The following is a 57671-nucleotide window of genomic DNA, read 5'->3' as shown; positions in this document are numbered from 1 at the left end:
TCCTTGACGTCGCCTTCCAGGATCGCGGGGATCGGCGTATCGACCTGCGCGGCCAATATGTGCTCCACCCCGTTGAGCGGATGCCCGGACACGTACAGTCCCAACATCTCTCGTTCGAGGGCGAGTTTGTGCTTGGTCTCCCATTCGTCCTCGGGCACCTTCACGTTGAACACCGACGCCATCGAGTCGTCGCCGTCGTCCAGGCCGCCGAACAGGTCGAACTGGCCGATCGCCTCGGCCTTCTTGGTCGACATCACCGCGTCGATCGCATCGGAATGGATCAGCAGCAGGCCCTTGCGCGGGTGCCCGAGGGAATCGAAACCGCCTGCCTTGATCAGCGATTCGGTGACCTTCTTGGAACAGGCGATCGCGTCGATCTTGTTCAGATAGTCGGAGAAGTCGGTGAACTTCGATTTCTCCTTGCGCGCGGCGATGATCGAACCGACCACGTTGGTGCCGACATTGCGGACCGCGCCCAGACCGAACCGGATATCGGTACCGACCGAGGCGAAGTTCAGTTCCGACTCGTTGACATCGGGCGGCAGCACCGTGATGCCCAACTTGCGGCAATCCGACAGGTAGATCGCGGCCTTGTCCTTGTCGTCACCGACCGAGGTGAGCAGACCCGCCATGTATTCGGCCGGGTAATTGGCCTTCAGATACGCGGTCCAGAAGGAAACGAGGCCGTAGCCCGCGGCGTGCGATTTGTTGAACGCGTAACCGGCGAACGGAAGAATGGTGTCCCACAGCGCCTTGATGGCGGGTTCGGAGAATTCGTTGGCCAGCATGCCGTCGCGGAAGCCGGCATAGGCCTCTTCCAGCACCGACAGTTTCTTCTTACCCATGGCGCGGCGCAGAATATCGGCCTGGCCCAGTGAGTACCCGGCCACTTTCTGCGCGATCTGCATGATCTGTTCCTGATAGACGATCAGGCCGAAGGTGTCGGCCAGGATCTCTTTCAGTGGCTCTTCGAGTTCGGGGTGAATCGGTTTGACTTCTTGGCGGTTGTTCTTGCGGTCGGCGTAGTCGTTGTGGGCGTTCATGCCCATCGGGCCGGGACGGTACAGCGCCAGGACCGCGACGATATCGCCGAAGCCGGTGGGTTGCATGCGGCGCAGCAGGTCACGCATGGCGCTGCCGTCGAGCTGGAACACACCCAGCGTGTCGCCGCGCGCGAGCATTTCGTAGGTGGCCGGGTCGTCCAGCGGCAGCTTGTCCATGTCGAGATCGATGCCGCGGTTGGCCTTGATGTTCTCCAGGGCGTCACCGATGACGGTGAGGTTGCGCAAGCCGAGGAAGTCCATCTTCAGCAGGCCGATGGCCTCGCACGACGGGTAGTCCCAGCCGGTGATGATCGCGCCGTCCTGCGCGCGCTTCCACACCGGGATCGCGTCGGTCAGCGGTTCCGAGGACATGATGACCGCGCAGGCGTGCACGCCGGCGTTGCGGATCAGGCCTTCCAGGCCGCGCGCGGTCTCGTAGATCTTGGCGACATCGGGGTTCGACGCGATGAGGTCGCGGACCTCGGTGGCTTCCTTGTACCGCTCGTGATCGGGGTCGGTGATGCCTGCCACCGAGATGTCCTTGGCCATGATCGGCGGCGGCAGTGCCTTGGTGATCTGGTCGGCGATGGCGAAACCGGGCTGGCCGAACAGCACTCGCGCGGAGTCCTTGATCGCGGCCTTGGTCTTGATGGTGCCGAAGGTGATCACCTGGGCGACGCGGTCGCTGCCCCACTTCTCGGTGGCGTAGCGGACCATCTCACCGCGGCGGCGATCATCGAAGTCGATATCGATATCGGGCATCGACACGCGCTCGGGGTTGAGGAACCGTTCGAACAGCAGCCCGTACGGGATCGGGTCGATATTGGTGATGCCCATCGCGTACGCGACCAGCGAACCGGCGGCCGAACCACGGCCGGGACCGACGCGGATGCCGACTTCCAGCGCGTGCTTGATCAGGTCGCCGACAACGAGGAAGTAGGCGGGAAAGCCCATGTCGCAGATGACTTTGAGCTCGAAATCGGCGCGGTCGAGGTACTCGCGCGTCGGACCGTCGGGGAAGCGGCGGTCCAGACCGTCGAGGACTTCCTTGCGCAACCAGCTGGCCTGGGTGTGGCCTTCGGGCACCGGGAACACCGGCATCCGGTCGCGGTGCTCCCACACCTCGTCGTAGGGCTGCACGCGTTCGCCGATGAGTTCGGTGTTGTCGCAGGCGCCGGGGATCTCCGCGTCCCAGATGGCGCGCATCTCCGCGGCGGATTTCAGGTAGTAGCCGTCACCGTCGAACTTGAAACGGGTCGGGTCCGACAGCGTCTTGCCGGTCTGAATGCACAGCAGCGCTTCGTGATTGACCGACTGGTCCTTGGTGACGTAATGGCAGTCGTTGGTCGCGATCGGCGGGATGCCCAGCTGCTTGCTGATGTCGACCAGGCCCTCGCGGACCCGGCGCTCGATGGACAGACCGTGGTCCATCACTTCGAGGAAGAAGTTGTCGGCGCCGAAGATCTCCTGCCACTTCGCGGCGGCTTCCAGCGCCTCGCGATCGTGGCCAAGGCGCAGACGGGTCTGCACTTCACCCGACGGGCAGCCGGTGGTCGCGATGATGCCCTCGGCGTGCTGGGCGATGATCTCCTCGTCCATGCGCGCCCACTTGCCCAGCTGACCCTCGATCGACGCCAGGCTCGACAGTTTGAACAGGTTGCGCAGGCCGGTCGCGTTCTCCGCGACCATCGTCATATGGGTGTACGCACCCGAGCCGGAGACGTCGTCGCCCTTCTGACCCGGATCGCCCCACTTCACACGCTTGGTGTCGAAGCGCGAGCCGGGCGCGATGTAGGCCTCGATGCCGATGATCGGCTTGATGCCGGCCTTCTTGGCACTGTTGTAGAACTCCGAGGCGCCGTACATGTTGCCGTGGTCGGTCATGCCGACCGCGGTCATGCCCAACCGATCCGCCTCCGCGAACAGCGGCGAGATCTTCGCCGCTCCATCGAGCATCGAGTACTCGGTGTGGTTGTGCAGGTGAACGAACGATCCGGACGGAGCCAAGACGGTCCTTCCTCCCATAGAGTCGGCGGGGGTTGGCCTTGGCATTCTATGCACGGGGGTCCGACAGGTTTTGCCACGCCATGCGGGCATCCCGGCCCACGTGCGGCCGGGTTCGGCGTGTCGTGGTGAACGTCACCGGGCGAGTTGAACGGACAGGAGTGGCAGTGACAACTTTCGTCGTCGTCGCGGCGATCCTCGCACTGCTGATCGTGGCCTTGCTGGTGTGGCGGCGGACCCAGCGGGTGGTCACCACGCCCGCGCAGCGTGCGGTCCATCAAGCGCTGCACACCGCGTCGCTGGCGGCGGTGCCGTTGCGGCGTGGGCTCACCGAGAAGTCGGCAGCCGAGGCGGCGCCGCATCTGCGCGCGCTGGCGGGGGCCGAGGCGTTGGGTATCGCCGACGCCGACGCGACGTTGCTGGCGTGGGATGGTCCGCATACGGGGATGCTCGCGTTGTTCGCCGATGCGGCGCGGCGGGCGGTCGCGGATGAGCGGGCGGTGTTGGTGGCCGGGGACGAGCACACGTTGATCGCGCAGCCGTTGCTGATCGATGCGGGGGCGGCGGTGGGGGCGTTGGGGATGGTGACGACGGGGAAGCCGGGTCCGGGGATGTTGGGGGCCGCGGCGGAGGTGGCGCGGTACGCGTGTGGGCAGTTGGAGTTGGCGGAGTTGGATGCTTCGCGGGCGCGGGTCGATCGGGCGGAATTGCGGGCGTTGCGGGCACAGATCAGCCCGCATTTCATCTACAACGCGCTCAATACGATCGCGTCGTTCGTGCGGACCGACCCGGATCGGGCGCGGGAACTGATTCTGGAATTCGCCGACTTCACGCGGTATTCCTTCCGTGCCGCAGGCGAATTCACGGTGTTGGCCGACGAATTGCGCAATATCGAACGGTATCTGGCCCTGGAACAGGCCCGCTTCGGTGATGCGCTGGATGTGCGGTTGCGGATCGCGCCGGAAGTGCTCGGCGTGGTGCTGCCGTTTCTCGCCTTGCAGCCGCTGGTGGAGAACGCGGTGCGGCACGGACTCAAAGGGGGGCGCGGTGGCCAGTTGAGCATTGTCGCCAGCGATGCCGGCACCGACTGTTTGATCAGTGTGGAAGACGACGGCATCGGCATGGACCCCGATCTGCTGCGCACGGGCGCGCTCGACGCCATCGACACCGGGACCGGGCCCGCGCGCACCGGCGAGGCCGCGCATGTGGGCTTGGCCAACGTCGATGATCGGTTACGGGCCGCTTTCGGCAACGACTACGGGCTGGTCGTGGAGACAGCGCCCGGCGCGGGGACCAAGGTCAGTATGCGTGTGCCGAAGTTCCGGGCCGGAATTCGAGCCTGACGACGCCCTCGTCGGGATACCGGTCCTCGCTGTCGTGGGTGCCGGTTACGATGGATCGGTTGTGACTTGGAACACTGATGATCCGTCGACCGCGCTGCGGGTGCTCGCCGTCGACGATGAGAAACCAGCCCTGGACGAACTCGTCTATCTGCTGAGTACGCAGCCGGGGGTCGGGGAGATCCATCGGGCGGGTGACGCGACGGCGGCGCTGCGGTTGTTGCGGGCGCATCCGATCGACGCGGTGTTTCTCGATATCGATATGCCGGGGCTGACCGGGATGGAATTGGCGGGGATTCTGTCGGAGTTCGCGGAACCGCCCGCGGTGGTTTTCGTGACCGCGCACGATGATCACGCGGTGGCGGCGTTCGATTTGGGGGCGGTGGATTATCTGCTCAAACCGTTGCGGGTGGCCCGGCTGAGTGAGGCGGTGCGGCGGATTCTCGCGGCCAGGGTCTCGTTGCCCGCGGCCGCGCCGACCGAATCCGCGCATCCCAGCGAGGTGATTCCGGTGGAATTGGGCGGGGTCACCACATTGGTGAATCGGGCCGATGTGGCGTGGGTGGAGGCGGATGGGGATTACGCGCGGTTGCATACCGGGACGGGCTCGCATCTGGTGCGAATTCCGCTGTCGGCGTTGGAATCTCGGTGGGAGGACGCGGGATTTCTGCGGGTGCACCGGTCGTATCTGGTGGCATTGCGGTTGGTGACGGGGTTGCGCAGTGCCGGAAATGCCACGGTGGTGTGTTTGCGGGGTGAGGGCGCGGCGGGGGCGGTGGAATTGCCGGTGAGTCGGCGGCAGGTGCGGGAATTGAAACAGCGGCTGGTGCACGGGCCTCGGCAGAATTGGTCGCAGCGGTGACGGGGCCGCAGCGGCCACCGCGCGAACGGGTGGTGTTGGCGCAGCGGCGGGGGGCGCGGCAGGTGCGGACTCGCACGGAGGTGGTGGAGCAGACCGATCTGGGTGCGGCGTTGATCGGCGGGTTGATTCGCGCGCAATTGGGTTTGGCGTTGCGGCTGGGGCTGGTGGTGGCGGTCGGGTTCGGGGCGTTGCCCGTGCTGTTCGGGATCGAGACTATCGCCGAGGCAACGGTTTTCGGGGTGCGCCTGCCCTGGCTGATCCTGGGGGTGCTGGCGTTTCCGACGCTGTATGTAGTGGGGTGGTTGTATGTTCGCCTGGCTCAGCGCAATGAGGATGACTTCCTAGAACTGGCCGGGGACTGACGATGCGGATTCGAGACGCCGGTGGGGAAGTATCCGGGCGCGCACGGTCCGATGACGGGCGGACGCAGTGATCGCCGACAGTCCCGCGCTTACCATTGCCGCGCTGCTGATGTCGGCACTGGCCACCGTCGGTATCGGTTTCTACGGAGTTCGCCTGTCGCGCACGACTTCTGACTTCCTGGTCGCCTCGCGAACCGTCGGATCACGATGGAACGCGGCCGCGATTTCCGGCGAATACCTTTCTGCTGCTTCGTTTCTCGGCGTCGCCGGGTTGATCGCCAAATACGGCGCCGACGCGCTGTGGTATCCGGTCGGGTTCACCGCGGGATATCTGGGTCTGTTGATGTTCGTCGCCGCTCCCCTGCGTCGGTCCGGGGCGTACACCGTCCCCGACTTCGCCGAGTTCCGACTCGGATCGATTCGGTTGCGGCGCATGGCCGCCGGGCTGGTCGTGCTGGTGTGCGCGGTGTATCTGATCCCGCAATTCCAAGGCGCCGGACTCACCCTGCACATTCTGCTCGGACTGCCCGCGTGGGTCGGCGCGGTGGCCGTGGGGGCGATCGTGTTGGCGAATGTGATCGGCGGCGGGATGCGGTCGGTGACGCTGGTGCAGGCCTTTCAGTACTGGTTGAAGTTGACAGCGGTGGCGGTGCCCGCGCTGGTGCTCGGGATGCATTTCCTCGCCGACGAACGACCGGTCGGCGCGGACGTACCACCCACGGTCGACCAGCGCACGACCGTCGATATCTCCACCGATGTCGTTGTCCACCTCGATGTTTCGCAGCAGGTGACGATCACGGGAACCCTGGATGGGCAACCGGTGACGGGCCCCGTGGTAGTGACTCCCGGCGATCACACGCTGACCGAAGGCACCCGGTTGATCCTGGAACCGGGCTCGGCCGTTCCGGTCGTCGCGGGCGCACCCGCCGACGGCGCGAGCTGGGTCGAACCCGGTGGCGGCTTCGGCGGGAAACACCCGCAGTACCAAGTGTTTTCGCTGATCGTGGCGACGTTTCTCGGCACCATGGGCCTGCCGCATGTGCTGGTTCGCTTCTACACCAACCGCGATGGACCGTCCGCGCGCAGAACCGCGCTGACGGTGATCGGACTGGTCGGGGTCTTCTACCTGTTCCCGATCCTGCTCGGCGTGTTCGCGCGCCTGTACGTGCCGCAACTGCTGATCACCGGGGCCTCCGACGCGGCCGTGGTACTGCTGCCCAGCGCGGTACTCGGCGGACTCGGCGGGCAACTGCTGGCCGCACTGGCCGCCGCCGGGGCGATCGCCGCCTTCCTGTCCACCTCGTCGGGCCTGCTGGTCAGCTTGGCGGGCGTGCTCAGCACCGATGTGCTGCGCGGGCGGATCCGCGACTTCCGGCTGGCCGCGCTGGTCGCCGGGCTGGTCCCGCTCACGCTCGCGGTCACCGTCGCCTCCCTGGACCTGTCGCGCACCGTCGCGCTCGCGTTCTCGGTGGCCGCGTCGACGCTGTGCCCGCTGCTGGTGCTCGGCATCTGGTGGCGCGGACTCACCGCCACGGGCGCGGCGGCCGGGATGCTCACCGGGGGCATCACCGCAGGTGGCGCGACCGTGCTCGCGGTGCTGGGCGGGGTCTCCCCCGAGCTCGCGAACGGGTGGGTCGCCGCGATCGTGGACTATCCGGGCGCGGTCAGCGTGCCGCTGGCTTTCGCGGTGACGATCCTGGTCAGTCTGGTCACCAGCGGCCAGGATTCCAAGACCGTCGCGGGCGTTTTTCTGCGGATGCACGCGCCGGAGCGGCTGGGTATCAGCACCGATCGCGACCCCGAAAACACCCCCGCGCGCTGATCTTGCCACGACCGTTCGTCGCACCACACCGACCGTTCACCGCACGACCGGCCACCTTTACCGAGTGACCCACACCACACCCTCATGCGGTGCAGTCCGGGGACCTACCGTCATTTTCACGCACGACCCCCCTTCACGCTAGGACGACCGGCATGACCGAAACCGACACCGCAGCGCCAGATCCGCGCACGCCCAGTGCCGATGAATGGCTCGCGGTGCAGGCCAGCCCGCAGTTCCAGGAACTGCGAACTCGCCTGCGCCGCTTCATCTTCCCGATGACCGCACTGTTTCTGGTGTGGTACCTCAGCTACGTGCTGCTGGGCGCCTACGCCCATGACTTCATGGCGACGAAGGTCTTCGGCAACGTCAATGTGGGCCTGCTGCTGGGGCTCGGCCAGTTCGTGTCCACGTTTTTGATCACCGGGCTGTACGTCCGTTTCGCCAACCGTGAGTTGGATCCGCGTGCCGCGGCCATTCGCGAAGAACTCGAAGGGGACGCCGCATGATCGGTCAGCGCCCGGAGGCGGCAGCTCGCGTAACCACGCAGGGCGCCCGATCTTGCAGAAAGGCCACAGCATGAGCATTCTCGCCGCGTCCACGACGGTGGGTAATCCCGTCGCCAATATCGCTATTTTCCTGGTGTTCGTCGCGGTCACCATGGTCGTGGTGATCCGCGCCAGCCGCAACAACGCCAGTGCCGCAGACTATTTCACCGGCGGGCGCGGGTTCTCCGGTCCGCAGAACGGCATCGCCATCGCCGGCGACTACCTGTCCGCGGCCAGCTTCCTCGGCATCGCGGGCGCCATCGCCGTCTACGGCTACGACGGGTTCCTGTATTCGATCGGCTTCCTCGTCGCCTGGCTGGTCGCGCTGCTGCTGGTGGCCGAAATGCTGCGCAACACCGGCAAATTCACCATGGCCGACGTACTCAGCTTCCGACTCAAGGAAGGCCCGGTGCGCACCGCGGCCGCGCTGACCACCCTGACCGTGTCGCTGTTCTACCTGCTCGCGCAGATGGCGGGCGCGGGCGGACTGGTCGCACTGCTGCTCGACATCTCCAGTCGCGCGGGACAATCCGTAGTCATCGCCGCCGTGGGCGTGCTGATGATCGTGTACGTGTTGGTCGGTGGCATGAAGGGCACCACCTGGGTGCAGATCATCAAGGCCGTGCTGCTGATCGCTGGCGCGGCGCTGATGTCGGTGATGGTGCTGGCCAAGTTCGGCTTCAACTTCTCCGACATCCTCGGTGCCGCACAGGAATCGGTGAGCGAATCCACCAACAAGGCCGTGGCCGCGCGCGACGTGCTCGCTCCCGGCGCGCAATACGGCGGCAGTGACATGTCGAAGCTGAACTTCCTGTCGCTGGGTCTGGCGCTGGTGCTGGGCACCGCGGGTCTGCCGCACGTGCTGATGCGCTTCTACACCGTGCCCACCGCGAAAGAGGCGCGCCGCTCGGTGGTCTGGGCGATCGCGCTGATCGGCTCGTTCTACCTGTTCACGCTGGTGCTCGGGTACGGCGCGGCGGCCATCGTCGGCCCGGACAAGATCTTGGCCGCAGCGGGTGGCCAGAACTCGGCGGCACCGCTGCTGGCGTTCGAACTGGGCGGGGTGATCCTGCTCGGGGTGATCTCGGCGGTCGCTTTCGCGACGATCCTGGCGGTGGTGGCCGGTCTGACGATCACCGCGTCGGCCTCGTTCGCCCACGACATCTACGCCAGCGTCATCAAGAAGGGCAAGGTCGACGAGATCAAGCAGGTGCGGGTCTCGCGGATCACCGCGGTGGTGATCGGTGTGCTCGCGATCGGCCTGGGCATTCTCGCCAACGGCCAGAACATCGCGTTCCTGGTGGCGCTTGCCTTCGCGGTGGCGGCGGCGGCGAACCTGCCGACCATCCTGTACTCGCTGTTCTGGAAGCGGTTCAACACCACCGGCGCGCTGTGGTCGATGTATGGCGGCCTGATCTCCACGATCGTGCTCATCGTGTTCTCGCCCGCGGTGTCGGGCAGCAAGACCTCGATGATCAGCGGCGCGAACTTCGACTACTTCCCGCTGTCCAACCCGGGCATCGTGTCCATTCCGCTGGCGTTCCTGCTCGGCGTGGTCGGCACCTACCTCGGTGGGCGTGGCGAGCAGGTCGACCAGGCCAAGGCCGCGGAGATGGAAGTCCGGTCCCTGACCGGCGTCGGTGCGGAGAAGGCGATCTCGCACTGACGCCCACCCTGCCCGTGCCGGTGGTTCGCCCCACCGGCACGGGTTGTCCCCCACCGTTTTTCGAAGGAGAAGTTGTTGTGACCAGTTACCCGCCCGCCCCGGAGTTCGCCGCGCAGGCCAACGCCGACGCCGACCTGTACGAGCGGGCGCGCGCCGATCGCGACGGGTTCTGGGCGCAGCAGGCCAACCGGTTGCACTGGCACAAGCCCTTCACCCAGGTGCTGGACTGGACCGACGCGCCGGTCGCGCGCTGGTTCGCCGACGGGGAGCTCAACGTGGCCTACAACTGCCTGGACCGGCACGTCATCGACGGGCACGGGGACCAGGTCGCTATCCACTGGGAGGGTGAGCCCGGCGATTCGCGGGCCATCACCTATGCCGAACTGCTCGACGAAGTGTGCAGGGCGGCAAACACTTTCACCGCGCTCGGGCTGGTGGCCGGTGATCGGGTCGCGATCTACATGCCGATGGTGCCCGAGGCCATCGTGACGATGCTGGCCTGCGCGCGGCTGGGGCTGACGCACTCGGTGGTGTTCGCCGGGTTCTCCCCCACGGCGCTGCGGCAGCGGGTCGACGATGCCGCGGCGCGGTTGATCGTGACCACCGACGGGCAATGGCGGCGCGGTAAGCCCGCGGCGCTGAAGTACGCGGTCGACGAGGCGCTGGGGTCGGATCCGTCGTCGGTGGAGCACGTGTTGGTGGTGCGCCGGGTCGGGCTCGAGGTGCCGTGGACCGAGGTGCGCGACCTATGGTGGGACGAAACCGTTTCTGTTGCTTCACCTTCGCACGAGGCGCAGGCGTTTCCGGCCGAGCATCCGCTGTTCGTCCTCTACACCTCCGGGACCACCGGCAAGCCCAAGGGGATCCTGCACACCACCGGCGGGTACCTCACGCAGACTTCGTACACGCACCACAACGTGTTCGATCACAAAGCGGGACAGGACGTTTACTGGTGCACCGCCGATATCGGGTGGGTGACCGGGCACAGCTACATCGTCTACGGGCCGCTGTCGAACCGCGCCACCCAGGTGGTATACGAGGGCACGCCCAACTTCCCCGACGAGCACCGTCACCTCGAGATCATCGAGAAGTACGGCGTGACAATCTATTACACCGCGCCGACCCTGATTCGTACGTTCATGAAGTGGGGGCGCGAGATTCCCGACGCGCATGATCTGAGTTCCTTGCGACTGTTGGGGTCGGTCGGCGAGCCGATCAACCCCGAGGCGTGGCGGTGGTATCGAGAAGTGTTCGGCGCCAATGCTGTTCCGGTCGTGGATACCTGGTGGCAGACCGAGACCGGTGCCATCATGATCTCGCCGCTGCCCGGGGTCACCTCCCCCAAACCCGGTGCCGCGATGGGGGCTCTGCCGGGGATCTCCGCGCTGGTCGTCGACGACGAAGGTAATCCGCTGGGCGCCGACGAATCCGGGCTGTTGGTGCTGGACCAGCCGTGGCCGTCGATGCTGCGTGGCATCTGGAACGACATGGACCGGTACCGCGAAACCTATTGGCAGCGTTTCGCTTCCGAGGGGTGGTACTTCGCCGGGGACGGCGCCAAACTCGACGCCGACGGTGACCTGTGGATTCTGGGGCGCGTGGACGACGTGATGAACGTGTCGGGGCACCGCATCTCCACCGCGGAGGTGGAATCCGCGTTGGTCGGGCATCCGGTGGTCGCGGAGGCCGCGGTGGTCGGCGCGTCCGATGACACGACCGGACAGGGGATCGTCGCGTTCGTCATCCTCACGGGGTCCGCCGTGCCCGGCGATGATCTGGTGAGTGAGCTCAAGGCGGCGGTGTCGTTGGAGATCAGCCCGATCGCCAAGCCGCGCGAGATTCATATCGTGCCGGAACTGCCCAAGACACGCAGCGGCAAGATCATGCGCAGGTTGTTGCGTGATGTGGCCGAGGGGCGCGAATTGGGTGACACCTCCACGCTGGTCGATCCGACGGTGTTCGAGTCGATCGCCAAGGCGTGAGCGGTCAGCGCCCGGAGGAGGCAGCTCGCGTCACCACGCAGGGCGCCCGAGCACGCCGAGATGACACAGCCGTGAGCGGGTCGGCGCCCGGAGCGGGCGGCGCGCGTCACTGCGCGGGCGCCCGCGCATGCCGAAAGGACACAGTATGAGCGCGCCGGATGGGCGGGGTAGCGGCAGTACCGGGCATGCTGGGACCGTGGATATTCCGATGTTCCCGCTGGGGGCGGTGCTGCTGCCCGGTGAGTCGCTGTCGTTGCAGATCTTCGAGCCGCGCTATGTGGCGCTGGTGCGCGACTGTATGGACGGGGAGCGGGAGCCGGAGTTCGGTGTCGTGCTGATCGCGCGCGGGCACGAAGTGGGCGGTGGGGAGGTACGCACGGAAGTGGGCACCGTCGCCCGGATCAGCGAGGTCATCGAACTGCCCGGCGAGCGATACCGCTTGCGCTGCAAGGGAACCGAACGTCTTCGCATCGACAAGTGGCTCGACGACGACCCGTACCCCCGCGCGGAAGCCGAGCTCTGGCCGGACAGCCCCGGCACCGACGACAGTGCGTTGCTGGCGGGCTTGCGCGAACGCGCGGACCGCCTGCACACCCTGACAGCCCAATTCGCGCGCCGCAACGGCATCCGCCGCCCACCACCGTCGGCATCACTGGACGGGCTGTCGGACGACCCGACCACGCGCTCCTACGAACTCGCCGCCCGCCTGCCGATCGGCCCGACCGACCGCCAAGCGGCCCTGTCCGCCCCGGACCCCCACAGCCGACTCACCGCCCTGACCACCGCGGTCGACGATGCGATCGCGATGATGGAGTTCCGGCTCCTCTGACGTCGACATCACCGGAGCGGACAAGCCGTAAACCCTCGTACCCGGGGTAGCCGTCCCGTCGACTCTCGCGCTGGCCTCACCCGAGGTAGCCGACCCGTCAACGCTCGCGCCGGCCTCACCCGAGGTAGCCGACCCGCCAATGCTCGCGCCGGCCTCACCCGAGGTAGCCGACCCGCCAACGCTGACGTCGGCCTGCCGGAAATGGCTGGTCTGCCGAGACGCCTGTCAGTCCGGTGGTGCGATAGCGATAACGATCTTGGCCCTGGCGTGTTCGGTCTCCATGTACTCGATGGCGGCGGGGGTTTCGGCCAGCGGATATGTCCGGTCGATGGCCGGGCGGACCGATCCCGACTCGATCAGCTCGCGCAGTTCGATCAGCGCCTCGGTGCTCTGGTGGGCCGTCGGTACCCGGATGGTCGGTTTCACGAACGGTCGAGCCAACTGGCCGCACGCGAGCAGGCCGATCGGGCCGAACACGCTGCCGCCGTCGAAGTTGCCGCCGCCGGACAGCACGAGGGTGCCGGTGGGTTCGACCAGGCGAAGGAGTTCGCGCAGGCTGCGCGCTCCCGCCAGGTCGAGAACTGTGTCGTAGCGGCCGGTCACGGTGTCGCGGGTGTAGTCGACCACGTGCGCGGCTCCCAGCGCCCGCGCGGCCTCGACATTGCGGGTACTGCACACCGCGGTGACCTCGGCTCCCCTGGCGTGCGCGAGCTGGACCGCGAACGTGCCCACCCCACCGGAAGCGCCGATGATCAGCACCCGCTCGCCGGCGCCGACATGCCGCAGACAGGTCAGCGCGGTATTGGCGGCCAGTGGCACCGCCGCGGCTTCCTCGAAACTCAGGTTCGCCGGTTTCTTCTCGAGCAACCCCCGCGGCACCGCGAGATACTCCGCGAACGCCCCGCTGACCGCCTCCCCGAACACCTCATCGCCCACCCTCAGGTCCGTCACCTCTGCCCCGACCGCCTCGGCGATCCCCGCGAAGTCCCCGCCCTGCACCACATTCGTCGGCCCCTTCCGCCGGAACACCGACCGATCCATCCACCGCGCGATCGTCGGATCCCCGCGCATCAGATGCCAATCCCGCGCATTCACCGACGCCGCCCGCACCCGAACCAACACCTGCCCCACCCCCGGTTCCGGGCGCTCGACATCGGCCACCGCCAACATCGCCGATGACCCGTAAACCCGCTGCGTAATCGCCTTCACCCCACCAACGCTAGGCACCGACACCACCCACCCACATCCGGGAATCCCCTGATATATCCCGAGATTTCGGCCAACCTCTGATAGGGACGAGACTGGGACTGCCTTCAGAATGGAGAACCATCGATGACCAGCAATGATTTCTCGCTGAATCGCCGCACCGCCGTTGTGGGTGCGGGTGCACTGGCCGCCGCGGCGACGTTGACCGCGTGCGGCACCGAGGGGAAGAACGAGTCGGCTCCTGCCGCCCCCGAGCCGGGGCAACCCGCGGGAGCGTTGACCAAGGTGGCGGATGTTCCGGTGGGTGGTGGGGTGATCGTCGGCGATACCGTCGTGACCCAACCGACCGCAGGCACCTTCGTCGGCCTGTCCTCGACGTGCACCCACGCCGGATGCAAGGTCGGCACGGTGGCCAAGGGCACGATCAACTGCCCCTGCCACGGCAGCCGATTCGGCCTCGACGGTGCCGTCCGCAACGGCCCGGCCACCGAACCACTCGCCCCGAAACCCGTTCGCGTCGAAGGAAACTCGATCGTCCCCGCGTAAGCACGTACTGGTCGAACGATCACCACGCTCTGACGCAGGGATTCGATCCGAAATCACGCCACCACAGCGTGGTGATCTTGATCAGCCGGCGTCCATCATGTCGGCCATACGGCGTTCCATTTCTTCGGGTGAGACGTCTTCGATGTGGGTGCCCACGGTCCAGCGGTGGCCCCAGGGGTCTTCGAAGGCGCCGCTGCGGTCGCCGTAGAACTGGTCGGTCATGGGGGTGATGGCGGTGGCACCGGCGGACAGGGCGGCGGCGAAGGCCGCGTCGGCGTCGGCGACGTAGACCATGAGGTTCACCGGGGAGCCGCCGATCGTTTTCGGGTCGACGAAGCCGATTTCGGGGACCGGGTCGCCGACCATCAGGACCGAGTCGCCGATGAGTAGTTCGCTGTGGGCGATCGTGCCGTCGGGGCCGTCCATTGTCATGCGGACGGTCGCGCCGAAGATCGCGGTGTAGAAGTCGATCGCGGCGGCCGCTCCCGCGCAGGCCAGGCCGGGACAGATGCGCGGATAGCCTTCGGGGAAGGGGGAAACATCGGACATCGGATACCTCCGTGTCGAGGTGATGCTCGGACCTTCGCCAGCCTATTCCCCTGCCGTGCCCGGCGAAAGGCTGTCGAAGGCGCGATGCGCTGGGGAGCTGGAAAGGCGGGTAAACCCGGCGGCAGTCGTGTAGAACTTGTTCTAGTTTTATTGTCGAGTTCGGAGGCTGTGGCGTGCGGTACGGGGTCGTGTTGTTCACCAGTGACCGGGGTATTACACCCGCCGATGCGGCCCGCGCCGCCGAGAACGCCGGTTTCGACGCGTTCTACGTGCCCGAACACACCCACATCCCGGTGGTGCGCGCGGCGGCGCACCCGCAGACCGGCGACGCTTCCCTGCCCGACGACCGGTACCTGCGCACGCTCGATCCGTGGGTCGCCCTGGCCATGGCCGCCGCGGTGACCGAGCGGATCACCTTGTCGACGGCGGTCGCGCTGCCCGCCGAACACCACCCGATCAGCCTCGCCAAAACCATCGCGTCACTGGATCACCTGTCCGGTGGCCGGGTGGAGTTGGGGGTCGGATTCGGTTGGAACACCGACGAACTCGCGCATCACGGGGTTCCGCTGAACAAGCGACGCACGGTGTTGCGTGAGCACTTGGACGCGATGCGCGCGCTGTGGTCGCAGGAGGAAGCCGAATTCGCCGGTGACTTCGTCGAATTCGGGGCGAGCTGGTCGTGGCCGAAGCCGGTGCGCGCGGGAGTGCCGGTGTTGCTGGGAGCGGGCGGGACCGAGAAGACGTTCGGGTGGCTGGCTGCCCATGCCGACGGGTGGATCACCACGCCGACCGAAGGTGACCTCGGCACCAAAATCGAACTGCTGCACCGGGTCTGGAAGGACGCGGGTCGCGAGGGGATGCCACGAGTGGTCGCGTTGGCGGGGCGTCATGATGCCGAGCAGTTGGCTCGCTGGGATGATCTCGGCGTCACCGAAGTGGTGTTCGGGTTGCCCGATCGCACCGCCGACGAGGTGCGCGGGTACATCGGCCACCTCGGCACCAAACTGGCGGGGTGACCGAATTCAGCCGCGCAGTTTGCGTACCTGTGCGGCGGTGAGGTCGGACAGCACGCCGGGGTCGACGACCTCGGGCGCGGTGACAACGACCTGAACCAGCGTGTTGCCGACCTGGACAAAGGAGGTCGCCGACGTCAGGGTGAGCCCTTCGCTGGACGCGGTCACGGTGAAGGCAGTGCTGACGTCACCGGCGGGCGGCTGCTCGAGCAGCGTGGTTCGATACTCGATCCGAATGCCCGCGTCGTCGCCGGAGTAGCTGGTGCAGCGGCGGAACTGGCTCTGCACCGCGTCGAACGCGGGCGCAAGCGCCGTGTCGGCGTAACTGGCCGCGTCGATGTCGATCGTGGCGAAGCTGGGACCCGCGAATTGCACCGAGGCGGCGGCCGCGGACCCCGGCCATTGGTCGGCGATCGGGGACAGCACGCGCGCGCAGTCGGGCGGATTCGTCAGCGCGGCGGCGGGCACGGCGGGCCCGTCGGACTCCTCACGGGAAGGGACCACCGCGAAATCACCGGGCAAATCGGTGGCAGCGAGCAGACCGGCGGACAGTCGGGCCGGATCTCGCACAACATTGCCGGTGCCAGGCGCGGCGGCTACCGGCTCCATCCACCGGGGCACGCACGAATCGTTCGGGCCGCACTCGGCGGTATCGGACCCACAACCCACCAACCCCACACACGCCGAAACAGCCGCGCCGAAGCGCAGCGCACTCCCCCGCATCACTCCGTCCAGGAAACGCGCGTGGACTGCGTCTGCACCAACGTGGCCGCACTGCGCGCGTCACGGTAGGTCTGTTGTCCGCCGATCTCGATGGACCCCGAAACAGGCAGCGGCATACCGAGATCGATGGTGATCGAGCCGACGCCTTCCATGACGTACCCGTCGATGTCGAGGTCGCCCGCGTCGTTGGGCAGCTCCCACACCGTGTCGGTGGGCGTCTGGTTCACCTGGATGTCGATGGTGAGCCGGTCGCCTTCGCGGCTGGTGAGCGTGGCGGTGGTGATCTGGTCGAGGGTGACTCCGCCGGTGATCTTCTGATGCACCGTCCACACCGCACCGACCCCGATGGGCTCGTCCGGGAACGCGATCGACTGGTACACCGCCTGGTAGAAGGCTTGTTCCAGGGCCGCGCGTGCGGTGTTCGGGGTGTCGGGCGAAGGGGCGATGCGCAGTTCGGTGATCGCGCCGAGGTCGCTCATGCCGAGCCCGGCCTGGGAGCCGCCCGCGGAGGTGAACGCCTTGTTGAGCACGGGGTCGGGGGTGGTGACCGCGCCGACGGTGAGGTCGACGCCGTCGGCGCCCGCGCGCGCGATCATCGGGATGGTCAGCGCGGCGGGTGAGAAGTCGCGTGCGGGTTGATCGTTGACCTGCTGCTGGATGCGATAGTCGGTGCGCAGCGTCACCTCCTGCGTGGTGCCCGCGGCATAGCGGGGACGCAGCAGATCGCGCGGTTCGTCGCCGGGCGAGACCACGGTGGTCAGCGCGGCGGAGATCGGCACGGTGACTTCCTTGCCGATACCCAACGGCTCGGTGCCGTCCATTTCCGTGGGCGAGGACGAGCGGTCGGCGCACCCGGCACCGAAGGTCGCGAACCCCAACACCAGGGCCACCAGTAACACGCCGGGGCGCGCGATACGGGGTAAGCGAGATCTAGACAACACCGTCACAGCCATCAGCGTACGACCGCTTCCTGAGTAACAGCTGGGACTGCCCGGCACCGCGGCGCAAGCCCGATCGACACTAGGGAATGATGGACGGGTGAGTGAAGACCGGCCAACCGACAAAGCCGCCGTCCCCGAGACCGGCGACGGCGCGGCAGCACCGACGGCCGCTGCCGTGCCCGACGTCGCCGAGACGACGAAACCCGCTGGTCGCCGCCGGTTGACGACGCTGCTGGCGATCGCCGCCGTGCTGTTCGCCCTTGACCTGTTGACCAAATGCCTCGCGGTGGCGTTCATCAGCCCGGGCGAATCCGTGCCGATCATCGGCGATTTCGCGCGCTTCACCCTGGTCCGCAATCCGGGCGCGGCGTTCTCGATGGCCACCGGCATGACCTGGCTGCTGACCCTGATCGCCGCCGCGGTGGTGATCGGCGTGATCCGGATCGGGCGCACCCTGCGTTCGCTGTGGTGGGCCATCGGTCTGGGCATGGTGCTGGGTGGCGCGCTGGGCAACCTGGTCGACCGGCTGTTCCGCTACCCCGGCCCGCTGCAGGGCCACGTGGTCGACTTCGTCGCCGTGGGCTGGTGGCCGGTGTTCAACGTCGCCGATTCGGCCATCGTGTGCGGGGCGATCCTGCTGGTGGCGCTCACCGTGTTCGGTTTCGAACCGGACGGCACCCGCAGCGGTCGCAAACACACAGAGGAGACCGTATGAGAGAAACCAGAACAATGCCTGTGCCCGACGGACTCGACGGGATGCGGGTGGACGCGGGGCTCGCCCGGCTGCTCGGCCTGTCGCGGACCGCGGTGGTGGCGCTGACCGAGGACGGTTCCGTGCAGATCGACGGGGTCGCCGCGGGCAAGTCCGACCGGCTGACCGCGGGCGCCTGGCTGGAAGTGATCTTCCCCGAACCCAAGCGCGAACTCACCGTCGAAGCCACCCCGGTCGACGGGATGAACATCCTGTACGCCGACGACGACATCGTCGCGGTGGACAAGCCGATCGGCGTGGCCGCGCACTCCGGTGTGGGCTGGACCGGACCGACCGTGGTCGGCGGGCTGGCGGCCATGGGCTACCGCATCTCCACCTCGGGCGCGCACGAACGGCAGGGCATCGTGCACCGCCTGGACGTGGGCACCTCCGGCGTGATGGTGGTGGCACAATCCGAACACGCTTACACGATGCTCAAGCGCGCCTTCAAGGAACGCACGGTCGACAAGCAATACCATGCACTCGTGCAGGGACACCCGGATCCGAGCAGCGGCACCATCGACGCGCCGATCGGGCGTGCGCGGGGCAACGCCTGGAAGTTCGCGGTGACCGGCGACGGTCGCCCCAGCGTGACCCACTACGACACCATCGAAGCGTTCCAGGCCGCCAGCCTGCTGGACGTGCACCTGGAAACCGGGCGCACCCACCAGATCCGCGTGCACTTCTCCGCGGTGCGCCACCCCTGCGCGGGCGACCTCACCTACGGCGCCGACCCGACCCTGGCCAAGCGCCTCGGCCTGGAACGGCAGTGGTTGCACGCGCGTCAGCTGGGGTTCCACCACCCCGCCGACGGTCGCTGGCTCGAGATCACCAGCGAGTACCCCGACGATCTGGCGGGCGCCTTGGACGTATTACGTAATGCCTGACGACCCGCGGTCGTCACAACCGGCGCCGGACACGGCGTCGGACGACCGCGGGGAATTGCCCGCTGTGGGAGCGGGTGCGATGGGCGACGATCTTGCCGGTGCGCCACCACACGACGACCGTGAAAGTTCACCCGCCGCGCAGGTACCGGACAGCTCGCCCACCACGCAGACATCGGACGACGGCCGTGGGGGTTCTCCCTCGGAGCCTCTGGGGAACATGCCCGTCGATGCCGAATCGGTTGCCGGGCAACGGGATTCGAGCGGTCGAGGATTCTCGCTGCGCAATACGGTGATCTACGGGCTCACGGCGGTCGGTGCGGCGATCCTGCTGGTGATCGCGTTCCGGGAACCCGCACCCGTGTCGGCGGTGGCGACCGATCGACTCGGGCCCGCGCCCGGCGAGCAGGTGCAGCAATACCTGAACGACGCGCGAACGTCCCTCGACGGCGGCGACGCGGATCCGCACTGGGCGCTGGTGTCGTTCACCGATTACCTGACGCCCCAACAGATCCCGGCCGCGGCCGCGGGGTTGCGCGTGTCCGGAGTGATTCAGCACGTGCCGATCGATCGAGTGCAGACGCCGGTGATCACCGTGGCCACCCCGGCCGGTGACGAGCCTGCGGTGAAGTCCGCCGACGCCGCCGCGGGTTTGGTTGGGGCACAACAGTTCCGTGATCAGCGCAGTTCGGACATCGCCCGTGTCACCGAGAGTCGCCTGCGCGCGGGGTGCGCGTGTACGGCGGGCATCGTGGTGCGCGGAACGCTGCCCCAATTACGTGAGCTGGCAACACAACCCGGTGTCAGCGCGGTGCAGGCACTGCCGGCCGACGCCATCGCGGGGCGGTTCGCGGTGAGTCCGCTGCTGCCGGGCAGCAGCGATACCGTCACGCCGAACCCCGACGACGGGCCGGTTCCGACCGAATAGCGTTCTACGCGAGGAGCTTCCGCGCGGACAACCGTCCACGTGGAAGGGGTCCGCGCGAACAACTTCCGGAGCAGGATCGATCGACGCGGTCCGCACCGTCCGACTGGTCGCGCAGTTCGCTACGTCCGTTCGGCGTCGCGTCGAGAATCGGCCAGGCTCCACAGCGTGCGTGCCCGGTCCACGTCCCCGGCCCGGTCGTAGGCGTCTGCCATCAGCTCCAGCGCCCCGGCGTCGAGTCGATCGATCTGCGCGATGAGGTCGGCGAACAGATCGTCGAGTTCGTCGGGGGTCACCGGGCTATCCCGTGACGGTGCCACAGCGGCAGCAATACCTCCATAACCGGCAAAGGTACTCCAACCCTGAATGTCGCACCGGCACAAGGGTTCTCGAATTGATTACGGTCGGGTCAGCGACTTCTCACGCCGCGGGGGCACCCGCCTTGCCCGAGCGCCGAGCCTGCACCCACCACGCCAGTTCCACCAGCGCGACGCCGATCGCGCCGATCACCACCGCGGCCAGGGTCAGTCGCGGGTTGGACGGGTCGAGTTTGAAGAACTCGCGGGTGAACGGGATGGTGAACAGCGCGATGTAGGCCAGCACCGAGACCGCGATCAGCACCACCTTCCACCACACATATGGCCGCGCTACCAGCACCAACACCCACATCGCGATCATGATCAGCGTGATCAGCGCGGTGGTGCCCGCCTGGACTTTCTGCGTTTCCGAGGCTTCGGGTCCGGCGTAGGCGATCAGGTAGGACACGAAGGTCGCGATGCCGATCACCACGCCCGAGGGCACCGCCAGGCGCATCACCCGGCCGACGAAGCCGGTGCGGGCGCGTTCGTTGTTGGGCGCCAGCGACAGCACGAACGCGGGGATGCCGATGGTGAACCAGGCCGCGATGGTGACGTGGCGGGGCAGGAACGGGTAGCCGATGGGGTCGTAGCCGAAGATCTGCGAACCCACGCCCGCGATGCCGACCAGGAACGCCAGCAGCACCGAGTACACGGTCTTGGTGAGGAACAGATTCGACACGCGTTCGATGTTGCCGATCACCCGGCGGCCCTCCCCCACCACGTACGGCAGGGTCGCGAACTTGTTGTCCAGCAACACGATCTGCGCCACCGCGCGGGTGGCCGGGCTGCCCGCGCCCATCGCGACACCGATGTCGGCGTCTTTGAGGGCGAGCACGTCGTTGACGCCGTCACCGGTCATGGCGACGGTGTGTCCGCGCGACTGCAGGGCGCCGACCATGGCGCGCTTCTGGTCGGGACGGACACGACCGAAGGTGGTTTCGTGATCGAGGACGTCGGCCAGGGCGGCCTGGTCGTCGGGCAGGGTGCGGGCGTCGACGGCGTGGTCGCCGCCGGGCAGGTCGAGCGAGGAGGCGACCGCGCCGACCGAGACCGCGTTGTCGCCGGAGATCACCTTGATCGAAACCTGCTGGCTGGCAAAGTATTCGAGGGTTTCCTTGGCGTCGGGGCGCACCTTCTGTTCGAGCACGACCAGTGCGGCGGGCTCGACGATGCCGGGCGCGTCGGCGGCGTCGACGGGTCGGTCGCTGCGGGCCAGCAGCAGCACGCGCAGACCCGAGGACCCGAGTTGTTCGGCGTGGGCGGCGTCGGCGGAGGTGGGATCGAGGAGTACGTCGGCGGCGCCGAGCAGCCAATCACCGTGGGCGCCATAGGAAATGCCGCTCCACTTCTTCGCCGAGGAGAACGGGGCGATGCCGGTCTGCGCCCAACCGGGCGAGTCGGGCAGGGCTTCGGCGATGGCCTGGACGCTGGCGTTCGGGCGCGGGTCGTCGCTCGCGAGCGCGGCCAGGACCGCCTTCACCTGTGCTTCGTCGAACGCGCCGAGGGGTTCGACCTGCGCCAGGCGCATGCCGTTCTCGGTGAGCGTGCCGGTCTTGTCCGCGCACACCACGTCGACCCGGGCCAGGCCCTCGATCGCGGGCAGTTCCTGCACCAGGCACTGCCGTTTGCCCAGGCGCACCACGCCCACCGCGAACGCGATCGAGGTCATCAGCACCAGGCCCTCGGGGACCATCGGCACCAGCGCGGCGACCATGCCGGTCACCGCCGGTCGCCACGATTCGCCGCTGGACACCAGCTGGTTGTAGATGCTGAGCAGGCCGGCCGGGATGAGCAGGTAGGTGATGAACTTCAGGATCTTGTCGATGCCCGACCGCAGTTCGGAGTGCACCAGCGTGAACTTGCTGGCCTCCTCGGCCAGTTTCGCGGCGTAGGCGTCCTTGCCGACCTTGGTCGCGCGGTAGGCGCCCGAACCCGACACCACGAAGCTGCCCGACATCACCGGCGCGCCGACGCCCTTGTCGATCGGGTCGGCCTCGCCGGTGAGCAGCGACTCGTCGATCTCGAGCGCGGCGGCCTCCTCGACCTCGCCGTCGACCACGATCTGGTCGCCGGGGCCCAACTCGATCAGATCGTCCAGGACCACCTCGCCGGGCGCGACCTGCTTCGCCACGCCGTCGCGGCGCACCGTGGGCTTGGCCTGGCTCACGATCGCCAGCTCGTCCAGGGTCCGCTTGGCGCGCACCTCCTGGATGATGCCGATCGCGCTGTTGGCCACGATGAGCAGCCCGAACATGCCGTCGATGATCGAACCGGTGGACAACACCAGCACGAACAACACACCGAGGATGGCATTGATGCGGGTGAACACGTTCGCGCGCACGATCTCGCCGACCGAACGACTCGCCCTGGCAGGCACGTCATTGGTGCGCCCGTCGCGGCGGCGTTCATCGACCTGTGCGGCGGACAGGCCCGCGGCCGCGGGCTCCTGCACGGAAATGGACATGCTCGTCAGGCTAGTCGAGTCGTAACATGGGATGAATGCAGCACAGACCCTCCCCGCCCGGTGTCGTCTTCGGGGCAGGGGCCTACCTCCTCTGGGGTCTGTTTCCCGCGTTCTTCGGCCTGCTCGCGTTCGCCTCGGCCGCCGAGGTGGTCGCGCAGCGGATCATCTGGACGCTGGTGGTGGTGCTGATCGCGCTGGCGCTGACCGGACGACTGCGGCAGTTGCGCGGCATCGACGCGCGGACCTGGCGGTTGGCGGCGGCGGCTTCGGCGGCGATCTCGATCAACTGGGGCACCTACGTGTACGGGGTGATCACCGGGCACGTGGTGGAGTGCGCGCTGGGGTACTTCATCAACCCGCTGGTCACCGTCGCGTCCGGGGTGGTGCTGTTTCGCGAACGGCTGCGCCGGGCGCAATGGGTGGCGTTGGGGCTGGGGGCGCTGGCGGTGGTGGTGTTGACCGTGGACTACGGCAGACCGCCGGTGATCGCGTTGATCCTGGCGTGTTCGTTCGCCACCTACGGGCTGGTGAAGAAGGTGATCAAGCTCGACGCGCTGCGCGGGATCGCCGCCGAGGGGATCGTCGCGGTGCCGTTCGCGCTGGCGTTGCTGATCGTGTTCATGGCCACCGGCCGCAGCGAAATGACTTCCAGCCCCGCCCATTTCGGGCTGATGCTGGCCACCGGGCCGGTCACGCTGATTCCGCTGTTGCTGTTCGCGGTCGCCGCGCAACGGGTGCCGCTGTCGACGATGGGGATCCTGCAGTACCTCACGCCCGCCCTACAGATGGCATGGGGCGTGGCAGTGATGCACGAACCCATGCCCGCCTCGCGGTGGGCCGGGTTCGCGCTGATCTGGGCGGGGCTGGCGGTGTTCACCACCGACGCCCTGCTGCGCGCGCGCCGCAACCGGCAGTCTTCGGTGGTCGAGTCGGCGAATGTCGGCGCGCATCAGCTCGATTAGGTGTCGCAACAGCGCGAATCGGGGGTAGATCACAAGCCGACCGGTAGGCTCGATAACTGGACAATCGGATAGTGGGCACCCGAGAGGGGTGGGTTTTCGTGCATGATGCGGGGTACTCGGATCGGGTGGCCGGGGTGTTGGTCGGCACTGCGGCCGGTGATGCGTTGGGGGCGGGGTACGAGTTCACTCATCCGGCGCCCGATGCGGTGATCGACATGATCGGTGGCGGGGTGTTCGACTGGGCGCCGGGTGAATGGACCGACGACACGTCGATGGCGTTGGCGGTGGCGGTGTCCGCCGCGAACGGGCCCGGGATCGACCTCGACGCGGTGGCGGCCGGGTTCGTGTCCTGGTTCGACTCCAAGCCGCCCGACATCGGCAATCAGACGCGAACTGTGTTGTCCGCCAGGTCATCTACCGCGCAGGACATGCAGGCCGTGGCGATGTCGTTGACGGGGCGCACCGGGGGCAACGGGTCGCTGATGCGGACCGCGCCGGTCGCGCTGGCCTACCTCGACGATGCCGCGGAATGCGTTGCGGCGGCGGGGCGAGTCGGACTGCTCACGCACCACGACGAGCACGCCGTGGAAGCGTGCAAGATGTGGTCCTACGCGATCCGGCACGCCGTGCTGAACGCCGACTTCGACGGTGTTCGCGAATATGTCAGCGGATCGACGCAATCCGCGTACTGGACCGAACGCCTCGACGAAGCCGAGAACGGCACACCCGCCGACTTCCCGAACAACGGCTGGGTGGTGCACGCCCTGCAGACCGCGTGGTGGGCGATCACCACCACCGACCAATCCACACCCGAACACCTCCCGCTCGCCCTCGAGGCATGTGTGCGAGCAGGCAACGACACCGACACCACCGCCGCGATCGCGGGCGGCCTACTCGGCGCCCGCTGGGGAGCCTCCGCGGTCCCCGCCCACTGGCGCGCCATCCTCCACGGCTACCCCGGCCTCACCGGCGCCGACCTCCCCGACCTGGCCCTCCGCATCGCCACCAACTCCCGCTGACCCACCTGGACACACGATCACCATGCTCTCAGCGAGGCGAAATGGGGCAGATCCCACGCTGAGAGCGTGATGATCACCCGTCCAGTAGTGGGGCGTGGGGCTCGGCGCGTGTCGCCGGCAGGAGGCGCGCGCCCACCTCGGCGCGCCAATCTGGACGGGCGATCACCACGCTGTGGTGGCGGGCGACACGCCGGGGGTACTTGCACCAGAGCGTGGTGATCGACTGTCCAGCTGTGCTGGCGTTGGGGGCCCGCTAGATGGGGGTTACCAGGCGGTGATGGTGGGGCCGGGGGTCCAGGTGCCCCAGCGGGTTTGGGGGGTGATGGTGGGGTTGGCGGGGGTGGCGGTGGTGTCCAGGGGGAGGTATTGCTCGAGGGTGCCCCAGTCTCGGTCCCAGTCGTTGTTCAGGTAGGTGGGCAGGGTGCGGGCGGTGAACAGGAGTTGGGTCCAGCCCAGGGGGCCGCCGCCGTCGTGGCCTTGCCAGAGGTTGGTGATGGTGGCGCCGTTGCGGTCGGGGAGGATGCGGTACTCGGGCAGGGTGGCGATGCCGTTGTAGGTGGGCATCTGGTTCTGGCACGGGAAGTGCAGGCCCACAGCCCAATCCAGCAGGACCGGGGACTCGCGGCCGACCAGGGCGCCCAGGGTGGTGGTCTGTGGCATGCGGGGCGGGGTGACGGCGAGCCACTGGTCGGGGCCGAGGTCCCGGTCGGCGGCGACCAGGCGGACGACGTTCGCGTCGGCGGGGAGCTGGTCGAGCGGGACGCGCAAGTTGCGCCACACCGGGGCGGGGCCGATATCGATCGGGGCGATCTGGCCGGTGACAGCGACGTCGGGAACTGCGGGGGTGCCAGCAGGTGCGGCGCCGTCAGCAGGACCGGAGTCACCACCGGGGCCAGCGCCGTCAGCAGGCGCGGAGCCGCCACCTGGGCCAGCGCCGTCAGCAGGACCAGAGTCGCCACCGGGGGCAACGCCGTCAGCAGGCGCGGAGTCGCCACCGGGGGCAGTGCCGGCAGCAGGGGTGGGGGGTGTGGGGGCGGTGCCGTATTCGACGGTTAGTTCTTGGCCGGGGTGGACGATGCCGTCGGAGTCGGTGGTGCGGATTCGGCCTGCTACCGAGAGGGCGAGTAGGGGGCCGCGGGGGCCTTCGGGGAGGCGGAACCAGCCGGTGGTGAGGGTGGCGGGTTCTTGGGGGCCGGGGCGGTAGCTGCCGAGGACGGGAGTGGTGGCGGGGTCGAGGCCGAAGGGTAGCTGTAGGGAGCCCTGGCGGGATTCCGAACCGGCTGAGGTGGAGGCGTCGCGGAGTTTGTCGGGGTCGTCGGAGACCGAATTCGCTTGGCCGGTGGTCGATTCCACTTCGTCGGAGGTCAGGACCGGGGCGACGCCGTCGGCTCGGAAGCCGGTGGAGTCGGTGCCGTTCATGGCGGTGGTCATGTCGCCGGACAGGGGGGCGAGCATGGAGGCGTTCGGGTCGGTTTCGACCAGGACCTCGTCGGCCATGCCGCAGCCGCCTGCGAAGGCGGCGGACAGGTTGGAGCCGGCCAGCGAGTACGCGGGGTACTGGGAGATGTTGGCTTTGGCGAAGGTAGCCAATTCGAACAGCACCATCAGCGCGGCCGCACCGGCGAGGACCGGCAACCCGGCTACCCGCCCGACCCGGGCCGACGTCTTCCGGCTCGGGTTCGGGTGGATGTGGAACCATGCGGCAACAGCGAGCGCGACGGCGGTCAGACCGACGAACACCGTCGAGACGCCGTAGCCCGCGACGGTCGGCGGCTTGTCCCACCAGGGGACGCCCCACGCGGAGACGTACCAGTAGCCGTTGGCGCCGACCCAGGTCATGGCCATCGCAAAGAACACACCGGCGGCGAACAGCGCGCGATTTCGCATCGGCCGCAGGACTTCCGAGCTCACCGCGACGGCGGTTACCGCGGCGACGCACGTGGCCAGGCCCGCGAAGACACCGAACTGATGGGTCCACTTGGTGGGCGAGAACATCATCAGCACCATCGCGGCAAAGGTTATGCCGAGCATGCGCCGGGTCGGGCCGACCGCGGTGCCCGGGATGTGGCCGCCGCGGCGCAGCATGATGGCGGCACAGACCATGAGTCCGATCAGCATGGCGAACACGCCGAAGCGCCGGGTCAGCCAGCCGTCAGCGTTGAGCTGCAGCAGGTATTGGTAGCGCAGGAATTCGAAGAACCACGATTCCTTCGGACCGATCACAGCGTGCACGGCGAACATCTCCCGCACGCCGGCGAAGGTCCGATCGGCGAACACCACCGTCATCACGACGGCACCGGCGGCCAGAATCGGGAGCAGCTGAGCGAGGTAGCCCACCGATTTCGCGCGCTTCACGATCACTGCGGTGATGATCCGCGCACCCGCGACCAGCGCGCCGAGGCAGATCAGCCCCGACGGAGCGCCGGTCAGCGTGAACGCGGCCACGATCACCGCGAACGCGAACGGCAGCAGTCGACGAGTCGCGATCGCCCGCTCGACACACACCCACGTGACCAGAACACCCAGCGCGACAACGAATTCCGCGCGCAGACCGTTGTTGTACGGCAGCCAGAAGGCGAGGAACACAAAGGCCGCGGTCCAGGTCGCGACACGTTCGCGGCGCACCGCCACACCGAGGCGCGGCAGCACCTCACGGCTGATCAACCACCATGTCAGCACGCCCGCACCCAGAGCAGGCAGGCGGACCAGCGGGCTGACCGCGGAGATGTGCGTGAGCCAGCCGATGATGTCGACGTACGGCGTGTAGAACGGCCCCTCGTCGACGCTGAACCAGCGGTAGTAGTTGGACATATTGCCCGAACTCTGTGCGCCCCTTGCCATTCCGAGGATGTAGCCGTCGTCGGAGGTGTTGGCGCCGATGAAGTGCCACACCAGCAGCACCGAGAACACCAGCCAGTCCACCGGGCGCAACCGCCACCAGCGTTGCGGCAGGAAGCGGCGGGCGGTGCGGCCGTCCAGCGCGTCGAGGCGGTGCAGGGCGAACAGTGAGACCGCGGTGGCCAGCAGGCACAGCACGATCGCGGCGAGTTTGAGCCACGTCGGGGACGAGGTGTAGCGGGCGTCGACGTCCACGCGCACCGACAGGTCCGCGGGGGCGGCGCCGGTCAGTTCGCTGAACACGCCGACGACTTGGGGTCGCAGGTCGGCGGCCAGCACCGCGCCCGACGAGGTGAGACCGGTGGTGGTGACCGTGGCTTCGGCCGGGGTGATCGCGATGGCCAGCGCGCAGGAGCGGTCGCGCACGTCGGCCAGCGGCGCGGTCCACACCAGGGTCGAGCGGGCCACCACGTCCACGCGGCCGGGGCGCTCGGCGGTGTCGGCGACCACCTTGACCACGAACCCGTACTTCTCCATGTCCGCGGACTGACGCGGCACGGTCGACACCGCGACACCGCCGGTCGCGGCCAGCGAACTCAAGGCCGAACACGGCACCGTCGCGGACAACGCGGCGGGCGCGTAGGCGATCAGCGGCGATTCGACCGCGGCCGGGGAGCCCTGCTGGGGCCAGGACACGGTCGCGGCGTCCACGCGGACCGGCAGGAACGGGATCGCCGCGGCGCTGAGAATGCCGATCAGCGCGGCCACGATCGCGACCGTGCGCACCCACCGGGCGCTATCACCGCGCGCCGATTCCGAAACATCCCTGGGCGGATGCCCCTGCCGCACGATCGTCTCAACCACGGGGCCCGATACTAGTCGCGCGACCATCAGCAGGCGAAACACCGCCTCGACCGGCGCGAAAAAGCCCCGCCCGGAAGTTTTCCGGACGGGGCTCGCTCACGAACTCGGATCAGGGGCAGGCGACCGAAGTCTGGCCCAGCTGGGTCATCATGTTGCAGGCCCACGACTTCTGGACCTTCCACTTGCCCTCGTCTGCCACGAAGGGCACATCCACGGGGTTGGTCTGGCCGTTGAGGGTGAAGTTGGCCTTCGCGGTGACACTCTCGCCGAAGGAGGTCACCTCGGTGACCTGCACCTGGACATTGTTCTCCGCGGCGGCCTGGGCCAGGCGGTTGGGCAGCTCGGGGTCGGCCTCACCGCCCTGCACGAAGTCCAGCTTCTGATCGTTGGGAACCGCCGGGTCCAGTGCGGTGTTGAGCTGCTCGTTGAGCTGCTCGACGGTGGGCACCGGAGGCAGATCCACGGTGGCAGTGGCACTGGTGGTGGATTTGGCGGCGGGCTTGTCACCCTTGTCGTCGCTGCACGCGCTCAGGCCGAGGGCGGCGACCACGGCCAGTCCGGCGATCGCTACACGTCCGGTCGTACGAAGCTTCAACTGCTCGTCCTTTGCGTTCGAGGTGTGAGTCGTTCCATCGCGGTTGCCGAGGCTACTCCTCATCCCAGACTTGCCAGGGGATCGGCCCGTGTCAGACCCGTGTCGTGCGCGGGAAAGGTACGTGCCGGGCCTGGCCCGGTGGAGCTGGTCTCGAAGCGCACGGTCACCCGACCGTAGCCCGCGCCCTGCACCCAGCCGTGCCCGAATTCCGGGTGGCTCACGTCCATGCCCGGAAACCACAGTCCCGCAGGCAGTTCCGGTTGCTTTTCCACCGGCGGCGCGGTGTCGGCGACGGTGCCGAAATCCTCGGGCACGGCCTGATCGAGTTCGGGGAACAGCGATTCCTGACGCACCAGCGACAGCCCGCCGTAGCCGACGCCGACCAGCCGGATGGCGCCCAGTTCGGCCGGGTCGATCGCGGAGCGTTGCGCGGCCGCGGCCAGGGTGGTCAGGTCGGCGGTGGCGTACGGCAGGGTGAACGACCTGGTCACGATGCCCATATCGGACTTCTTGAGTTTGAGGACCACGGTGCGGGCGGCGCGGCCGTCGCGTTCGAGTCGGCGGTGTGCCGAGGCGGCCATGGCGGTGATGGCGGCGCGGAGGTCGGGCAGGGTGACGATGTCGCGTTCGTAGGTGTTCTCGGCGCTGATCTGTTTGGCCTCGGCGCGTTCGGTGACCGGGCGGTCGTCGATGCCGCGGGCCAGCCGATGTAAAGCCGCTCCGGCGCTGCCGCCCAGCGTGGTGGCGGCTTCGGATTCCGGCAGTGCGGCGAAGGCGCCGACGGTTTCGATGCCGAGGCTGCGCAGTCTGCCTTCGGCCACGGGCCCGATCCCCCACAGTTTGCGCACCGGCAGCGAGGCGAGCAGCTCGCCTTGCTCGGTGGGCGAAATGACCCGCATCCCATCGGGTTTGGCCAGTCCGGAACCGATCTTGGCCAGCTGCTTACCGGTGGCCGCACCGATCGAGGCGGTCAGGCCGGTCCGCGCGGTGATCAGCGCGCGCAGCATCGCGCAGTACCGCTCGACCTCGGCCACACTGGCCCCCGCCAGCTCGGCCGGTTCGGCGAAGGCCTCGTCGAACGACAGCGTTTCCAGCACCGGCACACAGCTGCGCAACGCGTCGAACACCTGCCCGCTCAGCACCGAGTACACCGCGCCACGCGGCGGCACGACCACCGCCGACACCCCGATCAGCCGCCGCGCCTGATGCATCGGCATGGCCGAACGCGCGCCGTAGACCCGCGCCTCGTAACTGCACCCCGCCACGACACCGCGTTGCGTGGCCCCACCGACCAGGACCGGGCGCCCGCGCAGGGTGGGTCTGGTCAGTTGTTCGGCCGAGGCGAAGAAGGCGTCCATATCGATGTGCAGCACCCAGCGACGGGCGGTAACCGTCGCATCGGGCCTGGCCGGGGCACCGGCGGCAGGAGTGTGGGTGCTCACGACCGCAATCTACGCCCGACCACCGACAAGTCCCGCTGACCCGGTTGTCGGGCCGTGGCACACCGCACACACCGCGGAATATGTGATGATCGGGGGATGAAGATCCGCAAGGCTGTCATTCCGGCGGCGGGCATCGGCTCCCGGCTGCTCCCGCTGACCAAAGCGACGCCGAAGGAGATGCTGCCGGTCGGCGACAAACCGGTCATCGAGCACACGGTGCGGGAACTGGTGGCCTCCGGGATCACCGATATCACCATCGTGGTCAGCAGCGGTAAGTCGCTGATCCAGGATCACTTCCGGCCCAACCCGGCGCTGGTCGCGCAGTTGCGCGCCGACGGCAAGGCCGCCTACGCCGACGCGGTCGAGGAGGTCGGCGAGCTCTCGCGCGCCGGTCACATCACCTATCTCGACCAGCACGGCCCGTACGGCAACGGCACCCCGGTGCTCAACGCCGCCCGGCATCTGGGCGACGAGCCGATGCTGGTGCTGTGGCCCGACGACGTGTTCGTCGCGGAGGTGCCGCGCGCGCAGCAGCTGATCACCGCCTACGAGTCCACCGGCTGCCCGGTGCTGGCGCTGCTGCCGATGTCGCCGGGTGAGTCGCAGCGGTACGGCGTGCCCGTGGTGCGCGAGGACCTGGACGACGGCCTGCTGCGCATCTCCGGGCTGATGGAGAAGCCCAAGCCCGAGGACGCGCCGTCGGCGTACGCGGCGATCGGTGGGTACGTGGTGACGCCGGGCATCATCGACGAGCTGCGCACGCAGACCGAGAACTGGTACACGCACAAGACCGGCGAGGTGTACCTCACCGACGCGATCAACAACTACGCCGCCGAGCACGCGGTGTACGGCCAGGTCATCCAGGGTCGCTGGTACGACACCGGCAACCCGGCCGACTACCTGGTGGCCCAGTTCGCCTCGGCGCTGGCACATCCCGAATACGGCCCGCTGTTGCGCGCGTTGGTCGACTGAGGGTCAGGGTTTGCCAGACCACTGCTGCCGACGGTGAGGCCCGGTCGCACTTCCGCGCTGCGACCAGGCGGGACCATCCAGCACGAGCGTTGTCGCGATGGTGGCGACGAAGCCGAAAGCTAAGCGGCGCAGGACTTTTCGCTTCATGCAGGCCCTTCCTCACAGCCGGGGCACTCGCTACCCTGACGCAGTAACAGCGCAATCCTGCCAAAAAGTCATTCGCCGATGTCACAAGCTGGGGCAACTTTCCAGCATCTTTTCGGGAACACTCAGGCGATCAGCGTCAGCGCGGCCTTGATCCCCGCTCGCACGGTGTCGGTGTCGCCGACGCCGCCGCTGATGGTGACGCCGTCACGAGTGAGCAGCAGGGCGCGAGCCGCGTCGTCAGGGGTTCGGTGGCCGCCCGCGCGCAGGTGGTGGGCCATGAGTTCGCGGAACCAGGTGCGGTAGTCGTCGACCACCAGTCGGACCGGGTGGGCCGGGTCGGGGAATTCGACGGCGGCGTTGAGGAACGGGCAGCCACGGAAGCCGGGGCCGCAACTGATGTCGCGCAGGCTGTCGAAGATGGTGGCGATGGTGGCGAAGCCGTCGCCGGGCACCGATTCCAACACCTGGCGTTGCCGGTCGTATTCGCGCTGCAAATAGGCCACGACCAGGTCTTCTTTGGTTTTGAAGTGCCGGTAGAACGTGGCTTTGGCGATGCCTGCCTCGGCGATGATCCGGTCGATGCCGACGGTATGCACGCCCTCGGCATAGAACAACCGGGTGGCGGTATCGAGGAGACGTTCACGGGCCGCGCTCATTCCTTGACAATAGCAGACAGACCTGTCTACTCTCTATCACAAGTGAACAGACAAGTCTGTCTAGGAGGACACCATGGCTCCCATCTACACCGCGATCGCCACTTCGGTCGGCCGTGACGGCCGCTCGTACACCGACGACGGCGTGCTCGATCTGACCCTGGCCCGCCCCAAGGCGATGGGCGGCGACGGCGCGGGCACCAACCCGGAGCAGTTGTTCGCGGCCGGTTATTCGGCCTGTTTCGCCAGCGCCTTGCAGATGGTGGCCAAGCGGATGAAGGTCGACGCCGATGACGCGTCGGTGACCGCCGAGGTCGGTTTGAATCCTCTCGAAGGCGGCCGGTTCGGGCTGTCGGTGGTGTTGCGGGTGGAGCTGCCAGAGCACCTCCACAACGAGCAGGGTCAGCAACTCATCGAGACCACCCACCAGGTGTGCCCGTACTCCAACGCCACTCGGGGCAATATCCCCGTGGAACTTGTTGTGGAATAGCCCTGTTCATGCGAAAGGGGGCGAGACTTCAAGTCTCGCCCCCTTTTTCACGCGCTTACGCCTTGGTCACGGAAACCTTGACCCCGCCGGTGATCTCGGCGGCATCGGCACCCGCGTCACCGAAAGTCAGTGCGGTGGCGAGGATCTCCCCGGCGATCAGGTCGCGGTGGGTCGCGGCCCATTCCGCTCGCTCGGCGGGAACATCCAGGATCACGCTGATCCGGTCGGACACCTCGAGCCCCTGCGACTTGCGGGTCTCCTGCAGGTCGCGGATGAGGTCGCGGGCCCAGCCCTCGGCCTCCAGATCCTCGGTGACCACCGAGTTCAGCACCACCAGGCCGGCATTGCCGGGCAGGGCGGCGGTGGACTCGGGTTCGGCGGCCACCAGGCGCTGGGTGTACTCCTCGGGCAGCAGGGTGATTCCGGCGGCGGTGACAACACCGTCGGCGGATTCGCTCCACTCCCCTGCCTTGACGGCCTTGATCACCGTCTGGACCTGCTTGCCGATGCGCGGACCGGCGGCACGCGCGTTGACGACCAGCTCGAACCGGCCGTGCGCGGAGACGTCGGTGGTCAGGTCGACCTTCTTGACGTTGACCTCGTCGGCGATCAGCTCGGTGAACGGCGCCAACCGCTCGGCATCCGCGGCGGCGATGGTGACCTCGGCCAGCGGCAGCCGCACCCGCAGGTTCTGCGCCTTGCGCAGGCTCAGCACGGTGGAGCAGACCACGCGCACCTCGTCCATCGCGGCGACGAGCTCGGGGTCGTGCGGCAGCTCGGTCTCGGACGGCCAGTCGGTGAGGTGCACCGAGCGTTCGCCGGTCAGGCCACGCCAGATGACCTCGGTGATCAGCGGCAGCAGCGGTGCGGCCAGGCGGGTGGCCACCTCGAGGACCGTGTGCAGCGTGTCGACCGCGTCGCGGTCCTCGGTCCAGAAGCGCGAACGGGACCGGCGCACATACCAATTGGTGAGCGCGTCGGCGAAGCCACGCAGCTCGTCGGCGGCACCGGCGATGTCGTAGGTCTCGAGGGCCTCGGTCACCACGTCGCGGGTGACCGCGAGCTTGGCCAGGATGTAGCGATCGAGCACGTTCGGCGAATCCGTGCGCCACACGCCGGGTTTCGAGGCGTAGAGCTGCAGGAAGGTCCACGCGTTCCACAGCGGGCGCATGGCGTGGCTCACGCCTTCGCGGATGCCGCGCTCGGTGACGATGAGGTTGCCGCCACGCAGGATCGGCGAGCTCATCAGGAACCAGCGCATGGCGTCGGAGCCGTCGCGGTCGAAGACCTCGTTGACGTCGGGGTAGTTGCCCTTCGACTTGGACATCTTCAGGCCGTCTTCGCCCAGCACGATGCCGTGCGCGGCAACGGTTTTGAACGCGGGCGAGTCGAACAGCGCCGTGGCAAGCACGTGCAGGGTGTAGAACCAGCCGCGGGTCTGCCCGTTGTACTCGACGATGAAATCGCCGGGGAAGTGGCTGTCGAACCACTCCTTGTTCTCGAACGGGTAGTGCACCTGGGCGTAGGGCATCGAGCCCGATTCGAACCAGCAGTCCAGCACCTCGGGCACCCGGCGCATGGTCGAATTACCGGTCGGGTCATCGGGATTGGGGCGGGTGAGCTCGTCGATGTGCGGGCGGTGCAGGTCGGTGGGGCGCACGCCGAAGTCGGCTTCGAGTTCGTCGAGCGAACCGTAGACGTCCACGCGCGGGTAGGCCGGGTTGTCCGACACCCAGGCTGGGATCGGACTGCCCCAGTAGCGATTTCGACTGATGTTCCAGTCGCGCGCGCCTTCGAGCCACTTGCCGAACTGGCCGTCGCGGATGTGTTCGGGCACCCAGCTGATCTGCTGGTTGAGCTCGACCATCCGGTCGCGGAACTTGGTCACCGCGACGAACCACGACGGCACGGCCATGTAGATCAGCGGCTGACCCGAACGCCAGCTGTGCGGGTAGGAGTGCTCGATTGTCTCGTGCCGCAACAGTTTTCCGGCGGCCTTGAGGTCTTTGATGATCACCGGGTTGGCGTCGAAGACCATCAGGCCCTCGTACAGCGGCACCATCGAGGTGAACTTGCCGGCTGGGTCCAGCGGCTGGACGATCTCGATGCCGTTGGCAGTGGCCACGTCCATGTCCTCTTCACCGAAAGCCGGTGCGAGGTGGACGATTCCGGTACCGGAGTCGGTGGTGACGTAGTCAGCGGTGAGCACGCGGTGCGCGTTGGGGTGGCCGACGAAGAAGTCGAACGGCGGGGCGTAGGACAGGTCGGCCAGCGCCGCACCGTCGTACTCGCCGAGCACCTCGGGTTCGTCGCCGAGTTCGCGGGTGTAGTGCGAAAGACGTTCCGCGGCAAGCAGGTAGCGCTTGTCGTCGGCGCCGCGCACGTGCACGTAGCGCACGTCGGGGTGCACCGCGATGGCGAGGTTGGACGGCAGGGTCCACGGGGTGGTGGTCCAGATCAGCGCGTTGGCGCCGTCCAGGGCGGACAGGGGGTGCTCGGCCGGGACGGACAGCTGCATGTCGACGGTGACCGCGGGGTCCTGACGCATCTTGTACGCGTCGTCGAGGCGGGTCTCCTGGTTCGACAGCGGCGTCTGCTCGTACCAGCTGTAGGGCAGCACGCGGAAGCCCTGGTAGATCAGGCCCTTGTCGTGCAGCGACTTGAACGCCCACATGACCGACTCCATGAAGTCCAGGTCCAGGGTCTTGTAGTCGTTGTCGAAGTCGACCCAGCGGGCCTGGCGGGTGACGTATTCGCGCCACTCGTTGGTGTAGCGCAGCACCGAGGACTTACAGGCGTCGTTGAACTCCGCCAGTCCCATCTGCTCGATCTGCGCCTTGTCGGTGATGCCCAGCTGCTTCTCGGCTTCGATCTCGGCGGGCAGGCCGTGGGTGTCCCAGCCGAAGCGGCGGTCGACCTTCTTACCGCGCATGGTCTGGAAGCGCGGGATCAGGTCCTTGACGTACCCGGTGAGCAGGTGGCCGTAGTGCGGCAGACCGTTGGCGAAGGGGGGTCCGTCGTAGAAGACGAACTCTTCCTCGCTGTCGCGGTTGGCGATGCTGGCGCGGAAGGTGTCGTCGCGGGCCCAGTAGTCGAGCACCTGGGTTTCGAGCTCCGGGAAGGACGCGCCCGCGGCCGCGCCGAAATCGACCCGGGGGTATGCGCTACCGGTACTTGTCTCGTCCGCCATCGCGGATTGCTCCTCGTGCCGCCGCGCTCGAAAGGAGCGCGAAATGTGGGCACGGGGACGATGTCGGCGCCGGTGCGCCGTACCGCGGTACCACCCCGTTTGCTCGCACTGTCCCTCGCCGGGAACAACACGAGCCTCTCGTTGTGTGAGCTGTGACGGGCTCACCCGTTCGGTTCTACTGAGCGCGAACGCCGTTCTTCCGAAGACTCCCCGGTGATAGCCGGATCAACGTCATGTGTACTGAAATTCTAACCGGGCGCGTCCAGCCGATATTTCGCGCCCGTTCAGTTCCGTCGGGCGTGTCGGCCGGGTGGGGCCGGTTCGCTCTCGGGTTTTCGACTGGCCAGTGCGCTCACGAGCAAACTCGCGGCACCGACCACGCAGATCAGAATGCAACCCCACGCCCACACCACCGAACCGGTGGCCAGCGCCGCCACGAGCAGTCCGAAACCGATCGTGGCTAGAACAAGCGTCAAGACGAGCATGGCGACTCCCAAAGCCAACCGAGCAGCCCGACGAAAGCTGGGCATTCCCGAATCACGCGGCGCGCTGCGCCGCGCGACCCGGGAACTAGTTTACTTGCCGCCCTTGGCGAAGGAGGCAGGAGCCAGACTGTTGGCCGAACCGTTGGTTTCGCCCGCGAACTCGGCGCCGTCGACCGGCACAGCCGACCCACGGTTCTCGAGCTCTTCCAGCTGCGATTCCAGGTAGGACTTCAGGCGCACGCGGTACTCGCGCTCGAAGGTCTTCAGCTGCTCGATACGGCTTTCCAGCACGGTGCGCTGCTGGGTGATCGTGGCCATGATCTCGGCGTGCTGACGCTCGGCGTCGGCGGTGAGCGCCTCGGCCTTGTCCTTGGCCTGCCGGATCTGGGTGTCGGACCGGTTCTGCGCATCGGCCAGCATCGCGTCGGACTTGCCGCGCGCGTCGGCGATCATCGCTTCCGAACGGGTGCGGGCGTCGCCGACCAGTCGCTCGGAGTTTGCCCGCGCGTTGGACAGCAGACCCTCGGCCTCGGTCTTGGCGTCGGTGGTGAGGCGGTCCGCCATCTCCTGCGCCAGGGTCAGCACCTTCGCGGCCTGCATGTTGGCGTCCGGGCCGGAGTTCTGCACCGGTGCCGCCACGGGCATCGGAGCGGGCGGCGCGACCGGCATCGGCTGCGGAACAGGTTCTGGTGCCGGCGGCGGAGCCTGCTGCACAGGCGCCTTCGCGGCGTTGACCGGGGCGGACCCACGGTTCTTCTTGGCGTCGGCCAGTTCGGTGTCGAGTTCGGCGACCCGCTGACGCAGGTCGGCGTTCTCCTCGATCAGGCGCGAAAGCTCCTGTTCGACGAGATCCAGGAAGGCATCGACCTCGTCCTCGTTGTAGCCGCGCTTACCGATCGGCGGTTTGCTGAACGCGACGTTGTGCACATCGGCAGGAGTCAGCGGCATCGAAGGATCCCTTCACGCGTCTTTTGGAGAACTAGCAAGCGGTCTTCTCGATTCATTGTGTCACACGGAGGTCACGGGCTGCCCGAGCCTACCCACGATCGACATCAGGATGAAGACGAGGAAGAGCAGGACCATTATCGAAAGATCGAGACGGATCCCCCCAAGATTCACAGGAGGTATCAAACGCCTCAGCAGTTTCACCGGAGGGTCGGTGACAGTGAAGATCACCTCGAGGATGACCACCACCACACCGGTGGGGCGCCAGTCGCGCGCGAAACTGCGAATGAACTCCACGATCACCCGACTGATGAGCAACAGCCAGAAGATGAAGAGCACGAGGTACAGAACCGCGAACAGGGCCACGGCATCACTCTGCCGTAAAACCGGCAACGCGCAAAATGGCCGCGCCGCGCAGTGCGCGGGCGGCCATCTCGGCATCGGCGATGCGGACGCTATTTCTGGTTGTAGAAGCCGTTTTCGGCGATCCGACGGCGCTCTTCCGCTGATACGTCGACATCGGCGGGTGAGAGCAGGAACACCTTCGTGGCCACCTTGTCGAACGACCCGCGCAACGCGAACGCCAGGCCCGCCGCGAAGTCCACCAGACGCTTGGCATCGGCGTTGCTCAGGTCGACCAGGTCCATGATGACCGGGTTGCCCTCGCGGAACCGTTCGCCGATGATCCTGGCCTCGCTGTAGTCGCGCGGACGCAGCGTGGTGATCTTGGACAAGGGACCTCCGTCCTCGAAGATCCCTGGCCGCCGTGCGGGCGCGGGTTCGGGGCGCTCACGCTGCTCCATCCTGCGCTCCTCGGCATCGGGATCGACCGCGAGCGCACCACGAGTGGAGCCACGCATTCCTGGTGCGACACCGCCTGCCCGGAAGGACCGGCCCGACGACGGCGCCGTTTCGATCCTGGTGGGGCGACGCGGCGTCTCGTAGCGATCGTCGGCGTAGGTGTCGGCGACATAGTCGTCGCGACGGGCCTGGTAGGCCGACTTGTAGGCCGGCTGCGGAAAGTCGTCCGCCTCCTCCGCGAAACGGTCTGCACCGTAACGGTCTTCGGCATAGCGGTCGTAGCTGCGCGGGCGGATCCGGTCCGCGCGCTCCTCGGTACCGCGAGGGGCATGATCGTCGACGTAGTCGTCTTCGTACTCATCGAGCGGAACCATGCCGAAGTACGCCTTGAACTTATGCAGGGTACTCATCTGGTCGACCTTCCTTCGGCCCCGGTGGCGGCCGGGTGTTGAAGTTCTTGCTCAGCGCCTCTTCGGCCCAATCGTATGTGTCGAATGTGACTGATGAGGTTTCTTTGCTACGCCGAGGTTATCGGTCGGGTGCCCATCAAGGCGGTTCCGACACGCACACACGTCGAACCGTGTTCGACCGCGATCTCCAAATCACCCGACATACCTGCAGAAAGTTCGGTGGCTTCGGCGTGTTGCGCGAGTAGCGAAGTATGCGACTTCGCAAGCTTCGCAAATGACACATCGGCGGGCGTGTCAAGGGGCGGAATCGCCATCAGACCGGCCAGATGCAGGCCGGGCGCCTTCGCTACGAGGTCGGCCAGAGCGAGCAGATCGGCGGGCGCGACACCCCCGCGTCCGGGGTCGGCGTCCAGGCTCACCTGCAACAGCACCCGCAGCGGCGAGTTACGCTCGCCGGCTGCCAGTGCGTCCTGCGCGGCGCGGTCGAGGGCGTTAGCCAGGCGTTCGCTGTCGACCGAGGCGACGGTGTGCGCCCAGCGCGCTACCGAGCGGGCCTTGTTGCGTTGTAAACGGCCGATCATGTGCCATTCGACGTCGTCGTAGGCCAGTTCGTCGACCTTCGCGGAGGCTTCCTGCTCGCGGGACTCGCCGAATTCACGGCGGCCGAGGGAGTGCAGGATGGCGACGTCGGAGGCGGGGAAGAACTTCGTGACCGGGAGCAGTTTCACCGAACCCGGTGTGCGGCCTGCTGATTCGACCGCGGCGTCGATGCGAGCGAGCAGGCCGTCCAGGCGCGCCGAGAGTTCCGCGGTGCGCGCAGTGGGGTCAGTGGTCATCGGCGTGCTCCGGTGTTCGCGCGGGTGCGGATCCTCGTGCGGGCAGCGTTCGTGCGGGCAGAATCCGGGCGGGCAGTATCCGGGCTCATGCGTTGGTTTCCATCCAGATCACGCCGGCGATGCGGCCGGTGGGGGCGCCGCGGCGGTGGCTGAACAGGGTTTTGTCCTCGATGGTGCAGCGGGGGTCGGTCGCGACACCGGACACGCCCGCTTCGGTGAGCTGTCTGCGGATGCCCGCGCGCAGGTCCAGGCCTGGGGTCTTGCGGACGGTGGTGGTGGCGCTGCCGGGCAGGTGGGCTTCCACGTCGGCCCGCATGGCGGCGGGGACCTCGTACTGGCGACCTGACGCCGCCGGGCCGAGGAAGGCACCGATGCGGTCGATGCGGGCACCGACCGAGACCATCGCCTCGAGCACGCGCGGGACGATGCCGATGCGGGCGCCGATACGGCCCGCGTGGACGGCGGCGATCACGCCCGCCTCGTCGTCGGACAGCAGGATCGGCACACAGTCGGCGGTGAGGACCACCAGCGCCAGGCCGGGCACCGTGGTGACCAGCGCGTCGGTCACCGGGACCGGCTCGTCGCGCGGTCCGTCGACGATCTCGATATTGCGCCCGTGCACCTGTTCCATCCACACCAGGCGGTCCGGCGCGAGGCCGATGCCCTCGGCGAGCCGAATTCGGTTGCGGCGCACGGCTTCCGGATCGTCTCCGACGTGGTCGCCCAGGTTGAACGATTCGTAGGGCGCGGCGGAGAAACCGCCGGCGCGGGTGGTGGTCACCCGGCGGACGTTCACGGTAGGAGGTGCGGAAGTCATGGTTGCCAGGGTAGTGCGGTGGGCAGGTCACCTGGTCACCGCGCGGGGTGACGTGGGCAACCCTCCCAGGACCACGCCGCGCGCGTCACGACGCAGCCCGCGCGTCGCTACGCGCCCGTGGGTCGCGGCGCCACACGTGCAACCGCGATGGCTCGACGTCAGCTACCACTCCCCGCACACGCGAAAGCGCCCGAACTCACAGTGGAGTTCAGGCGCTGTCGGTGGTGCGAAAAACTATCGACGCATGAAGATCGGGATGTCGATGTCGTCGTCATCGTCGCCGTCGTCACGCGGCACCGAGTTGTTGACCTCGTTCATCGCCCGCTCGGTGACCCGTGCGCGCTCGGACTCCCGGTAGCGCTCGGTATCGCGGTAGTTCGGTGCCGCGGCCCGGCCACCGGACACCCCGGCCGTGGCGGGCTCGACGGGACGCGACGGCGCGTCGGGGGTACGCCCCTGGCCGATGGACCCCGCACTGCTGGACCCGATCGGGCCGGACGTGGTCCGGCTCGTGGTGGCCGTGTTGTTCTCGGAACTGCGGCGCGCCGGTCCCCCACCGTCGAATCCCGCGGCGATGACGGTGACACGCACCTCGTCGCCCAGCGAATCGTCGATGACCGTACCGAAGATGATGTTGGCCTCGATGTGCGCGGCCTCCTGCACCAGCGAGGCGGCCTCGTTGATCTCGAACAGGCCCAGATCGGACCCGCCCGCGATCGACAGCAGCACGCCGTGCGCGCCGTCCATGGAGGCCTCGAGCAGCGGCGAGTTGATCGCTGTCTCGGCGGCTTTCACCGATCGACCCTCACCGCGTGCGGAGCCGATGCCCATCAGGGCCGAACCGGCACCCGACATCACGGACTTCACGTCGGCGAAGTCGACGTTGATCAAGCCCGGGGTGGTGATCAGGTCGGTAATGCCCTGAACACCGTTGAGCAGCACCTCATCCGCGGAGCGGAAGGCGTCCATCAGACTCACCGCCGCGTCGCCCAGCTGCAGCAGCCGGTCGTTCGGAATGACGATGAGGGTGTCGCACGACTCGCGAAGCAGGTTGATGCCCACTTCGGCCTGGTTCCCGCGACGTTTTCCTTCGAAGGAAAACGGCCGGGTGACGACTCCTATAGTCAACGCCCCCAGCTTGCGGGCGATGCTGGCGACGACAGGGGCGCCGCCGGTTCCGGTGCCACCACCTTCGCCCGCGGTGACGAAGACCATGTCGGCGCCCTTGAGCACCTCCTCGATCTCGTCCTTGTGGTCCTCTGCGGCCTTGCGGCCGACTTCCGGATCGGCTCCGGCGCCGAGGCCTCGGGTGAGTTCACGACCGACGTCGAGTTTGACGTCGGCGTCGCTCATCAGCAGGGCTTGCGCGTCGGTATTGACCGCGATGAACTCGACTCCCTTGAGTCCCTGTTCGATCATTCGGTTGACGGCGTTCACGCCGCCGCCGCCGATACCGACGACCTTGATCACCGCAAGGTAGTTGTGCGGGGGCGTCATGGGCTCTCGCCTTCCTTCGATCTAAAACCCTCAACCTCAACCATAGGGTTGGCGTTATGTCAAGTATCCGACTGCTGCGGAACGCTATTCGCAGCCACTGCGATCCCGGCGCAGGCGCGCCGAGGCAAGAGCCAGAATCTTGTGCCACAAAGAATGTCGCTCACTTTACCGTGACCAGATTCGGACTCGATACGTCGAACACGGTCCCCTCACGGGTCAGCAGCGGCAACACGACGGCGGCTTTGCGCTCGCCATCGCCCGTGCCGCCCCACACTACCTGTCTCCCGTCGCGAAGGCGCAGTGAGACGTCCGAAATCGACCGTGCGACAACCTCACCCACCTGCACCGACAGCGCGGGCGGCAGGGTGACCAGCACATCCACCGCCGCCCGGGTGGCCGCGGGCCCGGTGAACGAGCCCTCCGACAGCAGCATCGGAACCCCGATCGGCGCCTCGGGTTCGATCGCGAATTCGACACCGTCGGTGTCGATCAGGTGCGCGCCGTCGCCTGCGTCGAAGTACACCACCGCGGTGCGCTCCTCGACGGTGACCAGCACTGTCGAGGGGAATTTACGCTGCACCCGGACAGATCGGACTTTCGGGATCGCGGCCACGCGCTGCGCGATCGCGGTGGTGTCGATGCGCAACATCGAACGGCCGTCCGGGATTTCGAGGCGACCACGCACCTCGGCGTCGGGCACCGCCGACAGTCCGTCGATGCGCACGGTGCGCACCGACAGCGCGGGGGTGAACCAGGCCAACGCCACCAGCAGGCTCACCACCAGCATCGCGACCACCGTCCACAGGCGGTAGCCGTGCCACCCGCGCGCGGCGGGCATCGGCAATCTCATCGGCCGCCCTGCTGCGGCCTGGCGCGCAGGCTGTCGAGAATCTGGGTGCCCAGCATCGTGACATCGCCCGCGCCCATGGTGATCACGACGTCGCCGTCGTGCGCCAGGCCCGCGACCTGCTTGCCGACCTTGGACATATCCGGCTGGTAGTGCACGGGTTTGGTCACCGACCCGGCCACCAGCGCGCCGTTGACGCCGGGCAGCGGGTCTTCGCGGGCGCCGTAGACGTCGAGCACGACCACCTCGTCGGCCAGGCTCAGCGCGGTGCCGAACTCGGTGGCGAAGGTGGCGGTGCGGCTGTACAGGTGCGGTTGGAACACCACGATCACTCGGCCCCTGGTGGTGCGGGCACCGTCGCGCGCCTCCTGGGCGACCAGCTGGGCGGCGGCTTCGAGCACCGCGCGCACCTCGGTGGGGTGATGGGCGTAGTCGTCGAACACGCGCACGCCGTTCTCCCGGCCGGTGAACTGGAACCGGCGGTGCACGCCACCGAAACCCTCCAGTCCCTGGACGATCTCGTCGATGTCGGCGCCGGTGGCGCGCGCGGCCAGCAGCGCGGCCAGTGCGTTCAGCGCCATGTGCCTGCCGGGCACCGACAGGCGCAGCGAGCGCGGCACGGTTTCGCCGTCGAGCTGGAATTCCACGATGCCGCCGACGTCGCGCGGTTGCCAGTCCAGCAGGCGCGCACCGACGGTCACAGGGGCGTCGGTGAGATCGCCGGAGCCGTAACCGAGCACGTCGATGCCGCGTTCTCGCAAACGCGGTGCCACGCGCTGCGCCAAGGCCAGCGAACCGGGATCGTCGAGGCACACCACCAGCAGTCCGCCGGGGGCGAGACGGTCGGCGAAGTCGTCGAAGACCTGGATGTAGGCCTCGTCGGTGCCGAAGTAGTCCAGGTGATCGGATTCGATATTGGTGACCACGGCGACGTCGGGGTCGTATTGCAGCAGTGAGCCGTCGGACTCGTCGGCCTCGGCCACGAAGATGTCGCCGCTGCCGTGGTGGGCGTTGGTGCCCGCCTCGTTGAGCTCGCCGCCCACGGCGAACGACGGGTCGGCGCCGCAGTGCTGCAGGGTGACGATCAGCATCGAGGTGGTGGAGGTCTTGCCGTGGGTGCCCGACACCAGCAGGGTCTTGTGCCCGCGCATCAGCGCCGCGAGCACGGTCGGGCGCATCAGCACGGGGATGTCGCGCCGGTTCGCTTCGACCAGTTCGGGATTGGTCTTCGGGATGGCGGCGTAGGTGGTGACCACCACGGTCGGGCCGCCGGGCAGCAGGTCCAGCGCGTCGGCGGCGTGGCCGATGCGCACCTGCGCGCCGCGGGCCCGCAGCGACAGCACGCCGCGGCTTTCGCGGGCATCGGAACCGGAGACCTGGCCGCCGCGCGACAGCAGGATCCGCGCGATGCCGGACATGCCCGCACCGCCGATTCCGACCATGTGCACGCGTTCGAGTTCGGGTGGCAGGGCCGTGCCGGTGGACTCGCCGATCGTGCCGCTCTGCTCGCTCATCGGGCCACCTCGGTGACGATCCTGGCGACGGTGTCGGCAGCATCGCGATGGCCCGCGCCTGCGGCGGCGCGGCCCATCTGCGCGAGTGCGGCGGGGTCCAGCAGCAGCGGAATCACCTCATCGATCACATATTTCGGAGTCAGTTCGGCATCGGCCACGATTGTGCCACCACCTTGGGCGACCACTGGTCTGGCGTTGAATTCCTGTTCGCCGTTGCCGTGCGGCAGCGGCACGTAGAACGCGGGCAACCCGACCGCGGACACCTCGGCCACGGTCATCGCACCGGACCGGCACACCACCGCGTCGGCGGCGGCGTACGCCAGGTCCATCCGCGACAGATACGGCACCGCGACATACGGTGCGGGTGCGTCGGCGGTACTCACCTCGACGCTGTTCTTGGGGCCGTGCGCGTGCAGCACCGAAACGCCCGCGGCCGCGAGTTGCGGTGCGGCACCGGAGATGGCCTCGTTGAGACTGCGTGCACCCTGCGAACCACCGAACACCAGCAGCACCGGGCCCTGCGCGGGCAGCCCGAAGTGCGCGCGAGCTTCCGCGCGCAGGGCACCACGGTCGAGCTCGGTGATGGAGGCGCGGACCGGAATGCCGACGACCTGCGCACCGGCCAGCCCTGAATCGGGGACGGCGGCAAGCACTTTCGTGGCAAGGCGAGCACCGACCTTGTTGGCGATGCCTGCCTTGGCGTTGGCCTCGTGCACGATCACCGGAACCTTGCGTTTGCGGCCGAACAGTCCACCGCGTGCGGCCAGGTACGCGGGCAGAGCGACGTAGCCGCCGAAGCCGATGATCACATCGGCCTGCACGTCGTCGATGACGGCCCTGGTCGCCTTCACCGAGGCCAAAACCCGGCCGGGCAGGCGCAAAAGGTCCGCGGAGGGTTTGCGCGGCAACGGCACCGGTGGGATCAGTTCGAGGGGGTACCCGCGTTCGGGCACCAGTTTCGTCTCGAGTCCACGTTCGGTACCCAAGGCGGTGACCCGGATCGAATCGTCGAGTCTGCGCAGCGCGTCGGCCACTGCCAACGCGGGTTCGATGTGGCCTGCGGTTCCTCCGCCTGCGACGATCACCGACAACCCGGATCGCGGGTTACTCACCTGGATATACCTCGTTCTCTGTCTCGATGTGCCCGGTTCACGAAGGCCCGCGTGCTCACGCTCCGCTACCTCCGCCGGTCTGCCGTTTCACCGGGCGGTGTGGCATCGGGTAGGTCGGCTCCCATGCTCTAGTCGACCGTAGCGAACTCGTGCCGCGACTTTCGGGTGCGCGTCGCCTGCGCTGCGGGGCGGGCTCGCGACGGGGCGGCTGACGTGGGCGTTCGGGTTTGCGCGGCGCGGGTTTGCGCACGGGCGGGGTGTACACCTCCGGCACCGGCAGGCGCAGCAGTCGACTGAGTCGACCGTCCTGACCGGCTTTCAACGCCGACACCGCTTCTGGTTCGTGCCGGGCGGCGCTGGCGATGATGCCGAACATGAACAGCGTGATCGCCAGCGACGAACCACCCGCGGACACCAGCGGCAGCTGCAGACCGGTCACCGGCAGCAGACCGACGACGTAGCCGATGTTGATCAGTGCCTGCGCGGTGATCCAGGTGGTGGCGGTGGCGGTGAGCAGGCGAAGGAACGGGTCCACCGCGCGCAGCGCGATGCGAATGCCCGTGTAGACGAACAGGGCCAGCAGCGCCAGCACCACCATGCAGCCGAGGAAGCCCAGTTCCTCGCCGATGATGGCGAAGATGAAGTCGTTGTGCGAGTTGGGCAGGTAGCTCCACTTGGCGCGACTCTGGCCAAGACCCCGGCCGAGAATGCCGCCGTCGGCCAGGGAGTACTTGGCTTGCAGCGCCTGGTAATTGGCGCCGAGTGGATCGTCGCCGGGATTGAAGAACGCGCGCACGCGGTCGGAGCGATACCCGGCCGACACCGCGAGCACCGCCGCCGCGACCGTGCCGGTGGCCACGATCGCCACGAACAACCGCACGGGCAGCCCACCGAACCACAGCAGCGCCATCAGCACGATGCCCAGCGCGATGGTGGTCGACAGGTTCGGCTCGAGCACCACCAGCAGACACACCAGCAGACCGGCGGGCACCAGCGGCACCAGGATGTCTTTGAGCTGGCCGCCGCGACGCGACGCGAGCAGGTGCGCGCCCCACACGATCAGGGTCACCTTGACCAATTCCGACGGCTGGATCGACAGCGGCCCGATGTCGAACCAGCGGCGCGCCCCACCGACCTTCGTCCCGATGCCGGGGATCAGCACCAGCACCAGCGCGAGCACCGAGATGCTGAAGATCGGAAACGACCACTGCCGCAGGAACCGCAACGGCAACCGCAACGCCACATAGAACGCGACCGCACCCAGCGCGGCGAACATGGCCTGCTGGATGAACAGCGCGTAGGCCGACTCCCCGTCGGCATAGGACTCCACGCTCGACGCCGACAACACCATCACCAGACCGAGCACGGTGAGCAGGGTGGCGATGGTGACGATCAGGTGGAACGACGCCAGTGGCCGCGCCAGCCACGCGCCGAAGCGCTCCCCCGCCCAGTTCGGCGTGCCGGAGCGGCGCGACGGTCCGGCGCCCTTGTCCGCTCGACTCGTACTCGGCTGGGCCCGCGTGGTCCCCGCGCTGCCTCGGCTGTCAGCCACGCTGCCCCCTTGTGGGCGGTGAGTTCTGGGCTCGGCGCGGTGTGGTCACAGCGCCCGCCCGATGTCACCGTCTTCCAGTGCCGTCACCGCATCCACGAAACAGCGTCCGCGGTGGGTGTAGTCGTCGTACATGTCCAAAGACGCCGCGGCCGGGGCGAGCAGAACGGTGTCGCCGGGGCCTGCCAGGCCTGCCGCGGCGCGCACCGCGCGGCCCATGACCGCTTCGGCTCGCTGGGATCGGGACGACTCCATGTCTGCATCGTCTCCCGCATCCAGCTCGATGACCGGGACTTCGGGTGCGTGTCGCGCCATCGCGGCGGCGATCACCGGCGCGTCGGCCCCGAAAAGGACCGCGCCGACCAGTCGGTCGCCGATCTCCTCGATCAGGTCGTCCACGCTCGCGCCCTTGAGCAGACCGCCCGCCACCCAGACCACCTGCGGGTGCGCCATGATCGCGGCGCGGGCGGCGTGCGGGTTGGTGGCCTTGGAATCGTCGATGAATTCCACGCCGCCCAGTTCGCGCACGAACGCGGTGCGGTGCGGGCCCACTTTGTGTTCGGCCAGGCCCTCTTTGACGAACTGCGGGGCCACGTCGATGGCCCTGGTCAGCGCGGACGCGGCCAGTGCGTCGGCGATGCCGGCGGGTCCTGGTGGGCTGATGTCGCTGGTCTCGGCCAGGATCGCGGCCTTGGTGAAGGCGCGGTCCAGCAGCTTGCCGTCGACCACGCCGAGTTCGCCGTCGGCGGGGACGCCGATGCGGAAACCGACGGTGCGGCGCGCCTTGGCCTTTCGGGCCAGCGAGCCCGCGACCGGGTCGTCGAGGCCGACCACGCCGACGCGACCGGTCAGCGCGCGCGCTTTCGCGGCGGCGTAGGCGTCGAGGCCGCCGTGCCAATCCAGGTGATCCTCGGCGACGTTGAGCACCACGCCCGCTTCGGGTCGCACCGACGGCGCCCAGTGCAGCTGGAACGAGGACAGTTCCACGGCCAGCACCTGCGGACCGGGGTTGCGGCGCAGCGCGTCCAGGATCGGCAGGCCGATATTGCCGCAGGCCACGCTGGGGATGCCGGCGGCGCGCAGGATCGAGTGCGTCATCTGGGTGGTGGTGGTCTTGCCGTTGGTGCCGGTGACCACCAGCCACTTGCGGACGGGGCCGTAGATGCGGGCCTGATCGACCCACCACGCGAATTCGACGTCGCCCCACACGGGCACGCCCTCGGTGACCGCGGAGACCAGCACCGGCGAATCCGGTCGCCAGCCGGGGCTGGTGATCACCAGCGCGAAGCGGCTCAGGTCGGCTTTCTCGAGTTCGACGCTGGGCGCGATCTCGAGGCCGAGTTCGGCGGCTTCGGCCAGGGCCTTGGCGCCGTTGTCGGTGACCACGGGGTGCGCGCCGATATCGCGCAGCGGTTCGATCAGCGAGCGTCCGGAGACGCCCCAACCGGCCACGAGAACGTCACGGCCACGCAGGAATTCCAGCATGGGGCCCGGGGAACGCAGGGCGCGGGGCGAGTGTTCGACCATGTTTCGATTCACCCGACCTGTGACAGATATTCGCTATAGAACAGGCCCAGACCCACTGCGGCGGAGATGCCCGCCAATATCCAGAACCGGATGATCACCGTGGTTTCGGCCCACTTACTCAACTCGAAGTGATGGTGGAACGGCGCCATCTTGAACAGGCGATTGCGGGTGGTGCGGTACACCACGACCTGCAGCACCACCGACGCCGCCTCGGCGACGAACAACGCGCCGATCACGGCCATCAGCAGTTCGGTGCGAGTGGTGACCGACAGACCGGCGATCAGGCCACCCAGCGCCAGCGAACCGGTGTCGCCCATGAAGATCCGCGCGGGCGCGGCGTTCCACCAGAGGAAGCCGATGCACGCGGCGGCCGCGGCGGCACAGACCAGCGCCAGGTCGAGGGGGTCGCGCACGTTGTAGCAGCCGGCTTCGGGGCTGGTGGCGCAGGCGTTGCGGAACTGCCAGAAGGTGATGATCACGTAGGCACCCAGCAGCAGGCTCATCGAACCCGCCGCGAGACCGTCGAGTCCATCGGTCAGATTGACCGCGTTGGACCAGGCCACGACCAGCAGCAGCACCCAGATGACGAAAACGACCGCACCCATGGAGACGGTGTTCCAGTCGCGCACATACGACAGGTGCTGGCTGGCGGGGGCAAGGCCGTCGGTGTTGCGGAACTGCAACACCAGCACCGCGAAGATGACCGCGGCGGCGGTTTGCCCGATGTACTTGCCCGCGGCCGACAGCCCGAGGTTGCGCTGCTTGCGCAGTTTGATGAAGTCGTCGAGGAAGCCGACGATGCCCAGCGCGGTGGTCAGGCCGAGCACGAGCAGACCCGACGCGGTGGGACCTTCGGCGTCGTAGCCGATGCCGATCAGGTGCGAGCCCAGGTAGCCCGCCCACATGCCGATCAGGATGGCGACGCCGCCCATGGTGGGGGTGCCGCGCTTGGCCTGGTGGCTGGCCGGGCCGTCGACCCGGATCTCCTGGCCGAAGCCCTGTTTGGCGAAAACCCGAACCAGCAACGGCGTCAACAGGATCGACACCGCCAGTGCGATCCCCGCCGCGAACAAGATTTGCCTCATCGAGCTTTGTTACCTTCCGCTGCCCCGGTCAGGTGCTCGGCGACGACCCAGAGGCCGACCGCCTTCGACGCCTTGACCAGTACCACATCGCCGGGGGCGATCTCGTCGTCGAGCAGCGCGATCGCCGCGTCGATATCGGGAACGAGGATCGATTCCTCGCCCCAAGAGCCTTCCATTACCGCTCCCTGGTGCAAGCCGTGGGAGGGTCGTCCGGTGCCGACCACGATCAACCGGTCGACATCAAGGCGTACGGCCAGGCGTCCGATCGCGTCGTGTTCGATCACCGAGGTGTCGCCCAGTTCGCCCATCTCGCCCAGTACGGCCCAGCTGCGCCGGTTGGCCGGTTTGGCCATGGTGACCAGCGCTTTGAGCGCCGCGCGCACCGAGTCGGGGTTGGCGTTGTAGGAGTCGTTGATGACGGTGACGCCGTCGGGGGTGGTCGTGACGTCCATGCGGCGCACCGAGGCCGCGGTCGCGCCCGCCAGTGCCGTGGCCACGGTCTCGAGGTCGGCGCCGCATTCCAGGGCCACGGCCGCGGCGGCCAGTGCGTTGCCGACCTGGTGTTCGCCGCTGACCGCGAGCTGCACCGGGATCGACTCGCCGTTCGCGTGCATCGTGAAATGGGCGCGGGCCTGGCCGTCGGTCGTCACGTTCGTGGCGCGGATGTCGGCGTCGCCGGACAGGCCGACCGTGACCACGCGGGCCTTGGTGCGCGAGGCCATGGCGGCCACGTTCGGGTCGTCGGCGTTGAGCACCGCCAGGCCTTCGGCGGGCAGGGCTTCCACGAGTTCGCCCTTGGCCTGCGCGATGGCTTCGCGGCTGCCGAATTCGCCGAGGTGGGCGGTGCCGACATTGAGCACGACGCCGATGCGCGGGGGTGCGATGCGGGCCAGTGCGGCGATGTGGCCGCGGCCGCGCGCGGACAGTTCCAGTGCCAGGAACCGGGTTTCCGCGCCTGCGCGCAGGGCGGTCCAGGGGTGGCCCAGTTCGTTGTTGAACGAGCCGGGCGGCGCGACGACCGCACCCAGCGGTGCGAGCACCGCGGCGAGCAGATCCTTGGTCGAGGTCTTGCCTGAGGATCCGGTGACGCCCACGACGGTGAGTCCGGTGCGCTGCGCCAGGCGTTGCGTGCTGACGCGGGCCAGTTCGGCAAGCGCTGCCAGTACCGCGGCGCCGGAACCGTCGCCGTCGTGGCTCAGCGCCACCGAAGTGGCCGGGACCGAACCGAGTTCGGGGGCGACCACGATCGCCGGCACGCCGACCGGTCGGGCCGCCAGGACCGCGACCGCACCGGCGGCGATCGCGGTGGCCGCGTAGTCGTGCCCGTCGGAGTTGGCGCCCGGTAGCGCGAGGAACAGATCGCCGGAACCGATTCGGCGCGAATCGAATTCGACCGAGCCGGTCACCAGTGCCTGGGGGTCGGGTACGTCGTGCAGCTGTCCGCCGACTACGTCCGCGATCTCCCGCAGTGTCATCTCGATCATGAAACCGTCAAATCCTCCGAGTCCGCACGCGGACTCTGTTGTGTCCGCAGGGCATCCAGCGCCGCGGCGACCACCTCGCGGTCGTCGAACGGCTGCTTGACACCCTTGATCTCCTGGCCCGACTCGTGACCCTTACCCGCCACGAGCACGACGTCGCCCGCGCGCGCCCAGTTCACCGCGGCGGCAATGGCTTTTGCGCGGTCGCCGATCTCGCGGATCTCGCCGCGGTCGGTGTCGGGGATGTCGTGGGCGCCGGCCACCACGGCGGCTCTGATGGCCGCCGGGTCCTCGGTGCGCGGGTTGTCGTCGGTGACGATGAGCAGGTCCGCGCGCGCCGCCGCGGCGCCCATGAGCGGGCGTTTGGCCATGTCGCGGTCGCCGCCGGCGCCGAGTACGACGGCCAGCCTGCCGGTGCCTGCCTCGTCGAGGTGACCGCGCAGGGTGGTCACCACGGATTCGATGGCGGCGGGCTTGTGCGCGTAATCGACCACGGCGAGGAAGTCCTGGCCGTGTTCCACGCGCTGCATCCGGCCGGGCACGTCGACCACGGCCAGCGCGGGTGCCGCGATCGCGGGGTCCACGCCTGCCGCGGCGCAGGTTGCCACGGCCAGCAGGGCGTTGGCGACGTTGTAGCGGCCGGGCAGGCGCAGGCGCACCGTGAGGTCGCCGTCGGGGGTCGCGGCGGTGAATTCCTGTTCGCCGCCGGTGGTTTTGATCTCGCCGACCACGGACCAGGTGGCAGTGCCGGTGGTCGACACGGTGATCGGGTCGACCAGGTCGCCCGCCAGGCGGGTGCCCCACTCGTCGTCGACGCAGATCACCGCGGTGCGCGCGGCGATCGGCGAATCCGCGTCGAACAGTCGACGTTTCGCGGCGAAGTAGTCCTCGAAGTCTTTGTGGAAATCCAGGTGATCCTGGGACAGGTTGGTGAACGCGCCGACCGCGAACCGCACCCCGTCGACCCGGCCCAGTGCCAGCGCGTGGCTGGACACCTCCATCACGACCGCGTCGACACCCTGCTCGACCATCGCGGCGAACATCGCGTGCAACTGCGGCGCCTCGGGAGTGGTGAGCGCACTGGGCACACGTCGGCCGCCGATGCGGGTCTCGATCGTGCCGATCAGGCCGGTGGACAGGCCGGCCGCGACCAGACCCGCTTCGACCAGGTACGAGGTGGTGGTCTTGCCGGAAGTGCCGGTGATGCCGATGATGCGCAGCTTGTCGCTCGGATGGCCGTAGATCTCGGCAGAGAGTTCGCCCAGCACCGCGCGGGGCTGTTCGCGCACCAGCACGGGGACAGCCACGTCACCGATCAGCGCGGCGCCCGCGGCATCGGTGAACACGGCCACCGCGCCCGCGGCGATCGCGTCGGCGGCGAAACGGGCACCGTGCGAGTTCGCGCCGGGCAGACCGACGAACAGGTCGCCGGGGCGCACCGCGTTGGAGCGTTGTTCGATGCCGGTGACCGTCACGTCACCCGATACCGGCGTCGCCGACGTGGCACCGGTGAGGTGCAGCAGCGCCTGCAGCGGGGTCGACAGCGCAGTGGTTGGCCGGAGCGCGTGCGGGCTGGACTGCGCGGGCACAAGGCTCCTCTCTGAGAGTGATCGAGCGCGTGGGCGAGACGAGCAGTCAGGTTACCGACGCGCGGTGTCGGACGGACAACGTGGGTTGAGTTTCAGCGGGCGAACCGCACCCGCTATGACCCGGCTTCCAGCACCAACTGCGCGGGTTCGGGCGACGGTGGCACCCGGTCGCGTTGCAGGGCCCACGAGGCGATGCTGTGGAACAGCGGTGCGGCCGATCCACCACCCGAGCCGTCGGAGCTGCGCACGGGCGCGTCGAGCATCATGCCGATCACGTAGCGGGGGTTGTCCGCGGGCGCCATCCCGGCGAAGGTGATGTAGTACGACGAGGTCGAATAGCACCGACACGCGGGGTCTACCTTCTGCGCGGTGCCGGTCTTGCCCGCCACCTGGTAGCCCTCGATCGCGGCGGGTACGCCGGTGCCCATCTGGACGCCCATCGGGTCCTTCTGCACGGTCGCCTGGAACATCTGCCGCAGGGTCGCCGCGGTCTGCGGGCTGACCACGCGCACGCCGTCGGGTTGCAGTTCCTCGGTGCGGTGGCCGTCGGGGCCGATCTTGGCCTTGACGATGCGCGGCGGGATGCGAAGCCCGTCGTTGGCCACAGCCTGGAACATGCCCGCCATCTGCAGGGTGGTCATCGAAAGACCCTGTCCGATGGGCAGGTTGGCGAAGGAACCGCCGGACCACTGGTCGCGGGCGGGCACCTGGCCACCGCTCTCGCCGGGCAGGCCGACGCCGGTGCGTTGGCCCAGGCCGAATCGGGTGATCATGTCGGCGAAGCGGTCCTCGCCCACCCGCTGCGCGAGCATGAGAGTGCCGACGTTGGAGGACTTTCCGAACACGCCGGTGGTCGTGTAAGGGGCGACGTCGTGTTGCCACGCGTCGTTGACGGTGACGCCTGCCATCCGGATCGAGCCGGGGACCTGCAGCACCTCGTCGGGGGTGGTCACGCCGTATTCGATGGCGGCGGCGGCGGTCACGATCTTGTTGACCGAGCCGGGCTCGAAAGGTTCGGAGACCGAGGGGTTGTTCAGCTTGCCGGTGGTCCAACCATCAGGTCCCAGTGCGGCATTGAAGGTGCCGTCGTTGGCCATCGCCAACACCTGACCGGTCTTGGCGTCCAGGACCACCGCCGAGGCCGAGGACGCGCCCGACATCTGTTTGGCCTGGTTGACCTGCTGCTGCACGTAGTACTGCATATCGGCGTCGAGGGTGAGCTCCACGCCGTTGCCGTTCACCGCGGGCTGCTGATCGCGATAGCTGCCGGGAATCACCGCGCCGTCGGAACCCTGGTCGTAGGTGCGCGAACCGTCGGTGCCCGACAGCACCGAATCCAGTGCCGATTCCAGACCCATGTGGCCCTGGCCGTCCCAGTTCGTCGCGCCGATCACATTGGATGCCAGTGAGCCACCGGGGTATTCGCGCCGGTCGGTACGTTCGGCGCCGACCACCGAATACTTCTCGGTGATCTCCGCGGCCACCCGCGGATCGACATTCTTGACCAGGTACTCGAAGCCCTTCTCACTGTTCAGCTTCGCCAGCAGATCCTTCTCGCTGGGCGTGCCCGCGATGGCACCGAGCTTGTCGTGGATGAACTTCGCGATGTCCTTCAAGTGCTGCTCGGGATCGGGCGCGCTGGCCTTGAGCTCCTTGGCCTTGGCCAACTGCTTACGCACCAGAACCGGTTGGAACGTCAGGGATTTCACGGTCAACGTGAAGGCGAGCTGATTGCCGTACCGGTCGGTGATCGGACCACGCACCGCGGCCTCGGTCGCCTTGATGGTGCGCTGTGCCGCCGACTGCGCGGACAGGGCGGGCGAGGCGAAACTCTGAATGTAGAGCAGCTGCAACGCGACAACGGCCAGGGTCGACAACAGCGCCACCCGCCCGACACCGAGGCGCAGGCGGATGGGCCGGTCCGGCGAGAGCGACCGGGCCCTCGACGAGACCGGCCCGCGTCGCTTCGGCGACGCGGGCCCGCTGCGTTTCATCGGGGGACATCCTGCGATTCGACGACCTGAGGCTGTTCGCTCGGCACCGCATCGGCAGGGGGTGCGACCGTGGTCGGCGGTCCGGCGACAGGGGCTCGGGGTCCGGGGGCCGCACCCGGCGTGGGTAGCGGCACGTCGGCCGGGGTGGCCGGTTCGGGAGCCAGGCCCGATTCGGGTGCGAAGCCTGGTGTGGGCGAAGGGGTTTCGACCTGGGCAAAAGGTTCGCCCTGAGCTGGGGCCTCAGCTCGATCGGGCACCGTCACCGGGGCCGGCGGTGCGCCGCCGTCGACCGGAACGGGCTGGCCTGCCGGCGCGAGGATTTCACCATTCGCCGATGCGGGCGTCTGCGCGGGCAGCGGAGTCTGACCGTTCGCCGGCACCGGCGCTGCGATCGGGGCAGCGACGATCGGAGCCGGCGCCTGTTCCGCGGGCTGCGGCGGAACGGCCGGAGCCTGGGGTTCGTTCGCGGCGGGAGCTGTCGGTGCGGCCAACGCGGGTGCCGGTACCGGTGTCGGAACACCGCTGGGCATAACAGGACTCGCGCCGGTTGCTGCGGGACCCGTGTTGGGAGCCACCGGGCTGGTCAGCGGCACGCCCGGCAGTACGGGCACCACACGCTCACCCTGCGCCTGCGCATGACCCGGTGCCGGACCGTTGGGCGTGGTGGTCGGCGGGGCGTTCAGCGGCGGGGCGGGTGCACCCTGAGCCGGCGTCGGGTCGCCGATCACCGTGACCTCACCGTCGGCGCCGATCACCAGGCGGGCCGGGTCCTTGGCGGGGATCATGCCGAGTTCGCGTGCGCGGGAAGCCAATTCGGGGGCAGATTCCGCACCGGCAACCTCACGCTGCAGGGCGGCCCGCTCGTCGGCGAGCTTGCGGTTGGTGGCCCTGGTGTCGCTGAGCCGGTAGCTGTCCTCGGCGGCGCGGGTGGTGAGCAGCAGGGTCAGGGCAAGGCCGCACGCGAGCAGACCGATGATCGCGGTGACGAACGGGATCCGTCCCGCCATCGTCGAGTTCCGTTCGGGCAGTTCGATGCCGTCGAGCAGCTGTTCCCTGGTGCGCTTGCGGGCGTAGGCCCGCTGTGCCGCACCGGATTTCACTCGTTGTGCCGCTTGCACGCGGCGAGCCGCCTTGCTCGGTACCGCGACTGTGCTGCTCCGCACGCTCATCGTGTCCCCTCCTGTGTCCTCCCTGACCTCTCCGCGATACGTTCGGCCGCGCGCATCCGCACCGGTGCGGATCGCGGATTGACCTCGATCTCGGAATCGGTCGCTTTTTCCGCACCTCGGGTGAGCATCGTGAACTCCGGTCCCATGCCGGGCAGTTCGACCGGCAGGTCCATCGGTGACCGGGAGATGATCCGTGGTGCGAGTTCGTGTTTGACCAGCCGATCTTCCAGCGACTGGTACGACATGACGCAGATCCGTCCGCCCACACGCAGTGAATCCAGGGCCGCGGGCAGTGCCGCTCGCAGCGAGTCGAGTTCGCCGTTGACCTCCACGCGCAGCGCCTGGAACGAACGCTTGGCCGGATGTCCGCCGGTGCGGCGCGCGGCGGCCGGGATGGTCGCGTAGAGCACCTCGACCAGTTCGGCGCTGGTGGCGAACGGTTTCACCACGCGCCTGCGCAGCACCTCCGAGGCGATCTTGCCCGCGAACCGTTCGTCGCCATAGGTTTTCAGCACCCGCGCCAGGTCGCCGTGGCTGTAGGTGTTGAGCACGTCGGCGGCGGTAGGGCCCGTGGTGGGGTCCATTCGCATGTCCAGCGGCGCGTCGATGGAGTAGGCGAAGCCGCGTTCGGCTTCGTCGAGCTGCATCGACGACACTCCGAGGTCCATGAGAACGGCGGAGACCGAACCGATTTCGTTCAGGCCCGCCTCGGCCAACGCCGCGGGGATGCCGTCGTAGCGGGTGTGCACCAGCGTGACCCGGTCGGCGTAGGGCGCGAGGCGCTCGCCGGCCAGCCGCAAGGCGGTGGTGTCGCGATCGAGTCCGACCAGTCGTGCTTCGGGGTAGGTGCGCAGGAAATGTTCCGCGTGCCCGCCCAATCCGAGCGTCGCGTCCAAGTAGACCGCGCCCGGTTCGCTCAGCGCGGGGCCGAGCAGATCGTCGGCGCGCTCGAGCAGGACCGGCACATGACGGGGGTTCTCGGCGTCATGGCTCACCTTGACCTCCCGGGATACTGCCGCGCTGAGCTGACGGATCGTCTTGCCCCGCGGCGTTTTTCGAATGAGTGTGTGTGAAACGAGCTGCCGCGAATGCTTCGAGGTCTCTGACCGGGGCACGGCACCTGGCGTCGGGGAAGTACGTCAGGGTCCACGCCCGGGCAGAGGCCTCGCAGCACTCGCGTGCTCGGGGTCAGAAGATTCCGCCCAGCGACTCGTCTCCGGCTTGCGCGTAGTCCTCCTCGTGGTCTTCGAGGTAGGTCTCCCACGCCTGCTTATCCCATATTTCGAGGAAATCGACCGACCCGATGACCACGCAATCCCGTGAGAGGTTCGCATAGCGCCGATGGTCGGGCGACAGCGTGATCCGGCCTTGTGCGTCCGGACGTTGCTCGTCGGTGCCTGCTGCCAGTGCTCGAACGAAAGCCCTTGCCTGCGGGTTGCTTCGGGACGCCGACGCGGCTCGTCGCGCAAGCGCGGTGAACTCGTCTTTGGGATACACGGCCAGGCTGTGGTCTTGGCCTTTCGTGACCATCAACCCTCCCGCCAGATCGTCTCGAAACTTCGCAGGCAACGTCAGCCGCCCTTTGTCGTCCAATCGGGGGGTGTAGGTACCGAGGAACATCCCGGCCACCTCCCTACTGGATTAACACCGCCGTGAGGCCTCTCCTGTAGTGCGCGACCCACATTACCCCACTTTCCCCCACTTTCCAGCGAAACCTTGCGTGATCTCGCTCCCCGCCAACGCAATTGCGCAGGTCACCCCAGCTATCACTGAGATTCGTGGTTATCGGGAGTTCGGGCAACCCGCGCGGGTCGGCAACCCGCGGTTCCGACAACGTTCAGCAAACACCGCAGGTACGCGACTATTCGGACATCGCGTGGGGGCGGGGTGGGGGGCCGTGGGGAAGGTGGGGGCAACGCCCTGCCGACACCACGCACGCACAAAGGCGGCGCCGCACCCGGTGGTGGGGGTGGCTCCGCCGTTGTGGCCGGCGCGGGGGGGGGTAATCCTTTTCTAACCACCCAC

At 68.0% G+C, this 57671-nt stretch carries 48 protein-coding genes (1 of these 48 cut by a window edge); 17 read left to right on the top strand and 31 right to left on the bottom strand.

Going from position 1 to position 57671, the window contains the following annotated elements:
• Positions 1 to 3068: the 5' portion of a DNA polymerase III subunit alpha gene (dnaE, locus tag ACFWVD_RS18605; protein WP_379244299.1), read on the bottom strand. 496 nt of this gene lie to the left of the window's left edge; only the first 3068 of its 3564 coding nucleotides appear in the window; the start codon lies at positions 3066 to 3068; the stop codon falls past the left edge of the window.
• 146 nt (positions 3069 to 3214) lie between these two features.
• On the opposite strand from dnaE, the gene ACFWVD_RS18600 reads away from it, so the two are divergent.
• From ACFWVD_RS18600 to ACFWVD_RS18565, 8 genes are all read left to right on the top strand, one after another.
• A complete protein-coding gene (locus ACFWVD_RS18600) occupies positions 3215 to 4390 on the top strand; it encodes a sensor histidine kinase (protein ID WP_379244297.1) in 1176 nt (391 codons plus the stop codon).
• A 61-nt stretch (positions 4391 to 4451) separates the two neighbouring features.
• Positions 4452 to 5249, top strand: a complete 798-nt coding sequence (locus ACFWVD_RS18595; protein ID WP_379244295.1) for a LytR/AlgR family response regulator transcription factor — start codon at positions 4452 to 4454, stop codon at positions 5247 to 5249.
• Positions 5246 to 5611: a hypothetical protein gene (locus ACFWVD_RS18590; protein WP_379244293.1), complete on the top strand. Its 366-nt coding sequence runs from the start codon at positions 5246 to 5248 to the stop codon at positions 5609 to 5611. Before ACFWVD_RS18595 ends, ACFWVD_RS18590 begins: the two co-directional genes overlap by 4 nt.
• A gap of 109 nt (positions 5612 to 5720) precedes the next feature.
• Positions 5721 to 7433, top strand: coding sequence for a cation acetate symporter (locus ACFWVD_RS18585; protein WP_379244346.1), 1713 nt, complete (start codon positions 5721 to 5723; stop codon positions 7431 to 7433).
• Between the two features lie 152 nt (positions 7434 to 7585).
• Positions 7586 to 7939 carry a DUF485 domain-containing protein gene (locus ACFWVD_RS18580; protein WP_379244291.1) on the top strand — a complete coding sequence of 118 codons (354 nt, stop codon included), beginning with the start codon at positions 7586 to 7588 and terminating at the stop codon, positions 7937 to 7939.
• Positions 7940 to 8009: 70 nt separating this feature from the next.
• Entirely contained in the window at positions 8010 to 9644 is a 1635-nt protein-coding gene (locus ACFWVD_RS18575; protein ID WP_379244290.1) for a cation acetate symporter, read from the top strand.
• A gap of 77 nt (positions 9645 to 9721) precedes the next feature.
• The gene (gene acs / locus ACFWVD_RS18570; protein ID WP_379244288.1) at positions 9722 to 11626 is read left to right on the top strand and encodes an acetate--CoA ligase; all 1905 of its coding nucleotides are present in this window, start codon (positions 9722 to 9724) and stop codon (positions 11624 to 11626) included.
• Positions 11627 to 11834: 208 nt separating this feature from the next.
• Complete coding sequence (locus tag ACFWVD_RS18565) at positions 11835 to 12455, top strand: LON peptidase substrate-binding domain-containing protein (protein ID WP_379244344.1); 621 nt, start codon at positions 11835 to 11837, stop codon at positions 12453 to 12455.
• A 225-nt stretch (positions 12456 to 12680) separates the two neighbouring features.
• Here the strand turns inward: ACFWVD_RS18565 and ACFWVD_RS18560 are convergent, their stop codons facing one another.
• The gene (locus ACFWVD_RS18560; protein WP_379244286.1) at positions 12681 to 13664 is read right to left on the bottom strand and encodes an NAD(P)-dependent alcohol dehydrogenase; all 984 of its coding nucleotides are present in this window, start codon (positions 13662 to 13664) and stop codon (positions 12681 to 12683) included.
• Positions 13665 to 13787: 123 nt separating this feature from the next.
• On the opposite strand from ACFWVD_RS18560, the gene ACFWVD_RS18555 reads away from it, so the two are divergent.
• Positions 13788 to 14207 (top strand): ubiquinol-cytochrome c reductase iron-sulfur subunit, encoded by a 420-nt coding sequence (locus ACFWVD_RS18555; RefSeq protein ID WP_379244284.1) that lies wholly within the window; start codon positions 13788 to 13790, stop codon positions 14205 to 14207.
• Positions 14208 to 14288: 81 nt separating this feature from the next.
• Here ACFWVD_RS18555 and ACFWVD_RS18550 read toward each other — a convergent pair whose 3' ends face one another.
• Entirely contained in the window at positions 14289 to 14756 is a 468-nt protein-coding gene (locus ACFWVD_RS18550; RefSeq protein WP_379244282.1) for a VOC family protein, read from the bottom strand.
• Between the two features lie 173 nt (positions 14757 to 14929).
• On the opposite strand from ACFWVD_RS18550, the gene ACFWVD_RS18545 reads away from it, so the two are divergent.
• Positions 14930 to 15772 carry an LLM class F420-dependent oxidoreductase gene (locus ACFWVD_RS18545; protein WP_379244280.1) on the top strand — a complete coding sequence of 281 codons (843 nt, stop codon included), beginning with the start codon at positions 14930 to 14932 and terminating at the stop codon, positions 15770 to 15772.
• A gap of 6 nt (positions 15773 to 15778) precedes the next feature.
• On the opposite strand, the gene ACFWVD_RS18540 is transcribed toward ACFWVD_RS18545, so the two are convergent.
• Positions 15779 to 16390, bottom strand: a complete 612-nt coding sequence (locus ACFWVD_RS18540) for a hypothetical protein (RefSeq protein ID WP_379244278.1) — start codon at positions 16388 to 16390, stop codon at positions 15779 to 15781.
• 101 nt (positions 16391 to 16491) lie between these two features.
• The gene (locus tag ACFWVD_RS18535; RefSeq protein ID WP_379244276.1) at positions 16492 to 17445 is read right to left on the bottom strand and encodes a hypothetical protein; all 954 of its coding nucleotides are present in this window, start codon (positions 17443 to 17445) and stop codon (positions 16492 to 16494) included.
• Positions 17446 to 17530: 85 nt separating this feature from the next.
• Between ACFWVD_RS18535 and lspA the strand changes: the two genes are divergently transcribed.
• The 3 genes from lspA to ACFWVD_RS18520 all read left to right on the top strand — a co-directional run bounded on the left by lspA (position 17531) and on the right by ACFWVD_RS18520 (position 19996).
• Positions 17531 to 18148, top strand: a complete 618-nt coding sequence (lspA, locus tag ACFWVD_RS18530; RefSeq protein WP_379244274.1) for a signal peptidase II — start codon at positions 17531 to 17533, stop codon at positions 18146 to 18148.
• A complete protein-coding gene (locus ACFWVD_RS18525) occupies positions 18145 to 19071 on the top strand; it encodes an RluA family pseudouridine synthase (RefSeq protein ID WP_266299589.1) in 927 nt (308 codons plus the stop codon). The genes lspA and ACFWVD_RS18525 overlap by 4 nt, the downstream gene beginning before the upstream one ends.
• A 217-nt stretch (positions 19072 to 19288) precedes the next feature.
• The gene (locus ACFWVD_RS18520) at positions 19289 to 19996 is read left to right on the top strand and encodes a hypothetical protein (protein ID WP_379244272.1); all 708 of its coding nucleotides are present in this window, start codon (positions 19289 to 19291) and stop codon (positions 19994 to 19996) included.
• A 119-nt stretch (positions 19997 to 20115) separates the two neighbouring features.
• Here ACFWVD_RS18520 and ACFWVD_RS18515 read toward each other — a convergent pair whose 3' ends face one another.
• Together ACFWVD_RS18515 and ACFWVD_RS18510 are read right to left on the bottom strand one after the other, a co-directional pair.
• The gene (locus ACFWVD_RS18515) at positions 20116 to 20289 is read right to left on the bottom strand and encodes a hypothetical protein (RefSeq protein ID WP_379244270.1); all 174 of its coding nucleotides are present in this window, start codon (positions 20287 to 20289) and stop codon (positions 20116 to 20118) included.
• Between the two features lie 124 nt (positions 20290 to 20413).
• Positions 20414 to 22816 (bottom strand): cation-translocating P-type ATPase, encoded by a 2403-nt coding sequence (locus ACFWVD_RS18510; RefSeq protein ID WP_379244268.1) that lies wholly within the window; start codon positions 22814 to 22816, stop codon positions 20414 to 20416.
• A 35-nt stretch (positions 22817 to 22851) separates the two neighbouring features.
• On the opposite strand from ACFWVD_RS18510, the gene rarD reads away from it, so the two are divergent.
• Positions 22852 to 23778 carry an EamA family transporter RarD gene (gene rarD / locus ACFWVD_RS18505; RefSeq protein ID WP_379244266.1) on the top strand — a complete coding sequence of 309 codons (927 nt, stop codon included), beginning with the start codon at positions 22852 to 22854 and terminating at the stop codon, positions 23776 to 23778.
• Positions 23779 to 23849: 71 nt separating this feature from the next.
• Positions 23850 to 24797 (top strand): ADP-ribosylglycohydrolase family protein, encoded by a 948-nt coding sequence (locus ACFWVD_RS18500; RefSeq protein ID WP_379244264.1) that lies wholly within the window; start codon positions 23850 to 23852, stop codon positions 24795 to 24797.
• A 264-nt stretch (positions 24798 to 25061) separates the two neighbouring features.
• Here ACFWVD_RS18500 and ACFWVD_RS18495 read toward each other — a convergent pair whose 3' ends face one another.
• The 3 genes from ACFWVD_RS18495 to ACFWVD_RS18485 form a co-directional block, all read right to left on the bottom strand.
• On the bottom strand, positions 25062 to 28499 hold the full coding sequence (locus ACFWVD_RS18495) for an arabinosyltransferase domain-containing protein (protein ID WP_379244262.1): 3438 nt from the start codon (positions 28497 to 28499) through the stop codon (positions 25062 to 25064).
• 109 nt (positions 28500 to 28608) lie between these two features.
• Positions 28609 to 29094 (bottom strand): hypothetical protein, encoded by a 486-nt coding sequence (locus ACFWVD_RS18490; RefSeq protein WP_379244260.1) that lies wholly within the window; start codon positions 29092 to 29094, stop codon positions 28609 to 28611.
• Positions 29095 to 29153: 59 nt separating this feature from the next.
• Entirely contained in the window at positions 29154 to 30452 is a 1299-nt protein-coding gene (locus ACFWVD_RS18485; protein ID WP_379244342.1) for a DNA polymerase IV, read from the bottom strand.
• A gap of 180 nt (positions 30453 to 30632) precedes the next feature.
• Here ACFWVD_RS18485 and ACFWVD_RS18480 point away from each other — a divergent pair, with 180 nt between their 5' ends.
• Complete coding sequence (locus ACFWVD_RS18480; RefSeq protein WP_379244258.1) at positions 30633 to 31508, top strand: UTP--glucose-1-phosphate uridylyltransferase; 876 nt, start codon at positions 30633 to 30635, stop codon at positions 31506 to 31508.
• Positions 31509 to 31777: 269 nt separating this feature from the next.
• Here ACFWVD_RS18480 and ACFWVD_RS18475 read toward each other — a convergent pair whose 3' ends face one another.
• Complete coding sequence (locus tag ACFWVD_RS18475) at positions 31778 to 32311, bottom strand: TetR/AcrR family transcriptional regulator (protein WP_379244256.1); 534 nt, start codon at positions 32309 to 32311, stop codon at positions 31778 to 31780.
• A gap of 73 nt (positions 32312 to 32384) precedes the next feature.
• Between ACFWVD_RS18475 and ACFWVD_RS18470 the strand changes: the two genes are divergently transcribed.
• Complete coding sequence (locus ACFWVD_RS18470) at positions 32385 to 32798, top strand: organic hydroperoxide resistance protein (RefSeq protein ID WP_379244254.1); 414 nt, start codon at positions 32385 to 32387, stop codon at positions 32796 to 32798.
• A gap of 55 nt (positions 32799 to 32853) precedes the next feature.
• Here ACFWVD_RS18470 and ileS read toward each other — a convergent pair whose 3' ends face one another.
• The 20 genes from ileS to mraZ all read right to left on the bottom strand — a co-directional run bounded on the left by ileS (position 32854) and on the right by mraZ (position 57266).
• Entirely contained in the window at positions 32854 to 35988 is a 3135-nt protein-coding gene (ileS, locus tag ACFWVD_RS18465; RefSeq protein WP_379244252.1) for an isoleucine--tRNA ligase, read from the bottom strand.
• Between the two features lie 284 nt (positions 35989 to 36272).
• Positions 36273 to 36473 (bottom strand): hypothetical protein, encoded by a 201-nt coding sequence (locus ACFWVD_RS18460; protein ID WP_379244250.1) that lies wholly within the window; start codon positions 36471 to 36473, stop codon positions 36273 to 36275.
• Positions 36474 to 36563: 90 nt separating this feature from the next.
• Positions 36564 to 37421 (bottom strand): DivIVA domain-containing protein, encoded by an 858-nt coding sequence (locus tag ACFWVD_RS18455; RefSeq protein ID WP_379244248.1) that lies wholly within the window; start codon positions 37419 to 37421, stop codon positions 36564 to 36566.
• Between the two features lie 60 nt (positions 37422 to 37481).
• Positions 37482 to 37784 carry a YggT family protein gene (locus tag ACFWVD_RS18450; RefSeq protein ID WP_379244246.1) on the bottom strand — a complete coding sequence of 101 codons (303 nt, stop codon included), beginning with the start codon at positions 37782 to 37784 and terminating at the stop codon, positions 37482 to 37484.
• Positions 37785 to 37873: 89 nt separating this feature from the next.
• Positions 37874 to 38629, bottom strand: coding sequence for a cell division protein SepF (locus tag ACFWVD_RS18445; RefSeq protein WP_379244244.1), 756 nt, complete (start codon positions 38627 to 38629; stop codon positions 37874 to 37876).
• 107 nt (positions 38630 to 38736) lie between these two features.
• On the bottom strand, positions 38737 to 39465 hold the full coding sequence (locus ACFWVD_RS18440) for a YggS family pyridoxal phosphate-dependent enzyme (protein WP_379244242.1): 729 nt from the start codon (positions 39463 to 39465) through the stop codon (positions 38737 to 38739).
• An 85-nt stretch (positions 39466 to 39550) separates the two neighbouring features.
• The gene (pgeF, locus tag ACFWVD_RS18435) at positions 39551 to 40282 is read right to left on the bottom strand and encodes a peptidoglycan editing factor PgeF (RefSeq protein WP_379244240.1); all 732 of its coding nucleotides are present in this window, start codon (positions 40280 to 40282) and stop codon (positions 39551 to 39553) included.
• A 234-nt stretch (positions 40283 to 40516) separates the two neighbouring features.
• Positions 40517 to 41779 (bottom strand): cell division protein FtsZ, encoded by a 1263-nt coding sequence (gene ftsZ, locus ACFWVD_RS18430; protein WP_379244239.1) that lies wholly within the window; start codon positions 41777 to 41779, stop codon positions 40517 to 40519.
• Between the two features lie 160 nt (positions 41780 to 41939).
• The gene (locus ACFWVD_RS18425) at positions 41940 to 42629 is read right to left on the bottom strand and encodes a cell division protein FtsQ/DivIB (RefSeq protein WP_379244237.1); all 690 of its coding nucleotides are present in this window, start codon (positions 42627 to 42629) and stop codon (positions 41940 to 41942) included.
• Positions 42626 to 44140 (bottom strand): UDP-N-acetylmuramate--L-alanine ligase, encoded by a 1515-nt coding sequence (gene murC / locus ACFWVD_RS18420; protein WP_379244235.1) that lies wholly within the window; start codon positions 44138 to 44140, stop codon positions 42626 to 42628. Before murC ends, ACFWVD_RS18425 begins: the two co-directional genes overlap by 4 nt.
• Positions 44137 to 45252 (bottom strand): undecaprenyldiphospho-muramoylpentapeptide beta-N-acetylglucosaminyltransferase, encoded by a 1116-nt coding sequence (gene murG, locus ACFWVD_RS18415; RefSeq protein WP_379244233.1) that lies wholly within the window; start codon positions 45250 to 45252, stop codon positions 44137 to 44139. The genes murC and murG overlap by 4 nt, the downstream gene beginning before the upstream one ends.
• Before the next feature lie 55 nt (positions 45253 to 45307).
• Positions 45308 to 46675, bottom strand: coding sequence for a putative lipid II flippase FtsW (gene ftsW, locus ACFWVD_RS18410; protein ID WP_379244340.1), 1368 nt, complete (start codon positions 46673 to 46675; stop codon positions 45308 to 45310).
• Positions 46676 to 46849: 174 nt separating this feature from the next.
• A complete protein-coding gene (gene murD / locus ACFWVD_RS18405; RefSeq protein WP_379244338.1) occupies positions 46850 to 48286 on the bottom strand; it encodes a UDP-N-acetylmuramoyl-L-alanine--D-glutamate ligase in 1437 nt (478 codons plus the stop codon).
• A gap of 50 nt (positions 48287 to 48336) precedes the next feature.
• Positions 48337 to 49413 (bottom strand): phospho-N-acetylmuramoyl-pentapeptide-transferase, encoded by a 1077-nt coding sequence (mraY, locus tag ACFWVD_RS18400; RefSeq protein ID WP_379244231.1) that lies wholly within the window; start codon positions 49411 to 49413, stop codon positions 48337 to 48339.
• A complete protein-coding gene (murF, locus tag ACFWVD_RS18395; protein WP_379244229.1) occupies positions 49410 to 50897 on the bottom strand; it encodes a UDP-N-acetylmuramoyl-tripeptide--D-alanyl-D-alanine ligase in 1488 nt (495 codons plus the stop codon). The genes mraY and murF overlap by 4 nt, the downstream gene beginning before the upstream one ends.
• Positions 50894 to 52483, bottom strand: a complete 1590-nt coding sequence (locus tag ACFWVD_RS18390) for a UDP-N-acetylmuramoyl-L-alanyl-D-glutamate--2,6-diaminopimelate ligase (protein WP_379244227.1) — start codon at positions 52481 to 52483, stop codon at positions 50894 to 50896. Before ACFWVD_RS18390 ends, murF begins: the two co-directional genes overlap by 4 nt.
• Positions 52484 to 52596: 113 nt before the next feature.
• Entirely contained in the window at positions 52597 to 54477 is a 1881-nt protein-coding gene (locus ACFWVD_RS18385) for a peptidoglycan D,D-transpeptidase FtsI family protein (RefSeq protein WP_379244225.1), read from the bottom strand.
• Positions 54474 to 55646 carry a hypothetical protein gene (locus ACFWVD_RS18380; protein WP_379244223.1) on the bottom strand — a complete coding sequence of 391 codons (1173 nt, stop codon included), beginning with the start codon at positions 55644 to 55646 and terminating at the stop codon, positions 54474 to 54476. The genes ACFWVD_RS18385 and ACFWVD_RS18380 overlap by 4 nt, the downstream gene beginning before the upstream one ends.
• Positions 55643 to 56641, bottom strand: a complete 999-nt coding sequence (rsmH, locus tag ACFWVD_RS18375; protein WP_379244221.1) for a 16S rRNA (cytosine(1402)-N(4))-methyltransferase RsmH — start codon at positions 56639 to 56641, stop codon at positions 55643 to 55645. The genes ACFWVD_RS18380 and rsmH overlap by 4 nt, the downstream gene beginning before the upstream one ends.
• Positions 56642 to 56834: 193 nt before the next feature.
• Positions 56835 to 57266 carry a division/cell wall cluster transcriptional repressor MraZ gene (gene mraZ / locus ACFWVD_RS18370; protein ID WP_379244219.1) on the bottom strand — a complete coding sequence of 144 codons (432 nt, stop codon included), beginning with the start codon at positions 57264 to 57266 and terminating at the stop codon, positions 56835 to 56837.
• Between the last annotated feature and the right edge of the window lie 405 nt (positions 57267 to 57671).

The sequence above is a fragment of the Nocardia sp. NPDC058666 genome (assembly GCF_042714895.1).
GTDB lineage: Bacteria > Actinomycetota > Actinomycetes > Mycobacteriales > Mycobacteriaceae > Nocardia.
The sequence above is the reverse complement of the archived record's forward strand: the minus strand, read 5'-3'. Positions and strand labels throughout refer to the sequence as shown.

Excerpts from the sequence above, each read along its gene's own strand:
- ACFWVD_RS18580 (WP_379244291.1), top strand. The coding sequence starts at position 7,586 with ATGACCGAAACCGACACCGCAGCGCCAGATCCGCGCACGCCCAGTGCC.
- mraZ (WP_379244219.1), bottom strand. The coding sequence starts at position 57,266 with ATGTTCCTCGGTACCTACACCCCCCGATTGGACGACAAAGGGCGGCTG.
- ACFWVD_RS18445 (WP_379244244.1), bottom strand. The coding sequence starts at position 38,629 with ATGAGTACCCTGCATAAGTTCAAGGCGTACTTCGGCATGGTTCCGCTC.
- mraY (WP_379244231.1), bottom strand. The coding sequence starts at position 49,413 with ATGAGGCAAATCTTGTTCGCGGCGGGGATCGCACTGGCGGTGTCGATC.
- ACFWVD_RS18380 (WP_379244223.1), bottom strand. The coding sequence starts at position 55,646 with ATGAGCGTGCGGAGCAGCACAGTCGCGGTACCGAGCAAGGCGGCTCGC.
- ACFWVD_RS18565 (WP_379244344.1), top strand. The coding sequence starts at position 11,835 with ATGTTCCCGCTGGGGGCGGTGCTGCTGCCCGGTGAGTCGCTGTCGTTG.
- pgeF (WP_379244240.1), bottom strand. The coding sequence starts at position 40,282 with ATGACTTCCGCACCTCCTACCGTGAACGTCCGCCGGGTGACCACCACC.
- ACFWVD_RS18555 (WP_379244284.1), top strand. The coding sequence starts at position 13,788 with ATGACCAGCAATGATTTCTCGCTGAATCGCCGCACCGCCGTTGTGGGT.
- ileS (WP_379244252.1), bottom strand. The coding sequence starts at position 35,988 with ATGGCGGACGAGACAAGTACCGGTAGCGCATACCCCCGGGTCGATTTC.
- murC (WP_379244235.1), bottom strand. The coding sequence starts at position 44,140 with ATGAGCGAGCAGAGCGGCACGATCGGCGAGTCCACCGGCACGGCCCTG.
- ACFWVD_RS18440 (WP_379244242.1), bottom strand. The coding sequence starts at position 39,465 with ATGACCACTGACCCCACTGCGCGCACCGCGGAACTCTCGGCGCGCCTG.
- ftsZ (WP_379244239.1), bottom strand. The coding sequence starts at position 41,779 with ATGACGCCCCCGCACAACTACCTTGCGGTGATCAAGGTCGTCGGTATC.
- ACFWVD_RS18510 (WP_379244268.1), bottom strand. The coding sequence starts at position 22,816 with ATGTCCATTTCCGTGCAGGAGCCCGCGGCCGCGGGCCTGTCCGCCGCA.
- ACFWVD_RS18460 (WP_379244250.1), bottom strand. The coding sequence starts at position 36,473 with ATGCTCGTCTTGACGCTTGTTCTAGCCACGATCGGTTTCGGACTGCTC.
- ACFWVD_RS18550 (WP_379244282.1), bottom strand. The coding sequence starts at position 14,756 with ATGTCCGATGTTTCCCCCTTCCCCGAAGGCTATCCGCGCATCTGTCCC.
- ACFWVD_RS18475 (WP_379244256.1), bottom strand. The coding sequence starts at position 32,311 with ATGAGCGCGGCCCGTGAACGTCTCCTCGATACCGCCACCCGGTTGTTC.
- ACFWVD_RS18585 (WP_379244346.1), top strand. The coding sequence starts at position 5,721 with ATGTCGGCACTGGCCACCGTCGGTATCGGTTTCTACGGAGTTCGCCTG.
- ACFWVD_RS18470 (WP_379244254.1), top strand. The coding sequence starts at position 32,385 with ATGGCTCCCATCTACACCGCGATCGCCACTTCGGTCGGCCGTGACGGC.
- ACFWVD_RS18535 (WP_379244276.1), bottom strand. The coding sequence starts at position 17,445 with ATGGCTGTGACGGTGTTGTCTAGATCTCGCTTACCCCGTATCGCGCGC.
- ACFWVD_RS18485 (WP_379244342.1), bottom strand. The coding sequence starts at position 30,452 with ATGGACGCCTTCTTCGCCTCGGCCGAACAACTGACCAGACCCACCCTG.
- murF (WP_379244229.1), bottom strand. The coding sequence starts at position 50,897 with ATGATCGAGATGACACTGCGGGAGATCGCGGACGTAGTCGGCGGACAG.
- rarD (WP_379244266.1), top strand. The coding sequence starts at position 22,852 with ATGCAGCACAGACCCTCCCCGCCCGGTGTCGTCTTCGGGGCAGGGGCC.
- murD (WP_379244338.1), bottom strand. The coding sequence starts at position 48,286 with ATGCTGGAATTCCTGCGTGGCCGTGACGTTCTCGTGGCCGGTTGGGGC.
- ACFWVD_RS18425 (WP_379244237.1), bottom strand. The coding sequence starts at position 42,629 with ATGAGATTGCCGATGCCCGCCGCGCGCGGGTGGCACGGCTACCGCCTG.
- ACFWVD_RS18520 (WP_379244272.1), top strand. The coding sequence starts at position 19,289 with ATGCCCGTCGATGCCGAATCGGTTGCCGGGCAACGGGATTCGAGCGGT.
- ACFWVD_RS18480 (WP_379244258.1), top strand. The coding sequence starts at position 30,633 with ATGAAGATCCGCAAGGCTGTCATTCCGGCGGCGGGCATCGGCTCCCGG.
- ACFWVD_RS18455 (WP_379244248.1), bottom strand. The coding sequence starts at position 37,421 with ATGCCGCTGACTCCTGCCGATGTGCACAACGTCGCGTTCAGCAAACCG.
- ACFWVD_RS18525 (WP_266299589.1), top strand. The coding sequence starts at position 18,145 with ATGAGAGAAACCAGAACAATGCCTGTGCCCGACGGACTCGACGGGATG.
- ACFWVD_RS18385 (WP_379244225.1), bottom strand. The coding sequence starts at position 54,477 with ATGAAACGCAGCGGGCCCGCGTCGCCGAAGCGACGCGGGCCGGTCTCG.
- ACFWVD_RS18575 (WP_379244290.1), top strand. The coding sequence starts at position 8,010 with ATGAGCATTCTCGCCGCGTCCACGACGGTGGGTAATCCCGTCGCCAAT.